This is a genomic window from Vicingus serpentipes (assembly GCF_007993035.1).
Taxonomy (GTDB): domain Bacteria; phylum Bacteroidota; class Bacteroidia; order Flavobacteriales_E; family Vicingaceae; genus Vicingus; species Vicingus serpentipes.
Genome location: NZ_VOOS01000003.1, coordinates 431,201 through 488,871 on the forward strand (window position 1 = coordinate 431,201; position 57,671 = coordinate 488,871).

General features: G+C 30.4%; 51 protein-coding genes (2 of these 51 running past the window's edge). 25 read left to right on the plus strand and 26 right to left on the minus strand.

Going from position 1 to position 57,671, the window contains the following annotated elements; genetic code table 11:
• The 12 genes from FRY74_RS08315 to porX all read right to left on the minus strand — a co-directional run.
• A protein-coding gene (locus tag FRY74_RS08315; protein ID WP_147100430.1) for a glycosyltransferase family protein crosses the window boundary here: on the minus strand, nucleotides 1–745 show its 5' portion. 176 nt of this gene lie to the left of the window's left edge; the window shows 745 of its 921 coding nt (coding positions 1–745); its start codon is at nucleotides 743–745; its stop codon lies beyond the left edge, outside the window.
• A 9-nt stretch (nucleotides 746–754) separates the two neighbouring features.
• Entirely contained in the window at nucleotides 755–1,498 is a 744-nt protein-coding gene (locus FRY74_RS08320; RefSeq protein ID WP_147100431.1) for a hypothetical protein, read from the minus strand.
• Nucleotides 1,498–2,772: an ABC transporter ATP-binding protein gene (locus tag FRY74_RS08325; protein WP_147100432.1), complete on the minus strand. Its 1,275-nt coding sequence runs from the start codon at nucleotides 2,770–2,772 to the stop codon at nucleotides 1,498–1,500. The genes FRY74_RS08320 and FRY74_RS08325 overlap by 1 nt, the downstream gene beginning before the upstream one ends.
• Nucleotides 2,772–3,638 (minus strand): ABC transporter permease, encoded by an 867-nt coding sequence (locus FRY74_RS08330; protein WP_147100433.1) that lies wholly within the window; start codon nucleotides 3,636–3,638, stop codon nucleotides 2,772–2,774. Before FRY74_RS08330 ends, FRY74_RS08325 begins: the two co-directional genes overlap by 1 nt.
• A gap of 4 nt (nucleotides 3,639–3,642) precedes the next feature.
• Nucleotides 3,643–4,995 carry an undecaprenyl-phosphate glucose phosphotransferase gene (locus FRY74_RS08335; protein ID WP_147100434.1) on the minus strand — a complete coding sequence of 451 codons (1,353 nt, stop codon included), beginning with the start codon at nucleotides 4,993–4,995 and terminating at the stop codon, nucleotides 3,643–3,645.
• Between the two features lie 70 nt (nucleotides 4,996–5,065).
• On the minus strand, nucleotides 5,066–6,343 hold the full coding sequence (locus FRY74_RS08340; RefSeq protein ID WP_147100436.1) for an O-antigen ligase family protein: 1,278 nt from the start codon (nucleotides 6,341–6,343) through the stop codon (nucleotides 5,066–5,068).
• Nucleotides 6,336–7,430, minus strand: coding sequence for a glycosyltransferase (locus FRY74_RS08345; RefSeq protein WP_147100437.1), 1,095 nt, complete (start codon nucleotides 7,428–7,430; stop codon nucleotides 6,336–6,338). Before FRY74_RS08345 ends, FRY74_RS08340 begins: the two co-directional genes overlap by 8 nt.
• Nucleotides 7,430–8,446 (minus strand): glycosyltransferase family 4 protein, encoded by a 1,017-nt coding sequence (locus FRY74_RS08350; protein ID WP_147100439.1) that lies wholly within the window; start codon nucleotides 8,444–8,446, stop codon nucleotides 7,430–7,432. Before FRY74_RS08350 ends, FRY74_RS08345 begins: the two co-directional genes overlap by 1 nt.
• Nucleotides 8,447–8,461: 15 nt before the next feature.
• Nucleotides 8,462–8,896: a hypothetical protein gene (locus FRY74_RS08355; RefSeq protein ID WP_147100441.1), complete on the minus strand. Its 435-nt coding sequence runs from the start codon at nucleotides 8,894–8,896 to the stop codon at nucleotides 8,462–8,464.
• Nucleotides 8,896–10,110 carry an alanine dehydrogenase gene (locus tag FRY74_RS08360; protein ID WP_147100442.1) on the minus strand — a complete coding sequence of 405 codons (1,215 nt, stop codon included), beginning with the start codon at nucleotides 10,108–10,110 and terminating at the stop codon, nucleotides 8,896–8,898. Before FRY74_RS08360 ends, FRY74_RS08355 begins: the two co-directional genes overlap by 1 nt.
• Nucleotides 10,111–10,155: 45 nt before the next feature.
• Nucleotides 10,156–10,572 (minus strand): tRNA (adenosine(37)-N6)-threonylcarbamoyltransferase complex ATPase subunit type 1 TsaE, encoded by a 417-nt coding sequence (gene tsaE, locus FRY74_RS08365; protein ID WP_147100443.1) that lies wholly within the window; start codon nucleotides 10,570–10,572, stop codon nucleotides 10,156–10,158.
• 6 nt (nucleotides 10,573–10,578) lie between these two features.
• Nucleotides 10,579–12,135: a T9SS response regulator signal transducer PorX gene (gene porX / locus FRY74_RS08370; protein WP_147100445.1), complete on the minus strand. Its 1,557-nt coding sequence runs from the start codon at nucleotides 12,133–12,135 to the stop codon at nucleotides 10,579–10,581.
• An 81-nt stretch (nucleotides 12,136–12,216) separates the two neighbouring features.
• On the opposite strand from porX, the gene FRY74_RS08375 reads away from it, so the two are divergent.
• Nucleotides 12,217–13,446, plus strand: a complete 1,230-nt coding sequence (locus FRY74_RS08375; RefSeq protein WP_147100446.1) for an HD domain-containing protein — start codon at nucleotides 12,217–12,219, stop codon at nucleotides 13,444–13,446.
• Here FRY74_RS08375 and FRY74_RS08380 read toward each other — a convergent pair.
• On the minus strand, nucleotides 13,412–13,927 hold the full coding sequence (locus FRY74_RS08380) for a hypothetical protein (RefSeq protein ID WP_147100448.1): 516 nt from the start codon (nucleotides 13,925–13,927) through the stop codon (nucleotides 13,412–13,414). The two genes, FRY74_RS08375 and FRY74_RS08380, sit on opposite strands and share 35 nt — an antisense overlap.
• A complete protein-coding gene (locus tag FRY74_RS08385; RefSeq protein WP_147100450.1) occupies nucleotides 13,924–15,789 on the minus strand; it encodes an LTA synthase family protein in 1,866 nt (621 codons plus the stop codon). The genes FRY74_RS08380 and FRY74_RS08385 overlap by 4 nt, the downstream gene beginning before the upstream one ends.
• A 213-nt stretch (nucleotides 15,790–16,002) precedes the next feature.
• On the opposite strand from FRY74_RS08385, the gene lpxD reads away from it, so the two are divergent.
• The 11 genes from lpxD (at nucleotide 16,003) to FRY74_RS08440 (ending at nucleotide 27,073) form a co-directional block, all read left to right on the plus strand.
• Nucleotides 16,003–17,046 carry a UDP-3-O-(3-hydroxymyristoyl)glucosamine N-acyltransferase gene (lpxD, locus tag FRY74_RS08390; RefSeq protein ID WP_147100452.1) on the plus strand — a complete coding sequence of 348 codons (1,044 nt, stop codon included), beginning with the start codon at nucleotides 16,003–16,005 and terminating at the stop codon, nucleotides 17,044–17,046.
• A gap of 5 nt (nucleotides 17,047–17,051) precedes the next feature.
• A complete protein-coding gene (locus FRY74_RS08395) occupies nucleotides 17,052–18,464 on the plus strand; it encodes a bifunctional UDP-3-O-[3-hydroxymyristoyl] N-acetylglucosamine deacetylase/3-hydroxyacyl-ACP dehydratase (protein WP_223265849.1) in 1,413 nt (470 codons plus the stop codon).
• Between the two features lie 9 nt (nucleotides 18,465–18,473).
• A complete protein-coding gene (lpxA, locus tag FRY74_RS08400) occupies nucleotides 18,474–19,256 on the plus strand; it encodes an acyl-ACP--UDP-N-acetylglucosamine O-acyltransferase (RefSeq protein ID WP_147100457.1) in 783 nt (260 codons plus the stop codon).
• A gap of 9 nt (nucleotides 19,257–19,265) precedes the next feature.
• On the plus strand, nucleotides 19,266–19,832 hold the full coding sequence (gene efp, locus FRY74_RS08405) for an elongation factor P (RefSeq protein ID WP_147100460.1): 567 nt from the start codon (nucleotides 19,266–19,268) through the stop codon (nucleotides 19,830–19,832).
• A 90-nt stretch (nucleotides 19,833–19,922) separates the two neighbouring features.
• A complete protein-coding gene (locus FRY74_RS08410; protein ID WP_147100462.1) occupies nucleotides 19,923–20,453 on the plus strand; it encodes an outer membrane beta-barrel protein in 531 nt (176 codons plus the stop codon).
• A gap of 99 nt (nucleotides 20,454–20,552) precedes the next feature.
• Complete coding sequence (locus FRY74_RS08415; RefSeq protein ID WP_147100464.1) at nucleotides 20,553–20,921, plus strand: Sec-independent protein translocase subunit TatA/TatB; 369 nt, start codon at nucleotides 20,553–20,555, stop codon at nucleotides 20,919–20,921.
• 5 nt (nucleotides 20,922–20,926) lie between these two features.
• Complete coding sequence (locus FRY74_RS08420) at nucleotides 20,927–21,856, plus strand: calcium/sodium antiporter (protein WP_147100466.1); 930 nt, start codon at nucleotides 20,927–20,929, stop codon at nucleotides 21,854–21,856.
• 65 nt (nucleotides 21,857–21,921) lie between these two features.
• Nucleotides 21,922–24,303 (plus strand): CAP domain-containing protein, encoded by a 2,382-nt coding sequence (locus FRY74_RS08425; protein ID WP_147100468.1) that lies wholly within the window; start codon nucleotides 21,922–21,924, stop codon nucleotides 24,301–24,303.
• Nucleotides 24,303–25,574 carry an MFS transporter gene (locus FRY74_RS08430; RefSeq protein ID WP_147100470.1) on the plus strand — a complete coding sequence of 424 codons (1,272 nt, stop codon included), beginning with the start codon at nucleotides 24,303–24,305 and terminating at the stop codon, nucleotides 25,572–25,574. The genes FRY74_RS08425 and FRY74_RS08430 overlap by 1 nt, the downstream gene beginning before the upstream one ends.
• A 31-nt stretch (nucleotides 25,575–25,605) precedes the next feature.
• The gene (lhgO, locus tag FRY74_RS08435) at nucleotides 25,606–26,832 is read left to right on the plus strand and encodes an L-2-hydroxyglutarate oxidase (protein WP_223265850.1); all 1,227 of its coding nucleotides are present in this window, start codon (nucleotides 25,606–25,608) and stop codon (nucleotides 26,830–26,832) included.
• A gap of 4 nt (nucleotides 26,833–26,836) precedes the next feature.
• Nucleotides 26,837–27,073: a uroporphyrinogen decarboxylase gene (locus FRY74_RS08440; RefSeq protein WP_147100471.1), complete on the plus strand. Its 237-nt coding sequence runs from the start codon at nucleotides 26,837–26,839 to the stop codon at nucleotides 27,071–27,073.
• On the opposite strand, the gene FRY74_RS08445 is transcribed toward FRY74_RS08440, so the two are convergent.
• The 3 genes from FRY74_RS08445 to FRY74_RS08455 form a co-directional block, all read right to left on the minus strand.
• Complete coding sequence (locus FRY74_RS08445; RefSeq protein WP_147100473.1) at nucleotides 27,063–27,605, minus strand: hypothetical protein; 543 nt, start codon at nucleotides 27,603–27,605, stop codon at nucleotides 27,063–27,065. The genes FRY74_RS08440 and FRY74_RS08445 overlap by 11 nt on opposite strands.
• A gap of 193 nt (nucleotides 27,606–27,798) precedes the next feature.
• Entirely contained in the window at nucleotides 27,799–28,245 is a 447-nt protein-coding gene (locus FRY74_RS08450) for a hypothetical protein (protein ID WP_147100475.1), read from the minus strand.
• Nucleotides 28,246–28,297: 52 nt separating this feature from the next.
• The gene (locus tag FRY74_RS08455; protein WP_147100477.1) at nucleotides 28,298–29,515 is read right to left on the minus strand and encodes a pyridoxal phosphate-dependent aminotransferase; all 1,218 of its coding nucleotides are present in this window, start codon (nucleotides 29,513–29,515) and stop codon (nucleotides 28,298–28,300) included.
• A 123-nt stretch (nucleotides 29,516–29,638) separates the two neighbouring features.
• Between FRY74_RS08455 and FRY74_RS08460 the strand changes: the two genes are divergently transcribed.
• Nucleotides 29,639–30,166, plus strand: a complete 528-nt coding sequence (locus FRY74_RS08460) for an MFS transporter (protein WP_147100479.1) — start codon at nucleotides 29,639–29,641, stop codon at nucleotides 30,164–30,166.
• On the opposite strand, the gene FRY74_RS08465 is transcribed toward FRY74_RS08460, so the two are convergent.
• The gene (locus FRY74_RS08465; protein WP_147100481.1) at nucleotides 30,163–30,597 is read right to left on the minus strand and encodes a DUF1573 domain-containing protein; all 435 of its coding nucleotides are present in this window, start codon (nucleotides 30,595–30,597) and stop codon (nucleotides 30,163–30,165) included. The two genes, FRY74_RS08460 and FRY74_RS08465, sit on opposite strands and share 4 nt — an antisense overlap.
• 16 nt (nucleotides 30,598–30,613) lie before the next feature.
• On the minus strand, nucleotides 30,614–31,081 hold the full coding sequence (locus FRY74_RS08470) for a DUF1573 domain-containing protein (RefSeq protein ID WP_147100483.1): 468 nt from the start codon (nucleotides 31,079–31,081) through the stop codon (nucleotides 30,614–30,616).
• Nucleotides 31,082–31,309: 228 nt separating this feature from the next.
• Here FRY74_RS08470 and FRY74_RS08475 point away from each other — a divergent pair, with 228 nt between their 5' ends.
• The 3 genes from FRY74_RS08475 (at nucleotide 31,310) to FRY74_RS08485 (ending at nucleotide 42,045) form a co-directional block, all read left to right on the plus strand.
• Complete coding sequence (locus FRY74_RS08475) at nucleotides 31,310–33,937, plus strand: valine--tRNA ligase (protein ID WP_147100485.1); 2,628 nt, start codon at nucleotides 31,310–31,312, stop codon at nucleotides 33,935–33,937.
• 186 nt (nucleotides 33,938–34,123) lie between these two features.
• A complete protein-coding gene (locus tag FRY74_RS08480; protein ID WP_147100487.1) occupies nucleotides 34,124–39,229 on the plus strand; it encodes a DUF7948 domain-containing protein in 5,106 nt (1,701 codons plus the stop codon).
• A 131-nt stretch (nucleotides 39,230–39,360) separates the two neighbouring features.
• Nucleotides 39,361–42,045, plus strand: coding sequence for a choice-of-anchor L domain-containing protein (locus FRY74_RS08485; RefSeq protein WP_147100489.1), 2,685 nt, complete (start codon nucleotides 39,361–39,363; stop codon nucleotides 42,043–42,045).
• A gap of 71 nt (nucleotides 42,046–42,116) precedes the next feature.
• Here the strand turns inward: FRY74_RS08485 and FRY74_RS08490 are convergent, their stop codons facing one another.
• Together FRY74_RS08490 and FRY74_RS08495 are read right to left on the minus strand one after the other, a co-directional pair.
• A complete protein-coding gene (locus tag FRY74_RS08490; protein WP_147100492.1) occupies nucleotides 42,117–43,169 on the minus strand; it encodes a mechanosensitive ion channel family protein in 1,053 nt (350 codons plus the stop codon).
• A 40-nt stretch (nucleotides 43,170–43,209) separates the two neighbouring features.
• On the minus strand, nucleotides 43,210–43,452 hold the full coding sequence (locus FRY74_RS08495) for a hypothetical protein (protein ID WP_147100494.1): 243 nt from the start codon (nucleotides 43,450–43,452) through the stop codon (nucleotides 43,210–43,212).
• A 112-nt stretch (nucleotides 43,453–43,564) separates the two neighbouring features.
• On the opposite strand from FRY74_RS08495, the gene guaB reads away from it, so the two are divergent.
• Genes guaB through FRY74_RS08520 form a run of 5 tightly spaced genes read left to right on the plus strand, consistent with a single transcriptional unit; the run spans nucleotide 43,565 to nucleotide 50,325 of the window.
• Nucleotides 43,565–45,037, plus strand: a complete 1,473-nt coding sequence (gene guaB, locus FRY74_RS08500) for an IMP dehydrogenase (RefSeq protein WP_147100496.1) — start codon at nucleotides 43,565–43,567, stop codon at nucleotides 45,035–45,037.
• A gap of 39 nt (nucleotides 45,038–45,076) precedes the next feature.
• A complete protein-coding gene (locus tag FRY74_RS08505) occupies nucleotides 45,077–47,059 on the plus strand; it encodes a peptidylprolyl isomerase (protein WP_147100498.1) in 1,983 nt (660 codons plus the stop codon).
• Between the two features lie 50 nt (nucleotides 47,060–47,109).
• Nucleotides 47,110–47,976, plus strand: a complete 867-nt coding sequence (locus FRY74_RS08510) for a hypothetical protein (RefSeq protein WP_147100500.1) — start codon at nucleotides 47,110–47,112, stop codon at nucleotides 47,974–47,976.
• The gene (locus FRY74_RS08515; RefSeq protein ID WP_147100502.1) at nucleotides 47,957–49,312 is read left to right on the plus strand and encodes a peptidylprolyl isomerase; all 1,356 of its coding nucleotides are present in this window, start codon (nucleotides 47,957–47,959) and stop codon (nucleotides 49,310–49,312) included. The genes FRY74_RS08510 and FRY74_RS08515 overlap by 20 nt, the downstream gene beginning before the upstream one ends.
• A 41-nt stretch (nucleotides 49,313–49,353) precedes the next feature.
• Nucleotides 49,354–50,325, plus strand: coding sequence for an AAA family ATPase (locus FRY74_RS08520; protein WP_147100504.1), 972 nt, complete (start codon nucleotides 49,354–49,356; stop codon nucleotides 50,323–50,325).
• Between the two features lie 8 nt (nucleotides 50,326–50,333).
• Here the strand turns inward: FRY74_RS08520 and FRY74_RS08525 are convergent, their stop codons facing one another.
• From FRY74_RS08525 to ung, 4 genes are read right to left on the minus strand one after another with little or no spacing between them, the layout of a single operon-like run.
• Nucleotides 50,334–52,118: an ABC transporter ATP-binding protein gene (locus tag FRY74_RS08525; RefSeq protein ID WP_147100506.1), complete on the minus strand. Its 1,785-nt coding sequence runs from the start codon at nucleotides 52,116–52,118 to the stop codon at nucleotides 50,334–50,336.
• Nucleotides 52,118–52,939, minus strand: a complete 822-nt coding sequence (locus FRY74_RS08530) for a 2OG-Fe(II) oxygenase (protein ID WP_147100508.1) — start codon at nucleotides 52,937–52,939, stop codon at nucleotides 52,118–52,120. The genes FRY74_RS08525 and FRY74_RS08530 overlap by 1 nt, the downstream gene beginning before the upstream one ends.
• Before the next feature lie 45 nt (nucleotides 52,940–52,984).
• Entirely contained in the window at nucleotides 52,985–54,730 is a 1,746-nt protein-coding gene (locus tag FRY74_RS08535) for a POTRA domain-containing protein (protein ID WP_170227988.1), read from the minus strand.
• Nucleotides 54,731–54,747: 17 nt separating this feature from the next.
• Complete coding sequence (gene ung / locus FRY74_RS08540) at nucleotides 54,748–55,422, minus strand: uracil-DNA glycosylase (RefSeq protein ID WP_147100621.1); 675 nt, start codon at nucleotides 55,420–55,422, stop codon at nucleotides 54,748–54,750.
• A gap of 171 nt (nucleotides 55,423–55,593) precedes the next feature.
• Between ung and FRY74_RS13035 the strand changes: the two genes are divergently transcribed.
• Together FRY74_RS13035 and ytxJ are read left to right on the plus strand one after the other, a co-directional pair.
• A complete protein-coding gene (locus FRY74_RS13035) occupies nucleotides 55,594–55,719 on the plus strand; it encodes a hypothetical protein (RefSeq protein ID WP_262709498.1) in 126 nt (41 codons plus the stop codon).
• A gap of 6 nt (nucleotides 55,720–55,725) precedes the next feature.
• Nucleotides 55,726–56,064 (plus strand): bacillithiol system redox-active protein YtxJ, encoded by a 339-nt coding sequence (ytxJ, locus tag FRY74_RS08545; protein ID WP_147100512.1) that lies wholly within the window; start codon nucleotides 55,726–55,728, stop codon nucleotides 56,062–56,064.
• Here ytxJ and FRY74_RS08550 read toward each other — a convergent pair.
• Nucleotides 56,057–56,464: an OsmC family protein gene (locus FRY74_RS08550; RefSeq protein WP_147100514.1), complete on the minus strand. Its 408-nt coding sequence runs from the start codon at nucleotides 56,462–56,464 to the stop codon at nucleotides 56,057–56,059. The genes ytxJ and FRY74_RS08550 overlap by 8 nt on opposite strands.
• Before the next feature lie 85 nt (nucleotides 56,465–56,549).
• On the opposite strand from FRY74_RS08550, the gene FRY74_RS08555 reads away from it, so the two are divergent.
• Together FRY74_RS08555 and lipA are read left to right on the plus strand one after the other, a co-directional pair.
• On the plus strand, nucleotides 56,550–57,296 hold the full coding sequence (locus FRY74_RS08555) for a hypothetical protein (RefSeq protein ID WP_147100517.1): 747 nt from the start codon (nucleotides 56,550–56,552) through the stop codon (nucleotides 57,294–57,296).
• Nucleotides 57,297–57,298: 2 nt separating this feature from the next.
• Nucleotides 57,299–57,671, plus strand: partial view of a lipoyl synthase gene (lipA, locus tag FRY74_RS08560; protein ID WP_223265851.1) — the 5' end (the start) only. It continues 509 nt past the right edge of the window; only the first 373 of its 882 coding nucleotides appear in the window; it begins with the start codon at nucleotides 57,299–57,301; its stop codon lies off the right edge, out of view.

Below are 57,671 nucleotides of genomic sequence, written 5' to 3' on the forward strand. Positions count from 1 at the left end.
TCCCACTATGTGTTCCAGAGCCATCAATACCAATGTTTTGGACTAAAGAAACTCCAGGATAAAGACAATATTTATGCTTTAAGAAAGAGGATGCATACCATCTAATCGCCCAAGAATTATTATATCCAAGTACTTGATCTTTTAGCATTTGTGTATATGGGTAGCTACTATCAAAATCAAAATCATTCTGAAGTCCCTGAGTTTCTATTTTATTTAAAAGGTCTTCCCCATTTTTATTAAAAATGGACCATTTGTTTTTCCAAGTAGCCCAGCCCCAACAGTCAGCACCTTTTATAAAATAAGTTTCGGGTAATTTTTTCTTAATAGGATAAACATACCCACTAATACAAACTACTTCAGTATCATCTTGATAAACATTTAAGCTATTATTCATGTAGTTTAAAAAGTAAGGAGATGTTACAAGGTCATCTTCTAAAATAATTAATCTATCATGCTTGTTAAAGAGGTTAGTTACTCCTTCAATTATTGATTTTGCTAAGCCATTGTTTGAAGAGTGTTTTATTACCTTAACTTCTTGAAACCTATTTTCTTCATCAGCAATTTTTCTAACCTCATTAATATTTAAAGTGTTTTCTTCAGTAGAATTTTCTTTAATTCCATCACAAACGATATAAAGTAAGCTATTTCTAGCTTCTTTATTCAAGGATAAAGATTCTAGTACTTTTTTAGTGTGATCAGGTCTATTATAAACAAATAGAACAATTGGTGCTAATTCATTTTTCATTTAAAAAAATTAAAATGAAGTTGAGAATTTATATTTATCAGAAGCAATAACTGTAGATGCCTTATTGCCTGAATAATTAAAAGTATGGTAAATAATTTTATTCTTTTTTAAGATTGAACATATTTCATCACAAGTTTCTTGCTCTCCTCTTCGGTTGGTGTCATCAAAAAGAATAATAAATTCTTTATTTTTTTCAAAGTTTTTAACTAATGAAATGATATCGTAACGAGAAAAACGGTCAGCACCAAACGGGCCATCAACAATATAAAAGTCGAAATCGTTAGTTAACTTTAAGTCAAAATCCTTATAACTATTAACCTCAAATCCGTTTATATTTTTTAATTCTAATTCAAGCAGTTCTATTTTTGTACGTTCATTAAGTTTAAATTTTTCTTTAAAAGATTCTACCCAATCTGGGTTATGTTCTACAACAATATGATTAGAGTTTGTTAGAAAATTATCTAAATAGGTAGATATTATTTTGGTTGACTCTCCCAAGCCTAATTCAAGAATGTTTTTTGGTTGATAATCATTTAATATTCTATGTAGTACATAAAAAAATGAATAATTTCCTGCCCACCTTCCTACATTTAAAGGTAAATTTTCTAACCAAACTTTACCTCTTATACTGTCGTGATAAATGTTAGCCCATTCAATTTCATTAGTTTGTTTTTTTGTAACATTTAACTCTTCAATAATTAGGTGTTGATTCTTTTCTAACCTTTTTAAGTAAGATTTTATTTTATCTATCATTACTGCGAAATTTTATAATCTAATAAAATTGAACCTTGATTAGAAGGAACAACTTTTCCTGAATTGTAATAATCTTTTTCTGCAACAGAAAATGGCAGTACTCCACTTAGCCAGTCAGCAATTTCGTTATTAATTTCACAGAAAATATTGCAAGTATAATCTCCTGGCGCAAGAGGTAATTGTGATATTATAAATGAAATTTTATTGTTTTTAATATCAAAATCTTCAGGAATAGTATCTGTGGAAATCCATGCAATTCGATCCCCTAAATAATTGTTAATGCCGACATCAATTCTAAAGTTTAAAACATTTTCTACATTTAAAGTGTAATCGAGCTTAAGTCTAACTTCCTTAAAAGTTTCAATCAGGTTATTGGTTGTATTAACACCTTCAATTAAGCCATCTGTAAATCGTAAAGTTGAATTTCCTTGACGAGATTTCACTTCAGAAAGTTTTATTAATTGATGGTTTTGAGTTGAAAGATAATGAGCAATAACATTGTTTGTGTCTCCAGTCATTATTACTTCACCATTTTGTAATAAAATTGATTTTTTACATAAATTTTCAACAGCAGCCATATTATGGCTAACAAATAAAACAGTTCTACCATTATCTCCAGTTGAAATGTCTTTCATTTTTCCAATTGCTTTCTTTTGAAACTCAGCATCTCCAACAGCTAAAACTTCATCCACAATTAAAATATCAGGTTCTAAAAATGCTGCTACAGCAAAAGCTAAACGAACTGTCATGCCACTACTGTATCTTTTAGTAGGAGTGTCGATATATCTTTCACAACCTGAAAACTCTATAATTTCATCTAATTTACTAGCTATTTCTTTTTTAGTCATTCCTAAAATAGCTCCATTAAGATAGATATTTTCTTTTCCTGTTAATTCGGGATGAAAGCCTGTTCCAACTTCAAGTAAAGAAGCTATTCGTCCATTCGATTTAATAGTTCCGGTAGTTGGACTTGTTACTCTTGATAGAATCTTTAATAAGGTAGATTTACCCGCTCCATTCTTGCCAATAACTCCAATTACATCACCCTCATAAACATCAAAACTTATGTTTTTTAAAGACCATACATAGTTTGATTCTCCTTTAGTAGATCTATCATTTGTATCTCCAATTTTTAGGAAAGGATCCTCTTTTCCTCTAACTAAGTGCCACCATCTTTTAAGATCATCCGATAAGGTCCCAGTCCCAACTAATCCTAAACGATATTGTTTTGAAATGTTTTCAACTTTTAATATTATTTCTTTCTCGTTATTCATTAAACGGTATCTATAAAGCGTTTTTCAGTTTTGTTAAAAATCAGGACACCCAATAAAAATACTACTATGGTAACACTAATTGTATAAAGCATCCATTTTAATGAGAAATCCCCAGAATTTAAAAGTAAATATCTTGAAGCTTCAATAATATGAGCCATAGGATTATATTCAACTATCCATGATAGTTGAGGTAATTTTTGTTGAATTAAACTTAATGGATAAGCTACAAGAGAAAGATACATTAGAAGCTGTACACCAAATTGTAATAAAAACATTAAATCTCGGTATTTGGTAACCATAGATGAAATAATCATACCTAATCCAAGGCTAAGAATGCCCATTATAACAACAAGGAATGGATATAGAATAATTAAATCGTTAGGAGATATATCTACACCTTTATATAGCGTGTAATATAAATAACTCATTATAAACACTAAAATTTGAATGCTAAACTTTATTAAATTAGAAACAACAATTGATAATGGAAGTATAATTCTAGGAAAATATACTTTTCCGAAAATATGCTGGTTACTTTTAAATGTATCAGATGTCGCAATTAAACAATCTCTAAAATAGTTCCATGTCGTAATTCCTGCTAAATTGAATAGAAAAGGAGGTATTCCATTCGTATCTATATTAGCAACATTATTAAATATTATTGTAAATATTACTGATGTAAATATTGGTTGAATAAGATACCAAAGTGGACCTAAAATGGTTTGTTTGTAGATAGTAATAATATCTCTTTTAACAAACAAAACAAGCAAATCACGATACTTCCATATTTCTTTGAAATTAAGCTCTAAGAGATTGCCTTTTGGAGATATTTCAAACTTCCAATCTATGTTAGTGTTATCTGTCATTAATCTAATCGTTATGCCCTCTAAATATATCTAAAACAGTGTTTACAATAATAGCCAAATCAAACGGGAATGACCAGTTTTTAATGTAAAATAAATCCATTTTCACCCTATTTTTTCTTTTTTCAAAATCATCGGTTTCTCCCCTATAACCTTTTGTTTGTGCAAGACCAGTTATACCTGGTTTAATTTTATGTCTTACCATAAAAGTTTCAAGTTCCTCTGCAAAATCTTGTGTATGCTTTAGCATATGAGGTCGAGGACCTACAACTGACATTTCACCAATCAGTACATTGAAAAATTGAGGTAATTCATCTAGGCTTGTATTTCTTAAAAAGTTACCAATTTTTGTAATTCTTTTATCATTTTTTGTGGCTTGTACAGTATCTGATTCATCATTTACATGCATCGTTCTTAACTTGTAGCACCAAAATGCTTTGTTATCTCTTCCGGTTCTTTTTTGTTTGAAAAAAATTGGTCCTTTTGAATCTATTTTAATTAAAATAAATAAAATTGGAAATAACCAAGTAAGAATAAAAAGTATCACGAATAATGAGAATATAAAATCAAAAATTCTTTTTATAATTTGGTTATGCCAAGCATCTAAAGGAGTAGAAACTACTTTTAAAATAGGTATTAAATCAAAATGTTCTAATTCAAGAGTTCTAAACATAATGCTTTTAAAATCAGCAATAAGTCTCATTTTAATGAATTTTTCTTCAGTAAAATTCATTAAATCTACAAGTGAATTATGATGAATTGATGACATGGTATAAAAGATTTCATGTACTTGATTGTTGTTACAATAATCTTTTATTTCTTCATGAAATTCTGTTCCGTTATAGTTCTTCGGTTCAAATATTTTTTTAACTCTATATCCGTCTTCAGGGTGAGCATCTATGTATGTTTGAATTTGCGTTGGATTATCAGAATTTGAAACTAAAATTATGTTTCGATAGTTGTATCCTTTTTTTCTCAGCCATCTTAAAAATAAGATAAATGCAATTTTCCAGATAAAAAATGAGATAAATAAAATGCTGTACATAATAAGTAAAAGCTCCCTAGAGTATCGCTGAGATTGCTCAAATACGTAGTAGGCAAAGACTAATAATACATGAAAAATTAATACGGTATATGAAGCTCTTAAAACTTGATGCAGTTTTGATGTCCTAGCTAATTTATATGGTTTAGTTATTGAAGAAACAAGCCACCAAACAATATTAATATATAAAAGCATGGATAAAAATGGAGGGTGAAACTCACCAAACTTATAGTAGAAAGCAATGATATAAGCACTATTGAGTAATAACACATCACCAGCAATGTTGAAAAACTTTATATATTGAGAATATCTTGTCAAAAACTTAGGTTAAAATAACAAACAAAGATAAAATTAAAGACAACCAAACACAAAGAATTGTTGACTTGATTTATTTTACTGATTTTGTTCGGTATTCTGTAAAGTAAAAAAGGTTTAAAAAGAAGGCTACAACCACTACTCCCTGTTGCCTTACCAAAATATTTTCAGTCATGAAACAGAGACTGAAAAACAAACAGACTATTAAAGGTAATAGGTTGTGATTTTTTAATCCAACATAAGAAGTTGAAAACAAGATGAAGATTAATGTTAAAATGCCTAAGACTCCCATTCCAACCCAATAGCTTAAAAATTGATTGTGAGTATTGTAATGTTCATCTTTATAGATTTCAGGAGCTATATCCATATAACATTTATCTAGTAATTTTTGTGTTTGACCTGGACCAACACCAGTTAACCAATTGTTACTAATCAATTCAATTGTACAATGTAAAATTCCAGTTCTAACATTAAAAGAATCACCATCACCTTCTTCAGAAGGTAAAGCTGTATTGGTTAAAGAAATTTCAGAAAATCTAGCAGAAAAAGAAGGAACAGTAAAAAATAAGGCAGTGGCGATTAAAATAGCAGCTATAATTGCAAAAAAAGCATAAATCTTTCTTTTTAATTTAATGAAAAGCAATAAAATAGAAACTAAAATTGTAGCAATAAAAGGTGTTCTTGATGCGAGAATTGCAATTAAAATTAAAATTAAGAGTAAAGAAAAGCTCCCTAAAATCTTTCTGTTTAATGAAATTTCTGAAAAATGATTGATTAACAGATTGAGTATAAATATAAATGATAAGCCTAAATACATTGAGGCATATGTTGGATGGAAATCAGAAAAATTTTCGAAAGAAGATCTAAAATGATGATGAAAATTATGAGCGCTTAACAAATCGTTTAAAGTTGGATACCAATCAGGGTTTCCAATTTTTTGAATTAGAGTAAAGAAAGCGATTATAGATGAAATTAGAATGAAAAAAATAGAAGAACCCGCAAATGATATTTTAATAATATTTAATTGTTTGTGATTAAATGTAATTGGATTAAAGTAAAATCCAATTGGAAAAATAAGAAGGCTAAGAGATCTCTCTAAATAAAAATAAGCGTCTTTACTTTGATCTATAATTAGTGTCCAAATTAATATTATGATGAATAAACTACTTTGAACAAATAATGGTTTTAAAGAATTCCATCCATTTTTATTTTGCTCAATAAAACCAAATACAATGTTTGTTAAAAGCCAAGAAGCAATGGCAAGAGGAACCATTTTAGCATTTAATAGCGGGAAAAATGCCAATAGTAAAAAACTACCAAAGTGTATTTTTTTTAATGTTGGATTATCCATGCTTTTTTACAAATGATTTAAATTCCTTTTTAAATCTTTCAATTGAAAATCGTGTTACATTTTCAATAAAATCTTCTTTGGCAAAATTAGTTTTTTTGTTTTCAAATAAGTCTATTGTATCAATTATTGATTCAGCTGTTTGTTCGTCAAAAAATACACCTGTTTTATTTTCAATAACGGTTTCTAAATAACCACCTTTTTTTAGTGCAATTATAGGTGTACCGCACGATTGTGCTTCTATGCTTGTAATGCCAAAATCTTCTTCGGCAGCGAGAATAAATGCTTTAGCTCTTTGGGTGTAGTCAATCAGAGATGATTTACTTACAAACCCAATAAAATCAACATTTTCTGTTGCCATTCTTTTTAAATTTTCTAATTCAGGACCATCACCAGAAACAATTAATTTTAAGTTAGGTAGCTGAGCAAAAGCTTTAACGATGAGGTCTATTTTTTTATAGGGAACCATTCTCGCTGAGGTAAAATAATAATTTTCTTTTTGCTCAACATATGAAAAGCTAGTTGTATCGATTGGTGGATATATTACGGTTGCTTCTCTTTTGTAAATCCTTTTAATCCTTTCGGCAACAAAATGAGAATTTGTTATATAATGGTCAGGGCGATTAGCCGTTTTTAAATCCCACTTTCTAATGTAAGCTAAAAATATTCGAGCTAACACTCTCTTTAGTCCATTTACATGAGATAGATACTCTTCTTGCAAGTCCCATGCATAACGAATAGGAGAGTGGCAATAGCAAATATGTGTTTGATTTTTAGTTGCTTTTTTTAATCCTTTTGCCACGGAGTAAGAAGAAGAAACAATTAAATCATAACCAGTAAAATCTAAACTTTCTATAGCACATGGAAATAATGGAAAATAATTTCGATAAGATTTTTTCCCAAAAGGTAATTTTTGAATAAATGAGGTTGTTGTAGATTTTCCTTTAATTATTTCGGTCCTGTCTTTGTCAGATAAATCATCAACTAAACAAAAAACATCAACATCATCAAAGCAATTGATAATTTCTTTTGCTACTTTCTCAGCACCACCATCAACTGTTAACCAATCTTGAACAAAAGCTACTTTCATCAATTTAATAGATTTTTAAGTTGATTAATTCTATTTTGATTCTGGAAAAAATCCAAGTTGCTATTCTCTTTATTATAAGAAGAGATTGAATTAAGTTTTTCTATAAAATCAACTTCATTACCTAATTCAAAATAGTCTGCATAGTTAGCGCACACTTCTTTAAAAACAGGAATATTTGAGCAAAGAATAGGCGTTTTAAAATACATTGCTTCAATATTTGGAATGCCAAATCCTTCATAAAAAGAAGGATTAATTACTGCTAATGTATTTTTATATAACCAAGTCAGTTCATTTTCGGTGACATTTTTTAAACGAATTATTTTTTTACTATTAATACTTTCACTAGAGTTAAAACTAGAATGATCAGCACCTACTATAATTAGGTTTTTATTTGCTAATTGCTTAGTGAAAATTTTTTCTACAAATGCAAAATTCTTTCTTGGGTTGTTTGATCCAACCATTAAATAGAATTCTTGAACTTCAAATAGAATAGAAGGTTTTTTTGGTTCTGAATTAATCAGTTTGGTATTTAATTTATTGTAAATAACTGAAACTTTAGTTTCTTCAATTTTAAAATAATTTACAAGCTCATTTTTGATTGTTTCAGATACAGTTATAATGGCTTTATTTTTTTTAACTATTCTAGGAATGATAAAATTATAAACCTTTTGAAAAGGTAAACTAAACCAATTTTTATTTTCTATAAAAGCTAAATCATGAATAGTAATGATTTGATTACTTATAGATATTGGAGCCAGGTTGCAGAGGTTTATTAAGATGCAATTAGGCTCTTTTTTAATAAAATTAGGTAAATTTATTTGTTCCCATAAATAACCTTTAAAACTCCCAATTTTTTTTATTTTATGATTGAATGAATTATTGATTAATGCCTGGTTTTTAGGGACTAGAATTTCAAAATCAATATCGTTTTCTATCTCTTTACAAATTTCTTGAGCAAAAAATTGTACTCCAGTAGGTTGTTGAGTTAGAAATCTTCCATTGATATAAATTTTCATAGACTTAAATCAAGCTTATTCGCAATTGCAGTTTTCTATACCATCTATTTCTATGCTTCTTAAAAAAGCAGTTCTTTCATTTTCACAATCTATACAAGTCTCACAATTTTCTATGTATAAGGCAATTTCTCTTCCGTCAGCTAATTTCGATTTTATGTAGTGCTCTGGACATGGTTTGCGCTTTACGGCACTTTTCTTAAAATCTACTTTAGCATTTTCCCAAAAAGTTTTATCAAAAAGTTTAGCATCTATTTTAAGACAATCTAATTGGCATTGGGCTTTTGATGTTATTTCTAGATCTACTTCTTCTAAAAAGTCTAAAATTCTACCTTCAGGTAGCCATGAAGCCCTGTCTCTATCTTTTAGTAATGTAGCCCATACTAAGATTAATCCTAACCCAAACCCTAATCCGTAATATTTTAATCTTCTCGTTAGTCCTTTAGTATTCATTACATTGCCATTAATAGAAGATTGATATCTTTATAAGGTAAACTAAAAGTTTCAGCCAAATATTTATTTGTTAAAACACCTTTGTAGATGTATACTCCATTTTGTATACCTGAATATGATTTAATCATTGATTCTAAGCCACCATATTCTCCTGTATCGATAAGAGTAGGAGCTATTACATTACTTAATGCATTTGAAGCTGTTCTCGAAACTCTAGAAGCAATATTAGGTACACAATAATGGATTACTCCATATTTTATGAATGTTGGTTTTTTATGGTTGGTAACTTCAGAGGTTTCAATACAACCACCTTTGTCTATACTTACATCAACAATTACAGAACCTTCTTTCATGCTTCCAACCATTTCATCGCTAACAATTATAGGTGCTCGTCCAATTTTATTGCTAATAGCACCAATTACTACGTCGGCTGTTTTTAATGCGTTTAATAAAACATTAGGTTGTATTACTGAAGTATAAATTCTTTGTCCAACACTATCTTGTAATCTTCTTAATTTATGAGTGTTGTTATCAAACACTTTTACTGTTGCTCCCATTCCTAAAGCTGATTTTGCTGCATACTCGCCAACAGTTCCAGCTCCTAAAATAACTACATCCGTGGGTGATACACCTGAAATGCCACCAAATAATTGCCCGCGACCATTGGTTGAATTACTTAAATATTCAGCAGCAATTAAGATTGAAGCATTACCTGCAATTTCACTCATCGCATTTACAATTGGTAAAATTCCTTCAGGGTCTTTTATAAAATCAAAAGCAATTGCAGTAACTTTTTTATGAATTAACTTTTTAAGAAAATCTTTTGGTTGGATTGGTAATTGTAAAGCAGAAATTAAAATTTGCCCTGATTTCATCATATCGATTTCTTCTAGGGTAGGTGGTTCTACTTTTAATATTAAATTGGCTTGATAAACTTCAGGTGTACCATAAACGATTTGCGCTCCAACTTCACTGTAGTCTCTATCGCTAAAACTTGCGCCTTCACCTGCACCAGATTCAATAATTACTTCATGTCCATTATTTACCAAAACTGCAACTGCATCAGGAACCAATGGAATTCTTTTTTCTTGTAAAGAAACTTCTTTAGGAATACCTATTTGTAAACTGCTTTTTTTCTTTGCAATTTCTAGCATTTCTTCTTGAGGCATAAAGCCTTGAGCTAAAGATTTTAATAAATCATCTGATGTAGCCATACAATTTTATAAAATATACGTTTCTACAAAGTTAAAAAATAGTGGCTAGGATGCAATAGAAATAATTCTATTGTTAGAATTGTCTATTTTAATGCTGACAACTTGATGATTTTCAGGTATTAGATTTGGAATTTTCTCTGACCATTCAATGAAACAAAATGAATTACTATAAAAGTAATCTTCATAGCCAAAATCCATTGCTTCTTGTTCGTTTTCTAATCTATAAAAATCGAAATGGTAAATGGATTCGTGATTATCGGTTTGGTATTCATTAACAATTGAAAAAGTAGGACTTGATGTATTCTCGGAAACACCTAAATTTTTACAAATTTCCTTAATGAGGGTAGTTTTTCCTGCTCCCATCTCACCATTAAATAAGATTACTCTAATAGTACCAAAATGTTCAATTAATTGTTTGCTAATTTGGTTTAGATCGTTTATTGATTTCGCAATAAATTCCATTGTAATTTATTTTTTTGGACTTAACATCACAACTGGAATTAACATTTCTTCGAGAGAAATTCCTCCATGTTGGAAAGTGTCTTTGTAATATTTAACGTAATGGTTATAATTATTTGGATAGGCAAAAAAGTAATCATCTTTTGCAAAAACAAAACTTTGGCTAACATTTACTTTTGGTAAGTGTGCATCTTCTGGGTTTTTAATTGCCAAAACATTTTTTTCAACGTAGCTTAATGTTTTTCCTTGCTTGTATCTTAAGTTTGTATTTACTTCTTTGTCGCCAACAATTTTGCTTGCTTCTTTAACTCTAATCGAACCATGGTCAGTAGTAATAATTAATTTACCTCCACGAGCAGCAATTTCTTTTATAATCTCATACAATGTAGAATGCTCAAACCATGATTTCACAACCGAACGGTAAGCCGCTTCATCACTAGCTAATTCTTTAACAATTTGGGTATCTGTTCTAGCATGTGAAAGCATGTCAACAAAATTATAAACGATAACGTTTAAGGGATTATTAAACATTCCTGGGATTTCATTTAACACCTTATTTCCATAACTTACATTTAAAACTTTATTGTAAGAAAACTTAATGTTAAGGTTGTTTCGTTTTAATTGTTCCTCTATAAAAAATTCTTCATGTAAATTTTTTCCACCATCATCTTCATCGTTCGACCATTTGTCTGGATATCTTTTAGCAATTTCTCCAGGCATCATTCCTGCAAAAATTGAATTTCTAGAATACTGAGTAGTTGTAGGTAAAATGCTGTAAAAAACATCTTCTTTATCTATCCAGTAATCTTGACTAATAATTGGGGCAAGCGTTTTCCATTGGTCGTATCTTAAATTATCGATTACAATAAAAAACACTGAATTGTCTTTCTTTTTTAATTCAGGTATTACGTAATTTTTAAATAAACTTTGCGACATTACTGGAGCATCCTCAGGGTGAGATAACCAATAGGTGTAGTTGTTTTCTACAAATTTGCAAAACTGACTGTTGGCTTCGTTTTTTTGCATGTGCAAAATTTCATCCATTCCAGTTTCTTTCGATTTATCTAATTCTAATTCCCAATAGACTAATTTTTTGTAAACATCAGCCCATTCTTCATGGTCTAATCTATCTCCTAAAGTCATTCCAATTTGACGAAACTCTTGTTGGTATTTAGAAGTTGATTTTTCACTGACTAATCTAGAAGTATCTAAGTTCTTTTTTAATGAAAGTAGAATTTGCTTTGGATTTACGGGCTTAATTAAATAATCTGAAATTTTAGAGCCAATGGCTTCTTCCATAATAAACTCTTCTTCGCTTTTGGTTATCATTATTACAGGAAGCGATGGATATTTAGATTTTATGATTTCTAATGTTTCTAAACCTGACAATCCAGGCATATTTTCATCTAACAGCACAATGTCAACTCTGTTTTCTTCTAAAATATCTAAAGCATCATCTCCACTTGGAGTGGGTAAAACTTGGTATCCTTTTTCTTCTAAAAATAAAATATGTGGTTTCAATAAATCAATTTCATCATCTGCCCAAAGTATTGTAATTGCATCCATATTTTAATTAAAGTTTTAAAATGTATAATAATAACCTGTTCAAAAGTACTACTTTTGAATCGCAAAAGCTTCTTTAAATTTATGAGTAAACCCAACAAAAAGAAAATATTTAACGACCCAATCTATGGTTTTATTACGATTCCACACGATATTATTTTCGATTTAATAGAACACCCTTATTTTCAACGTTTAAGAAGAGTAAAACAATTGGGGTTAACGCATTTGGTTTATCCAGGAGCATTACATACTCGTTTTCATCATGCAATGGGTGCAATGCACTTAATGTTTAATGCTGTTGAGGTTTTACGTTCTAAGGGTGTTGAAATTACAGATGAAGAAGCGCAAGGGGTATTAATTGCAATTTTGTTGCACGATATTGGACATGGTCCTTTTTCTCATGCTTTAGAACATAGTATAGTTAACGGAATTTCTCACGAAGAAATTTCTACTTTGTTTATGGATAAGCTGAATAAAGAATTTAAAGGTAAGTTAGATTTAGCATTACAAATTTTCAGAAACGAGTATCGCAAAAAATTTCTATATCAGTTGGTCTCTAGTCAGTTAGATATGGATAGATTAGATTATTTAAAGCGCGATAGTTTTTATTCTGGGGTTTCGGAAGGTGTGATTAGCACGGATAGAATTATTAAAATGCTAACGGTTAAAAATGATGAATTAGCTATTGAGGAAAAAGGAATTTATTCGATAGAGAAATTTATTATTGCACGTAGGTTAATGTACTGGCAAGTGTATTTGCATAAAACAGTATTAGCTGCCGAAAACTTGTTGGTAAAGATTTTAAAACGCGCTAAATACTTAGCTTCTGAAAACGAAGAATTATTTTGTACTCCAGCTTTACATGAGTTTTTATACAATAATCATAATTTAAGTTCATTTAAATTGAACCCTAATTTGTTAGACACCTTCTCTGATTTAGATGATATGGATATTATGGCTTCTGTTAAGGTTTGGCAAAACCATAATGACAAAGTATTATCTGTTTTGTGTAAGATGATGGTAAACCGAAACTTGTATAAAATTGTGCTGCAAAATAAAAAGTTTGAAAAGGTTGAGGTAGAAGAAATGAAAGCAAAAGTTCAGAAAAAATTAAAACTGACTGATGAAGAAGTGGAGTATTTTGTTTTTCAAAGTAGTATTGTAAACAATGCTTATAATGCGAAAAAGGATAAGATTAACATTTTATTAAAAAACAATACCATTTCTGACATTGCCGAAGCTGCTGATACATTGAGTATTACTGCTATTTCTAAGCCAGTTAAAAAATGGTTTTTGTGTTTTCCAAAGGGGTAATTATTTTCTCTAAATAATCTATTTCTTTTTTGTAATCCTTTAGAGCTGTTTTCTTTCTCTTTGAATTAAATTTTTTCAATTGCTTTGAATTAAGTTTTGGAGAAGGGGGACGATAATTATTATTTTTAGAAGGTTTTTTTCTAGAGCGTGTCAGACCACAAGAATTTATATTGATTTTATTTTCTTTTTCAATGTTTGCGTAAATCAACCATTCGCCTTTTTCGTTAATCAATTTGGAGTAAGAATCAAATATATATCCTTCAATTATTTGATTTGTAATTAGAGTTCCTTTATAAATAGATTTAACTTTTAAATGAAATGATTTACCATCGTTAGAAATATAGTCTGCAGTAAAAATCAAATCAGAATTGTCGATTTCATCTTTTAATAATTCATTGCGAGTCTCATATTCTTTGCAATCACAAGATAATATTTCTAAACTAAAAGCACTTAAGAAGAGGAGAAAGATTAATTTTTTCATTTTATTTTTCCAATTAATGTTTGTGCAGTTTGCATATTGCTAAACGCATAAGTTTTCATGCTGTCAGCAATAGCTGGATAATCGTTTATGTAATCGGTTACATCAGTTTTATATTTGTATAACGAAGGTTTTTCTTTTCCTCTGTAAACGTATAAGAATTCATCATCAATGACACCTAGCTTTTCATCATGGCAAAAGTAAGAGTAAGGTCGTTTTTCGGTAAATAAATTAACCCCTAAAGTATTGTTGGTGTATGGTAAAGCAACTAAATTCATTAAGGTTGGGAAAACATCAATTTGTCCACCATAATTGGTGTTTATAGTTGGCTTAGTTATCAATTTTGGTGCATAAATTATAAAAGGTATATGATTATAGCTTAATGGTACATCAAATTTAGTTTCCATTAAAGCACCATGGTCGGCAACAAAAGCAAAAATGGTGTTTTCAAACCAAGGTTGTTGCTTCGCTAAATCAATAAATTTTCGAATTGACCAATCGGCATATTCTACAATTTGTTTCTTAATGTCGTTGGGTTGTTTTGGAGTAAAATAATCTGGGATATGATAAGGACCGTGGTCGCTAGCTGTCATCATTACAGATAAAAATGGTTTGTTTTTTTTGTACATTTTATTTAGTCTATCTATCGAGAACTCAAACATATAATCATCAGATACACCAAGCGTATTGGCTACTTTGTCCGAAGGGTAATCTTGTTGTGATATTATTGTTTCAAAGTCATTTCCTCTTAAAAATCCACCAACATTATCAAACTGGTCATCGTGTGTAGTAAAATAAGTTGTAGAGTAACCGTTGTTTTTTAAAACAGAACCAATACCATTATATATTGGAATGGTGACTCCTTTCATAGGGTGTTTAGTAAATAATGCTGGGAAAGAAAATATAGTACTGTAGATACCATTAAAAGTATGTGTTCCTGCGCTGTAAACATTATCAAAACTTAATCCGTGATTGGCAATACTATCTAAAAAAGGAGTAAGATTATCAGAATTTCCAAATCTGCTCATTTTATTTGCACTCATACTTTCCATTAAAACCAAAATTATGTTTGGAGGATTTTGATTAATGCTGTCAGGAGTTATTTGTCTTGCAATAGGAGAAATGCTATCAATTCCGATTGTGTTTAAGTATTGTTGAGTGTTATTGAGTGCTATTTTATCATCAATTAGGCTAATAGTTTGTTCTTTATTTTTTTGAGCATCTAGGTAGCTTCTTAAATAAGTAAACGTTGGGTTTAGCCCTAGCTGATTTATAAAAGCATAATTACTAAAATAAGCTGTTCCAACTCTTATTGGCGATTTAGATTCGAATCGACCACGAATTCCAATAAAAACTAACCCTAAAAATAAAATAGAAACTAAAATTGACGATAATCTTGGAGATGATTCTAATTGATAATTTGTTGATTTATTCCATTTTTTGGTGATTTTGTTTATCGCTTTTATAAAAATGAAAATAGAGATGATTATTGGGAAAATTACCCACCAAAAATCAAATTCTTGAATAATCATTTTAAACATAAAAGCTGGCGAATCAGTCCATTGTAAACCTGCAACAGAAAACCTTGAGAAAAAGTGGTGGAAATAAGTTAAATCAATACCTGAGATTAAAAAAGCAATAGAAAAAAGAAGAATGAAGTAATATTTTATTGCGTTACTAAATAGTTTAGTTTTTAAACTAATTTGATGAGCTACAAAAATTGTAAAAGTGGGTAGTAACAAAATGTAATTACAAATTACGGTGTCGAACCGAAATCCCATTAAAAAAGCTTGAAAAACAATCCAAATTTTATCTTCAGAAGGAATATTACTAGTATGATTAATTTCTAAAATAAATAGTAACAATCTGAAAATAAAGAAAATAGATAGACCTAATAGATAAATGCTAAAAATGAATTTTAACGACGAATAGAATGATTTATTAACTTGAAATTTTAACAACGACTTGATTTTTAAGTGCTACAAATATAAAAATTGATTTCTCCAAACACTAATAAGTTAATAACTTCGGTTCAAAAATTAGCTAATTTATTTACAAACTATTATTTTTGACTTCTTATGGAATTTTTGGCAAGTCAAATAGCAGAATTACTAAACGGTACAGTTGAAGGAGATTCTGAAATTACAGTAAACAAACTCTCAAAAATTGAAGAGGGTGAGTTAAATTCTATTTCCTTTTTAGCAAATCCAGCTTATCAAGAGTTTTTGTATGATACAGATGCTTCTATTGTTATTGTGAATAATGATTTAGAGTTGGAACGTCCTGTAAAAGATACTTGTACTCTAATTAGAGTTGAAAATGCTTACGAATGTTTTGCTAAAGTTTTAGAAGCATATAGCCAAGCTAAAACTGTCGTTAAAAATGGAATTGAACCAAATTCATACATAGCAAAAACAGCTGTATTAGGAGATGATGTTTATGTTGGTGCTTTCGCTTACATTGGTGAAAATGTTAAAATTGGAAATAATGTAAAGATTTATCCAAATAGTTTTGTTGGAGACAATACAACTATTGGAGATAACACTATTGTTAATGCTGGAGTTAAAATTTACCACGAATGTGAGATTGGATCAAATTGTACTTTCCATTCTGGAGTAGTAATAGGAGGGGATGGATTTGGTTTTGCTCCAAATAAAGAGAATGATTACACTAAAATACCTCAATTAGGAAATGTGATTATTGAAGATCATGTTGAAATTGGAGCTAATACTTGTGTTGATAGAGCTACAATGGGTTCTACAATAATAAAAAAAGGAGCTAAGTTGGATAACTTAATTCAAATAGGACATAATGTAGTTGTTGGTGACAATACTGTAATAGTATCTCAAACAGGAATTGCTGGTTCAACTAAAATTGGTAAAAACTGTTTAATTGGAGGTCAAGTTGGAATTGTAGGTCACTTAACAATTGCTGATGGAGTTAAAATTGCAGCTCAATCAGGTGTTGGTTATAGTATTACTGAAGAAGGAAAAGTTGTGCAAGGTTCTCCTGCGTATGCTATGGGAGAGTATAAAAGATCTTATGTAGGATTTAGAAAGTTACCTGAAATACTTGAGCGATTAGCGGAATTAGAAAAACAAATTAAAGTAAAAGATATATAGATATTATGGCAAAACAAAAAACCATAAAAAGCGAATTCTCAATTGTTGGTGTTGGATTGCATACAGGAGAGAAGGTTACACTTACAGTTAAACCAGCAGCAGATAATCACGGTTTTAAATTTAAAAGAGTTGATATTGAGGGCCAACCTATTATTAATGCAGATGCCGATTTAGTTGTAGATACTTCTAGAGGAACAACTTTAGAAAAAAATGGAGTAAGAGTTTATACTACTGAACACGTTTTAGCTGCTTTAGCAGGTTTAGAAATTGATAATGCATTAATGGAGCTTGATGGTCCTGAAATGCCAATAATGGATGGAAGTGCATACCCTTTTGTACAACTTATACTTGAAGTAGGTATTGAAGAACAAGAAGCTGATAAAGATTATTTTGTTGTTACTGAAAACTTAACCTATGAAGATTTAGAAAGACATACAGAAATGTTAGCTGTGCCTCAGGATGAATTTAGATTAACTGTGATGGTTGATTACAATTCACCTCTTTTAGGAACTCAACATGCTCATATGTATCATGTTGGAGAATTTGTTGAGGAAATTTCAAAGTGTAGAACTTTTGTATTTTTAAGAGAGATAGAGTTTTTAGCTAAAAATGGATTAATTAAAGGTGGAGATTTAGATAATGCGATTATTATAGCAGATCAAATTTTACCTCAAGAAAAATTAGATGAAATTGCTGATTTATTAGGTAAACCACACATTAAAGTTGAAGCGGCAGGTATTTTAAACAACTTGACGTTGCACTTTCAAAATGAACCAGCTAGACATAAATTATTAGACATTGTTGGTGATTTAGCTTTAGTTGGAAAGCCTATTAAAGGCCATATTTTAGCTGCTAGACCTGGACACAAAGGAAACGTTGATTTCGCAAGACTAATCAAGCAAGAAATTAAAAAACAACAAAAGCAAGGGCCTCAATTTGATTTGACTAAAGACCCTATTTATGATATTAATGATATTGAAAAATTACTTCCTCATCGTTATCCATTTTTATTAATAGATAAGATAATAGAAGTTGATGAAACTTCTATTGTTGGAGTAAAAAATATCACTTTTAATGAGCCTCAATTTACTGGACATTTCCCAGGTAATCCTGTAATGCCTGGAGTTTTACAAATTGAAGCAATGGCTCAAGTAGGAGGTATTTTTGCATTAAGTACTGTTCCTGATCCTGAAAATTATATGACTTACTTCATGAAAATTGATGGAGTTAAATTTAAAAGGAAAGTAATACCTGGAGATACATTAGTATTTCAATTAGAATTATTGACTCCGATAAGAAGAGGAATTGTACATATGCAAGGTAAAGGATATGTAAATGGTCAACTTGCAGTTGAAGCTGAATTAATGGCTCAAATTGTTAAAGAGAAAAAAGAAGAGTTAACAGAGGCAGAAGCTTAATTTATTGATATGGAAAAGCAAATACTGACTAACATTCATCCCAATGCAAAAATTGGTAAAAATGTAACAATAGAGTCATTTACCACAATTTATGATAATGTTGAGATTGGAGATGGAACTTGGATAGGCCCAAATGTTACTATTTTTGAAGGAGCTAGAATTGGAAAAAATTGTAAAATTTTTCCAGGTGCAGTTATTTCAGCAATTCCACAAGATTTAAAATTTCAAGGAGAAGAAACTACAACCGAAATTGGAGATAATACTACAATTCGTGAATTTGTAACGATTAATAGAGGAACAATTGACAGATTGAAAACTGTTGTTGGTAGTAATTGTTTATTAATGGCTTATGTTCACATTGGCCATGATTGTATTATAGGAAACAACTGTATCTTAGCTAACTGTGTCAATGTAGCAGGACATGTTGAATTAGAAGATTTTGTTGTTATAGAAGGAGTTGTAGGGTTACAACAATTTGTAAAGGTTGGAAGACATGCTTTTATTGCCGCAGGTTCTAATGTTAGAAAAAATGTACCTCCATTTGTTAAGGCAGCAAGAGAACCTCTTAGCTATGTTGGTGTAAACTCAGTTGGATTAAGAAGAAGAGGGTTTTCATCAGACTCAGTGATGCTGATTGAAGATATTTATCGTTCAATTTATGTGAGAGGGTTAAATTTATCTAATGCAGTTAGAGTAATAGAACAAGAAGCTCCACAATCAGAAGAAAAAGAAATTATTTTAAAATTTATAGCAGAATCAACTAAAGGAATGATTAGAGGTCCTTTAAATTAAAATTACATTATGGCAACTACTTCAGATATTAAGAATGGGTTATGTTTAAGATATAACAACGGAATATATACAATTACAGAATTTCAACATGTTAAACCGGGAAAAGGACCAGCTTTTGTAAGAACGAAATTAAAAAATGTTGAAACAGGAAAAGTGATTGATAATACTTTTACTGCAGGTCATAAAATTGATGTAGTAAGAGTTGAAAGAAGAAAATATCAATTTTTATTTAAAGATGAGTCAGGGTATCATTTTATGAATGATGAAACCTATGAACAAACATTTATTAAAGAATCAATAATTAATGCTCCTCAATTTTTAAAAGAAGGAGATTATGCTGAAATCGTTTTTGATGCGGAAGAGGAAATTCCATTAGTGTGTGAGTTGCCAGCTTCTATTGTATTAGAAATTACTTATACAGAGCCTGGTGAAAAAGGAAATACAGCAACTAATGCTTTTAAACCAGCAACAGTTGAAACTGGTGCAGAAGTAAGAGTTCCATTATTCATAAATACAGGAGACTTTATTAAGATAAGTACAGTTTCAGGTGATTATTCTGAAAGAGTAAAAGTTTAACAAAACATTGTTAATTAGTTGTCTAATAGTAGTTTTTAGTAGCTACTAAATATTTCATATATTTAACATATATTAATTAAAACAAAAAAAATGAAAAAAATTTTAAAAGTAGTTGGAGTAGCCTTATGCTTAGTAGCATTTACTCAAAATTCTAATGCACAAGTTAAATTCTCTGCTGGTATAGAGTTAGCTATGCCAATTGGTGATTTTGCTAAAACAGCAAATCTAGGATATGGTGTTTCTGGATCTGCTGAAAAAGCAATAGGAGAAAATATGGGAGTTACTGGAACTCTTGGTTATTTAATAATGCCTTTTAATAAAGATGAAAGTGGGATTGATGGTAACTTTTCTATGATGCCAATTCAAGCAGGTTTTAAATATTATTTCACAGATAACACAGGTGGTGCTTATGCTAAAGCTGATTTAGGTTTTCATAGAACAGTTATGAAAATTGATTTTGGTGGAGGATCAGTAACAAATAGTAGTACAGATTTAAGTTATGCTATTGGTGGTGGATACTTAATCAATGAAAAAATTGATTTAGGTTTAAGATATCAAATGGTTGCTACCGATGGTAGTTCTTCTGCGTATTTAGGTGTTAGAGCTGCTTACCAGTTTTAATAGAATAAAAAATAAATAAAAAAACCGCTACAAATTTTGTAGCGGTTTTTTTATGCTTTAATGTTTCTAATCAATAGCATTGTATATCTTTGTAGAGTTATGTTACACAATATTTTGTTATTTTTTAATATAGGAGGTGCCGAACTGTTTTTTATAGTATTGGTAATTGTTATGTTTTTTGGTTCCAAAAAGATACCTGAATTAGCACGTAGTTTGGGTAAAGGAATGAAGGAACTGAAAAATGCGACTAACGATATTCAGCAAGAAATAAAAGATAGCACTAAAGATATTTCTAGAATAAAAGATTCTGTTAATGTTGAAAAGCAAGTTAAAGACTTGATTACTGAATCTAAATCAGAGACTAAAGAAGTAATTCAAGAAAAAGAAGAAGAGACTCAACCTTCTTTGCCTAATACTGTTTCTAGAACTAGTCCTTATTCAAATCCTTCACCTACAAAAGAAAACTAATTTGCATGGAATATTTGTGGTTAGTTTTAGGATTAATTGTATTGATTGTTGCAGGTGAGTTTTTAGTAAAAGGGGCAGTTGGTGTAGCTCTTAAATTTAATATTTCTACACTAGTTATAGGTATGACTATTGTTGCTTTTGGCACTTCAGCTCCAGAACTTTTGGTAAGTGTAAAAGCAGCAATAGAAGGTCATCCTGAAATTTCAATTGGAAATGTTTTAGGTTCAAATATTGCAAACCTTGCATTAGTGCTTGGATTAACCACAATTGTATTACCTATAAATGTTCAGCGTTCAACTATTCGGTTAGACTGGCCAATTATGATGTTGGCAACCATTGCTTTTTCATTATTTATTATGAATGGAATTATTGATTGGTGGGAAGGTGTTTTATACATAATCGCTCTTATTGCATTTAATTTTTTTATGATTAAAAATTCAGCTAATAGTATTGAAGTTAATGACGAGGTAGAACAAGAAAAAAGCAATAAAAACTTTCTTAAAAATATTCTTTTTGTAGTAATTGGTGTTGTTGGTTTGGCTTTTGGCGCTAATTGGTTGTTAGATGGAGCTGTTCAAATAGCCTTAAATTTTGGTGTTAGTGAGTATGTTATTGGTGCTACTATTGTCGCTTTTGGAACAAGTGTTCCTGAATTAGTTACTTCTTTAGTTGCTGCTTTTAAAAAGCAGACAGATATTTCTATAGGAAATTTAATAGGCTCTAATATATTTAATTTATTAGCTGTACTCGGTGTAACTTCAGTAGTTAAAGAAATTCCGGTTAGTTCACAAGTTCAAGGCCTAGATGTTTATTGGTTGCTTGGAATATCTTTTTTAATTTTTCCTTTAATGATTTTTAATAATCGTATTAATAGAATAAGTGGGTTAATTCTTGTAGTAAGTTATATTGCTTATATTTATTTTGCTCTTAAATAGAATTAAGTTAACTTGTATTTTCTTGGTTTAATAGTTAAATTCGGAACTAATAAAATTTACTTTTTTTGAAACATTTTCTTTTCATATTATTTTCTTTTATAATGTTTGGTTTGTTAGCTCAACAGCCTTCAGATAATATTAATCTAAAGAAAATAAAAAAGGACTATCTAGAGGGATTAATCAATAAAAAAGTAAATGATATTAGGGTTTCTAAATCTTTAAAACCCTTAAAAAATGACGAAATTCTTAAATTAACAGCAGCTGACCAATCTGATTATATTTTAAAATCGGGGAAAATAGCTCATGACCAGCCAAATAAAAAGAAAGCTACACCTTTTGATAGAGTACTTTTTTATGAAGGTATGCATAGTGAAGTTGGTGAAAATTGTATGCAAACAATGCTTGGAGCAAAAGTTAAAGTTGCAGGACAAAGTAAGCGAGTAACTCTTAAATCTTATGATAATGTAGCTGAAGCAATTGTGTCTGCATGGATAGCTGCTAAAGAGAGCCCAGAGGTAATTTTTAATCAAAACTACTACAATGTAGGTACTTCAATAAGTGTAGATGTTAAAACTAAAAAAATAATTGCAACTCAAGTTTATGGTTCTGAACCTTTTATTTTGCCAGCAGATGAAAAAGCAGTAAAAGATGATTATAAAATTCAACCATACAACCGTGAAAAATGTGCTGATTTGGATAAAAATTTTCCTTATCTACCTGAGTTAATGTCTGATAATATATACTTTAAAAATGGTGAAATTTATTTTTATTTCCATGATTTAGAATTGTTTAAAGCAATTATGAAATCTTCTAATGATGCAATTGCCTTAGATGTAATTTCTCGTGACCAATATAAATGTGAAACTGGTAATCGATATTATCCATCTAAAATTCATAAAGGTGTTTTATTACCTCCAATATCTAAAGGACAATTATTAAGCAAAAATGAATTGAAAGATGAAGGGGAAGTTGAGGTTTCTCTAGGACCTATACCTGCATTTGTAGACACGAATAATGTTGAGTTTACACTTTTAATTATACAAGCTAATTGCCTTTGTCAAACAATTGTATATAATAGTTTAGGAGGTGAAAATTTACGTTCGCTTGATTTAGGGTTTTTAGTTGATACACTTTCTGTAAGTAATCAAGCAGACTCTATTCTTAATCAATTAACCTTTACCGTTCCTTTTGAACGAAATAAATCTGAATACAAAAATGAAGATATAAAGCCATTCCTAGATTCAATTAGTTTAAATCGTTATGATTTAAAAAAGATAGAAATTGTAGCTTATTCATCTATTGAAGGGAGTGAAAAAGAGAATAAGATTTTACAAAATAAACGAGCAAATAGTATCCTTAAAGCAATTAAAAATTATAAGATACAAGATGTAGAAACAAAAATTACAACTCAAGAAAATTGGGAAGGATTCTATAATTCCTTAAAAGGCTCACCTTACGAAGAAGAATTGTTGAAATTAAGTAAAGAAGAGATTAAAAAAATAGTAAACTCTGATACGCTGACTTATAATTTAGAGCCTTATTTAGAAGATCAACGTAAAGCTAAAATTTACCTCACAGTGGAAAAGATATTTATGGATTCGGCTTTGTATAACGTCTTAATTCCACGGTTTCAAAAATCTATAAAGACTAAAGATTTTGCTAAAGCAAGGGTTTATCAATCATTATTGTTTAATGGTGTTAAAAAAGGTAAAGTAAATATTGAAGATGTTCTTAAAATTAAAATTCCTCATATTAAAGAAAATGTTGTTTTAAACAATAATCAAATTGCCTTTAGATGGTATTACACTAAAGTAGAAAATAGGGATAGTTTAAATAAATACTTGTTAAGAGATATAGAAACTCAATTGATTGTTGATCCTTCTAATACTTTTTTGAAGTATAATAAAACACTTTTAAAATTATTGTTATGGTCAGAAAAGTATGGCAGAGTTTCAGACCCAAAATATTTATTAAAAGATATCAAATCACTTTACAATACTGATATAGAGTCTTATAAGGTTCATCAATTACTATTGAATTTCCATATTATTTCTGCTGACTTTTACTATGAAACCAAAAAATTTAAAGAAAGGGATAAAGCGCTAACAGAAGTAAAAAAGATATTATTACAGTCTCAATTAAATCGAGATCAAGTGCTTAAAATAGTTAATTATTTTACTTTCCAAATGAGAATTGATTGGGCCATAGAGTTAATGAAACCTTGGGCAGAACGTGCAAAAATTGATGAAGATTTTTTATTTACATTTTTAACGGTTGCTATTTATAATAAAGAGCTGGTTACGGTTGAGGAATACGAAAATTTTATGCTACGAGCTAAAGACATGAATCAAAAACGTTTTTGTGAATTGTTTGGCTACCCAAATATGAGTTTTCAGATGTTGAATGATTTATCTGTTAAAAAAATATATTGCAACACATGTAATTAATGAAATTCGTAAAAAACGATAAAAAAGTAATTAATGCTTGGACTTTTTACGATTGGGCTAACTCAGTATATCCATTAGTTATAACCTCTGCGATATTCCCAATTTTTTATGAGAATGTAGTTTCTGAACAGGTTAGTTTTTTTGGATATAACCTAGTTAATACCGAGTTGTATTCATATGTAGTTTCACTTTCATTTATAATTGTAGCATTAATTTCACCAATTTTATCAGGTATTGCTGATTATTCAGGGAAGAAAAAAGCCTTTTTGAAATTCTTTTGTTACTTGGGTGCTTCATCATGCATGAGTCTATATTTTTTCAATGCTGATTATATTGAATTAAGTATGGTTTCTGTTTTATTGGCTAGTGTTGGCTTTTGGGGGAGTTTAGTTTTTTATAATGCTTATTTACCTGAAATTGCAACCCCTGATTTACATGATAAGATTAGCGCTAAAGGATTTTCAAGAGGTTATATTGGGAGTTCTATCTTATTAATTATTTGTTTGGTTTTAATACAAGTATTAGATGTTAATGCTAAGTATTCATTTGTTTTAACTGGATTATGGTGGATAGGTTTTAGTCAGATAACCTATGCGAGATTACCTAATAACATATATGGTCATAAACCTAGAGGTAATATATTATTTAAGGGCTATCGAGAACTTATAGTAGTTTGGATACAATTGAAAGATAATATTAGTTTAACGAGATACTTATCGGCATTTTTCATTTACAGTATGGGGGTTCAAACTGTAATGATTATGGCTATATTTTTTGGTACAAAAGAAATTGCATGGGATGATGAAGCATCAAAAACAACAGGCCTCATTATAAGTGTTTTAATTATTCAATTTATTGCTATTCCTGGAGCTTATTTAATGGCTTATTTATCTGGTAAAATTGGAAACATAAAGGTAATAGCAATAAATATTTTTATTTGGATTGGTATCTGTATTGCTGCTTATAGTTTTGTATCTCAACCTATTCATTTTTATTTTATCGCAGCTGTAGTTGGTTTTGTCATGGGAGGTATTCAATCATTATCTCGTTCAACTTATTCTAAATTATTACCTAAAACTGAAGATCATACTTCTTTTTTTAGTTTTTACGATGTGTCTGAAAAAATTGCAATCGTTTTAGGAACTTTTGCATATGGATTTATTGAAGGTCTAACAGGAGATATGAGACAATCTATTTTAGCTATAGTATTGTTTTTTATTGTTGGTTTTTTAATGTTACTTAGAATTCCTAAAAGCAAAGCTTTAAACTAAATAATTTTTAACTTCGCTAAAAAAAAACGATTTGGAAAATAATAATAATATTTACGACATTACTATTGTTGGAGGAGGTATAGTAGGAGCCGCAACAGCTTATAAGCTTCAAATTAAATATCCTAATCTCAAAATAATCTTAATAGAGAAGGAGCCACATTTAGCTGAGCATCAGACTGGAAATAATTCTGGGGTAATTCATTCAGGGTTGTATTATAAACCTGGCTCAGCAAAAGCTAAAACATGTGTAGACGGACGTAAACAACTTGTAAAATTTGCACAAGAATATAATATTAAGCATGAAGTCTGTGGTAAAGTTGTAGCAGCTGTAGATGAATCTGAAACGGAATTTTTAAATAAAATATTTGAAAATGGTATAGCAAACAATACCGAAGGAATTGAAAAAATTAATGCTGATCAATTAAAAGAAATTGAGCCTTATGTGAAAAGTATTGGAGGAATTTGGGTTCCTTGTACAGGGATCATAGATTTTAGAGGTACTACAGAAAAATTTGCTGAATTATTATTAGCTAAACAATCAAATAGTAAAGTTGTTCTTGGCGAAGAAGTTTTAGACTATGTTAACAAAGGAGAATTTACAGAAGTAATTACTTCAAAAAATAAATATCAAACAAAATACATGATTTTTTGTGGTGGATTACAAGCTGATCGACTTGCCAAAAAAGATGGTGTAAAATTAAAGGAAAAAGTAGTTGGCTTTAGAGGCGATTATTATGATTTAACCGATCAAGCAAAGCATAAAGTAAAGAATTTGATTTATCCTGTTCCTAATCCAGCTTTTCCATTCTTAGGAGTTCATTTTACTAGAATGGTAAATGGAGATATTGAATGTGGGCCAAATGCTGTGTTTACTTTTAAAAGAGAGGGTTATGGTAAAACAGATTTTGATTTAAAAGATACAATAGATGCTTTATCTTACAAAGGTACTTGGAATCTTCTCTTAAATAATTTTGGATTTGCTTATAACGAATATAGAAGAGCTTTTTCTAAGAAGTTATTTTTACAAACCTTGCAACGCTTAATCCCTTCGCTTACAATGGATGATATTAAACCTGGAAGAGCTGGTGTTAGAGCAATGTTATTGAATGAACAAGGAGATACAAAAGATGATTTTAGAATTGAATACAAGGATAAAAGTATTCATGTTTTAAATGCACCATCACCTGCAGCAACAGCTTGTATGGCTATTGGAGATCAAATTGCTGAAATGGCAAAAACACATTTCCACTTAAATTAGATTTATGGATTATTTTTCAACTACTGAAATAATAGGTTACTTAGCATCGTTACTAGTACTTGTTTCTTTTTTAATGCGAAATGTAAATAAGCTTAGAATATTAAACACGATAGGGTGTATGGTGTTTATAGTTTATGGAATTCTTTTAGGATGGTCAATTCCGATTATTATAACCAATGCAGCCATTGTTTTAATAAACGGATACTATTTACTTAAAAGAAATAAAGTTATTATTGAGTAACTTGGTATTTATCTTTAAATCCTGTCCAATTCCAAATAAAACAATCAATTGCATCATCTAATCGTTTTAAAAACATAGGATTTGGACTTTTCATGTTTTTAAAATATTCATCTTGAAATTGGTTCAATTCATATTTTCCAAAAATAGCTTTTGAAATACCATAAACTGTATTTTTAGATGGTAGGTTAACTTTAGCAATATAATTTTGATAATCTTTAATCAATCCTTCTAATCTTTCTTTTTCTACGCCAAATACTTTGGCTAATTGTGAATAAATTAAATCTAACATTCTGTCATCCTGGCAATTATTAAATTGTTCTGGGATAAATTGAAGATTAGCAGCTATTATTATTAATAAGAATTTTTCAGAATTATTTTCAGAAATATTTGGACAAGCAACAAATTCAGGGGAATCATTAATTATTCCAGCAATTTCTGGAAATCCTTTTTCAATCGTATCTAAAAGGTTATTTATGAAAATATTTGAAGCAGTTTCTTCTTTAATTTTTTTCTTACCAAAGATTGTAAACATAAGCTACTTAATTTAACAGTTAATACAAATTTAAAATATAGAGGATGTTATATTAACCTAACTAAATATGCTTTTCAACAAAGTTATTAACCATTTTGTCGATTTTGTTAATAAACTGAATAAAGAAGATAAATTAGTGTAAAAAAATAAAAGCTCCATTTAGGAGCTTTTATTTTTTTTAATAGTTAGTTTTTTATTTTTTGAAAATATACCTAGTAATAAAAATACCTTGACCATCTCCTTTTCCAGCATCACTTTCAACACCACTAACAACGGTAAATAATTCCCATCCTTCTTTAGCTAAAGAATTAAGCATAGAAGTTGCTAGAGCGTCATTTGAAGCTACATTTTGGAAGTTAATTCCGGCCATACTAAAAAAGTTTAACATTTTTGTTTCGGAAAACTTATCAACTTTTGCGTCACCACGTTTTACATCTCCTTGTTCACTTTTTTTACCATCTGTTCTTTCTGTAGTAAATTGTTCATAATCTATTTCTGTTCCATTTTCAATAATTCTAGAACGTCCTATCCCACCAGGAACAATAGATTCAATAGTTGTAATAATTTTAAATTGTGCCTGAGCATTTACTTCACAAATTACACTACCTAAAAGGAAAGCTGCAATAATTAATTTTTTCATTTGGTTTGGTTTTAATTAATAATCACAACAAAATACAAATATTATACCGTAATTAAACTAAAACTTTGTTTTTTATAGTAGATCCTTCGTAAACGTTTAGGGCATGTCTTAAACATTCTATTGCCTTTTTTAAAGAGTCAACATTTAAAACATATGCAAGTCTAACTTCTTTTTCCCCTAAACCTTTTGTGGCATAAAAACCTGCAGCAGGAGCCAACATTACAGTTTGGTTGTTGTATTCAAATTCTTCTAATAACCATTGGCAGAATTTCTCAGCATTATCTACTGGTAATTCAGCTACAGCATAGAATGCACCACCAGGATTCGGACATTTCACACCTTCAATTGAATTTAATCCTTCAATTAAGACATCTCTTCTGTTTACATATTCGTTGATAACATTGTCAAAATAACTTTGAGGTGTATTTAATGCAGCTTCACCAGCAATTTGCCCCATAGTTGGGGGGCTTAATCTTGCTTGAGCATATTTTAGAGCAACAGCAAGTAATTCTTTATTCTTAGTAAGAAATGCACCAATTCTAGCTCCACACATACTGTAGCGCTTAGAAACTGAATCAATAACTATTGAATTATTTTCAATTCCAGTTAAATTAAAAACTGAATGATGAGTTTTACCATCGTAACAAAATTCTCTATAAACTTCATCTGATATTAAATAAAGATCATGTTTTTTAACAATATCTCTGAGTGTTTCTAGTTCTTCTTTTGAGTACAAGTAGCCAGTAGGGTTTCCAGGGTTACAAATTAAAATTGCTTTTGTTTTAGGTGTTATTAATTTTTCAAAATCAGCAATAGGAGGTAAAGCAAATCCATTATCAATGTTAGATGTTACAGGCACAACTTTAACTCCAGCAGTTTTTGAAAAACCATTGTAATTTGCATAAAAAGGTTCAGGAATGATAACTTCATCCCCTTCATTCATACAAGAATAAAAAGCAAATAATAACGCTTCTGATCCACCAGTAGTAACTAATATATTATCTGTAGTAACGTTAAAATTTAACTTATTGTAATATTCAGCTAAACCAGTTCTGTAACCAATACCACCTGCAGAATGACTATATTCTATTACTTTTCTATCTATAATACGTAAAGCATCTATAGCAACTTGAGGTGTTTCAATATCTGGTTGGCCAATATTTAAATGGTAAACAACTCTTCCTTTGTTGTTAGCAATTTCTGCATATGGTACCAATTTACGTATTGGTGATTCAGGCATTTCATTGCCTCTATTAGATGTATGTGGCATATTTTTAATTGAAAAATTCTCGCCAAAATTACTAAGAACTTTTCTAAATAAGAGTTAGTTGTTATGATGAATGATGAATGAATGGAAAAATAGTTTAAATTTAGAATACCTAATAGATTAAATATGTCATTCAATAGCCATAATTCTGATAATATCGAAATTAAACCTCGCTTTAAATTAATCTCTAGTTTTTCTGAAAAAGATATTTTGGATAAAATAAAATTGGCTATTCCTGAACAGGATAAAATAGAGGGAATAGCCAAAGGAAATCATGTTTTTTTAAATATTCCAGCTCATAATCAACATTACTGGTCTCCATCTATGGAAGTAATAGTGGAAGAATATGATGATGATATAAATAAAACAAGTATAAGGTGTCTTTTAGGGCCTCGACAAACCGTATGGATGATGTTGATGTTTTTTTATATTGCGGTTGGTGTACTTGGTTTTTTTGGAGGGATTTATGGTTTGGCAAAATGGAACTTAGGTAAAGAAACTATGCTCTTGTGGACAATGCCTTTAGCTTTGATTTTATTTGCTTTAATCTATTTTACTGCTAAATATGGTCAGCGAAAAGGAAGGGATCAAATGTTGTATTTGGTTAGTTTTCTTTATCATTCAATTGATGACAAAGAAATAATAAGGCTTTAGTTTGAATTATATTTTGCTTTAGTTTCTTTTGATGCTTTAACTGTTCCTTTAAAAATAATCGTTTTGTTTATTTTTAAGTTGTTATTTTCTTTTGAAAGGAAAGTTAAATGAATAGGTCTTTCTTGAAAACCAATTTTATCTTTAGTATCGAAATGAACAATTATTTTGTAGGGCTTATTTGGAGTGATGTTTTCTTTAGGAATTTCTACTGAAGTACAATCGCAATCAACTTTTGGAGAGATTAATTGTAATGGAATTTTTCCGTTATAAGTAAAATTATAGGTTAATGTAATTTGATGTCCTTCATCAACCTTCATAAATTTTTGAGTAGGTTTTTCAAAAATAATATTATCAGAAGTTTGAGAAAAAGAAAAGCCTGCTACTAAAAGTAGTAGCAGGCTTAAACTAAACTTAATAAAGTTACATAACATAACCTAACCTAATATCTTAATTTGCAACTGGAGCACCAGTAGCGTTCTCTTTTACTGGAGTTGTTTTAGGAGCAATAATATTTCCTTTAATTCTAATTACTTTAGTTGCTTCAGTAGCATTTGAAGTAATTGTAACTGACTTATTAATAGCACCTAATCTCTTAGTGTCATATTTTACCTTAATTACAGATTTTTCACCAGGTAAAATTGGTTCTTTTGGCCATGTTGGAACTGTACATCCACAACTTCCTCTAGAGTTTGAAATAATTAATGGTTCTTTACCAGTGTTAGTAAATACAAATTCTCTAACACCATCAGCACCTTGTTCAATTGTACCGTAGTCAATAACTTCAGTCTCAAATGTCATTACTGGTGCATTTGGGTTGTCAATAGTAGTTGCAGCAGCATCAACTTTAGTGTCTTGTGCTTGCATACCTATAATGGTACAAACAACTAACCCAAACGATAATAATACTTTTTTCATAGTTTTTAGTTTTAATTGATTTTTCGTAAACAAACTTATGGTTAATCTCTTTTGTAATAAATGTTATTAACACTTCTTTAACAAAATGAATATCAACACAACATCGATACTATCTAATATTATGCCAAATAATAATTTTCAGCATTATATTCTATTGAATCTTGCATCGTAAAATGTTACATTTGCTGACTTAAAAATACAATAGATTTTATAATTAATACACAAGTAATGGAGATTGCAAAAAACTATTCACCAAAAGATATAGAAAGTAAATGGTATGAATACTGGATGAAAAATGATTTTTTCAGCTCAGTTCCAGATGATAGAGAGCCATATACAATTGTAATTCCACCTCCAAATGTTACGGGTGTTTTACATATGGGGCATATGTTAAATAATACAATTCAAGATGTATTGATTAGAAAAGCGCGTATGGAAGGGAAGAATGCATGTTGGGTTCCTGGTACTGATCATGCATCTATTGCTACAGAATCAAAAGTGGTAAATCTTTTAAGAGAAAAAGGTATAAACAAAAGAGATATAGGAAGAGAAAAGTTTTTAGAACATGCATACGAATGGAAGGATAAGTATGGAGGTATTATACTTGATCAATTAAAAAGATTAGGAGCAAGTTGCGATTGGAATAGAACTCGTTTTACTATGGAACCTAAACTGAATGAAGCTGTAATTCATTCTTTTGTTGAGTTACATAAAAAAGGATACATATATAAAGATTGGAAGATTGTAAATTGGGATCCAACAGCCCAAACAACTTTATCTAATGAAGAAGTAATCCGTAAAGATGTTCAGTCTAAATTGTATCATGTTAAATATAAATTAGCTGATAGTGATGAATACATTGTAATAGCTACAACTCGTCCTGAAACAATAATGGGAGATAGTGCAGTATGTGTTCACCCAAAAGATGAACGTTACTTTCATTTACATGGTAAAAAAGTAATTGTTCCAATGGTTGGAAGAGAAGTGCCAATTATTTGTGATGATTATATAGATATTGAGTTTGGGACAGGAATGTTAAAAGTTACTCCAGCACATGATACAAATGATTATGAAATTGGACAACGTCATAATTTAGAAGTGATAGATACTTTTAATGATGATGGAACTATTAGTGAGGTTGCAGGAATATTCGTAGGAGAGGATCGTTTTGTTGTTCGTAAAAAAGTAGCTAAATTATTAGAAGAGAAAGGGCAGTTAGTTAAGGTTGAGGAAATTACAAATAATGTTGGTTTTTCAGAAAGAAATCCTGATACAGTAGTTGAGCCTAAATTGTCTCTTCAATGGTTCGTAAAGATGGATGAAATGGTAAAGCCAGCTTTAGAACATGTAATGAATGATGACATACAGTTTTATCCATCAAAATTTAAAAACACTTATAATCACTGGTTAGAGAATATTAGAGAGTGGCCAATTTCTCGTCAACTATGGTGGGGACAACAAATCCCCGCTTATTATTATAATGAAGTTAACGATTATGTTATTGCGGAGACTAAAGAAGAAGCTTTAGAGTTAGCTAAAATAGAGTCAGGTAATTCAAGTTTAAAGTTAGATGATTTAAGACAAGATGAAGATGTTGTAGATACATGGTTTTCTTCTTGGTTATGGCCAATTTCTGTATTTGATGGATTTGGAGAAGATAAAACAGAAATAGACTATTATTACCCAACTAATGTTTTGGTTACAGGTTGGGATATTATTTTCTTTTGGGTTGCTCGAATGATATTTGCAGGATATGAATTTAAAAATGAACAACCTTTTAAGGATGTTTATTTTACCGGGATGGTGAGAGATAAGCAGCGAAGAAAGATGAGTAAATCTCTAGGGAATTCTCCTGATGCCTTGGGTTTAATTGATACTTATGGTGCTGATAGTGTTCGTTTTGGGATGCTTTCATGTGCAGCTGCAGGTAATGATTTATTGTTTGATGAGTCTTTATTAGAACAAGGGGGTAAATTTTCAACTAAAATTTGGAATGCATTTAGATTGGTAAAAGGTTGGGAAGTTGATGAGTCATTAACACAGCCAGAAAGTGCTAAGATTGCTATTGAATGGTTCGATTCTAAATTAAATGGAACATTAATTTCTATTGAAGACAATTTTTCAAAATATAGGTTGTCAGATGCTTTAATGAGTACTTATAAATTAATATGGAACGACTTCTGTTCTTGGTACTTAGAATGTGTAAAGCCAGAGTACTTAAAGCCAATTGATAAAGCTACTCTTAAAGTTACTATTAACTATTTCGAACAACTATTAAAAGTATTGCATCCTTTTATGCCATTTGTAACGGAGGAGTTATGGCAAAATATTGAAGAAAGAAAAGAAGGTGAAACAATTATGTTGTTGGATTATCCAAAAACTGGTAAAGTTAATATGCATTTGTTAGCTGATTTTGAGTATACCACAAATGTTATTTCTGAAATAAGAACTTTACGTAAATCGAAAAATATAGCTAATAAAGACCAGATTGAATTATTGGTTAAGAAAAACGAAAATATTAATCTAGATTTAGATACTTTAGTTAGTAAATTAACTAATTTATCAAGCTTAACTTATGTTGATAATAAAGTTGATGGAGCTTTCTCATTTGTAGTAAAAAGTAATGAGTATTATATTCCTTTAGCAGGAAATGTTGATGTAGAGGCTGAAATTGAAAAGATTAAAGCTGAATTAGAATATGCAAAAGGGTCGTTAAATATTGCAAATAAAAAATTAAGTAACGAAAAATTTGTTTCAGGTGCACCAGAGCAAGTAGTAGCTGCAGAGCAAAAGAAAAAAATAGATGCTGAAGCTAAAATTAAAGTTTTAGAGGAGCAGTTGGCTAGTTTAAATTAAAGAAATCTTGTTTTAGCCTCTTTGTTTTTTGAATAAAATAATTTGTTAAATATTATTCGTCGAAATTAATTATTTGTTAATACTATAAAAAAAGCACATTAATGTGCTTTTTTTTATATATTCGGTGCAACTTTAATGTAGATATAGTAGTCTACTCTCAAAACATAAATTAAATTGAATAAAAATATGAAGAATATTTTCTTACTAGCCTTGCTAACTTTAGCAAATGTATTCACTTTTGCTCATGGGCATAAAAATTCTGAATCAGATTTTCATTTTACAGAAAATAAAGGTCAGATAAATAAAGTTGTTAAATATCATACAAAACTTCATGTTGGAGATATTTATTTTGAATCAAATGCATTTACATTTGACCTTTATTCTGAAGAAGACTTAAATCAGCTATACCAGAGGAGACATACGAAAAAAGGTAGAGAGCTTGCTGATGACTCTGAACTAATGTTAAGGAAAAATGTTTATAAAATGAATTTTGTAAATTCAAATTCATCAGTTTCGGTATCTGGGAATGAGGAAATGGAAGGAGTTAAAAATTATTTAAGAGGTAATGATCCTACAAAATGGGCTTCAGGTGTTAAGTCTTTCTATCATTTAAATTATAATAATATTTATGATAATATTGATGCAGAAGTTTATCCTAAAGATGATTTTTTGAAATATGATTTTATTGTAAAAGTAGGGGGTAATCCTAATGATATTCTTATAAACTATGAAGGTGTTTCATCTTTAAGTTTAAATAATGGTTCATTAGAAGTAGAGTTGCCAAATACGCATGTGAAAGAACTAGCACCAGTAGCTTATCAAACAATAAATGGGGTAAAAACCAATGTAAGATGTAAGTTTGTTTTAAATGGAAATAACGTTTCTTTTACATTTCCTGACGGATATAATACAAATGAAGAACTAATTATTGATCCAACTTGGGTGTTTTCAACTTTAACAGGCTCTACAGCTGATAACTGGGGGTTTACAGCAACTTACGATGATAATGGAAATTTTTATGGAGGAGGTATAGCATTTGCAAGTGGTTTTCCAACTACAGCAGGTGCTTATGATGTTTCTTTTGGAGGTGTAATAGATGCTGCAATTATAAAATATAATCCAACTGGAACTGCAAGAGTATATGCAACTTATTTAGGAGGCAGTAGAGCAGATCAGCCCCATAGTTTAGTAACAAATGCAGCAGGTGAACTTGTAATTTTAGGAGTAACAGCCTCTACTAATTTCCCTACAAGTCCAGGGGCATATAGTACTTCTCATAGTGGAGGTAATACTGTCAGTCCGAATTCAGCACAATTTACAGGAGGGTCTGATATTTTCGTTACTAAATTAAATGCAGCAGGAAATGCTTTAATAGGAAGTACATATATTGGAGGAAGTGGAAATGACGGTTTATCATTAAATACAAATTTAAACTTTAACTACTCTGATGAAAATAGAGGAGAGGTAGTAATTGATAATAATGGAGATATTTATATTGCTTCTACTTCAAACTCTACAAATTATCCTACAACTGCAGGTTGTCATCAACCAAATAGAGCAGGTAATTATGACGCTGTAGTTTCAAAATTTTCAGCAACTCTAGATGTTTTGCATTGGTCTACATATATGGGAGGTTCTAGCGGTGATGCTGGATATTCTATAAGGGTGAATGAGTCGAATAATACTGTGGCAGTATGTGGAGGTACAGTAAGTAATGATATTGGAACGACTCCGGGTGTTATAAAGCCTACTTATGGAGGTTCAACAGATGGGTATATTGGTGTTTTAAATAATGCAGATGGGTCATTAAATGCATTAACTTATATTGGTACAAATTCTTATGATCAAGCTTATATTTTAGAAGTAGATAAATTTGGTGATATTTTTGCAACTGGACAGTCAAAAGGTGCTTATCCTGTTTCTGGAGGAGTTTATAGTAATGCAAATTCACCTCAATTTATTCATAAAATGAGTGGTGATTTAACCACTACAGATTTTAGTACGGTTTTCGGTTCAGGCTCAAATACTGCCGTAGATATTTCTATTACAGCGTTTTTAGTTGATAATTGTAGTAATATTTATGTAGCAGGTTGGGGAGGGGGCTCTAACAATGAAGGGTCAACTACAGGTATGCCTGTAACTGCGAATGCAATAGATGGAACAACTGATGGTAGTGACTTTTATTTTATTGTATTAGAGAGAGATGCTCAAAGTTTATTGTATGGTACATACTTTGGGGATGCTTCTTCTGACGAACATGTTGATGGTGGTACTTCTCGTTTTGATAAGAAAGGAACAATTTACCAAGGCGTTTGTGCTGCTTGTGGAGGTGGTAATAATTTTCCTACTTCGCCTGGAGCATACTCTAGCACTAACGGATCCTCTAATTGTAATTTCGGAGCCATAAAAATTGGTTTAGATTTTCAAGGAGTTACTGCAAGCGCAATTGACCCAGGACCTCAAACACTTTGTAACCCTCCGTTTGATGTTAATTTTGATGCAGGAACAACTCCTCCACCTAATACTTATTGGGACTTTGGAGATGCAACAACTTTAGGGGTAGGGGTTGATTATACTCCAACACATACTTATGCTGATTCTGGTACTTATACGGTAATGTATGTAGCTATCGACTCTTCTTCATGTAATATTGCTGATACAGTATATTTCACTGTAGATGTTATCCAAACAGGAACATTGACGGCAAGTATAGATATACCTCCTTATGATCCTTGTACTGTTGGAGGACTAACTGTAGATTATAACTTTACAGGAACTGGAGCCGATTCTCTTTGGTGGGATATGGGTAATGGCACAACATATATTGATAGTGTTGACTTTAGTTATACTTATAACACACCTGGCACATACTATGTAGAGATGCAAGCCTATGAATTTGCATGTGGTGGATTTGTATCAATTAAGGATACTATAGATTTTAACCCAGTATTTACGTCTGTTACTGCAGTTGATCCTGGGCCTCAAACATTATGTAATCCACCTTTTGATGTGACTTTTGATGCAGGAGGAACACCTCCGAATACTTATTGGGATTTTGGAGATGGAACTACACTTGGAGTAGGAGTTGATTATAATCCAACTCACACTTATGCAGATTCTGGTACATATATAGTGATGTCTGTAGCAATTGATTCTAACTCTTGTAATTTTTCTGACACAGCTTATTTTACAGTAGACGTTATTCAAACAGGTACATTAGATGCTCAAATTAATATACCATCTTATGACCCGTGTTCTGTTGGTGGTTTAACTGTGAACTATAATTTCACAGGCTCTGGAGCAGATTCACTTTGGTGGGATATGGGTGATGGAACTACCTATAGTGATAGTGTTAACTTTAACTATATATATAATACTCCGGGTACTTATTATGTAGAGATGCAAGCTTATGAATTTGCATGTGGAGGGTTTGTTTCAATAATAGATACTATTGATTTTAACCCTGTATTTACATCTGTTACTGCAGTTGATCCAGGTGATCAAACAATATGTAATGCACCATTTAATGTAGATTTTGATGCTGGAGGTACTCCTGCAAATACATTTTGGGATTTTGGAGATGGAACAACATTAGGAATAGGTGTTGATTACACTCCAACACATACATATGCAGATACAGGCAGTTATGTTGTAATGTCAGTAGCAATTGATTCTTCAACATGTAATATTGCTGATACAGCATATTTTAATATTACTCTTATTCAACCAGCTGCGTTAGATGCACAAATCGTAATACCTGCTTATGATCCATGTACTACCGGTGGTTTAACTGTAGATTATTCATTTACAGGAGCAGGAGCAGATTCTTTATATTGGAATATGGGTGATGGCACAACTTATATTGATAGTGTTAATTTTAGCTATACTTATAATACTCCAGGAACATATTATGTAGAGATGCAAGCGTATGAATTTGCTTGTAGTACAAGTGCTACAATAATGGATACAATAGATTTTAATCCAGTGTTTACTTCAGTAACAGCAGTTGATCCAGGAGATCAAACGATATGTGCTGCTCCTTTTAATGTTGATTTTGACGCCGGAGGAACGCCTCCAAATACGTTTTGGGATTTTGGAGATGGAACAACATTAGGAATAGGTGTTGATTACACTCCAACACATACTTATGCAGATACAGGAAGTTATGTTGTAATGTCAGTTGCAATTGATTCGTCAACTTGTAATATTGCTGATACTGCGTATTTTAATATTTCAATAATTCAACCTGAGGAGTTAGACGCTCAATTTGTAATACCTCCTTATGATCCATGCCAATCTACTTTGAATGTCAATCTTAGTTTTACAGGAACTGGAGCTGATTCATTGTATTGGAATATGGGGAATGGAGATGTTTTTGTTAATGATCAAAATGTTAATTATACCTACACCACACCAGGTGAATTTATTATTGAACTACTTGCTTATGATTTTGATTGTAATGTTACTGAGTCAATTAGTGATACAGTACGTTTTTTCCCTACTAATGCACAAGTAAACACTTCAATCAACCCTAATGTTGATGTTTGTGGTTCTAATTTAGCTGTTAATTTTTCATCTGGAAATCCAGCTCCTCCTCAAAATTATTGGGATTTTGGAGATGGAAATACTTCAACAAGTATTGACCCAGTTCATACTTATTTAACTTCTGGTACTTATAATGGATTTTTTGTAGCAATTGATTCTAATACTTGTAATATTGCTGATACAATGTATTTCCCAATTACAGTGAATTTAATACCAGAGTTGAGTGTTAATTTTGAATATGTTCCGCCAGTTCCTTGTGAAGCAATAAATTATTCAGTTGAATTAGCTGCAAATGCAGAAGGAGCTGATTCTATTTATTGGACGATGGGTGATGGGACAGAATTTATTAATGACACAATAATTTCTTATGAATATGCTGGTCCGGGAACTTATGCAATTACTGTTACTTTATTTAAAGAAGGATGTGCTCCTAAAGTATTTTCTAATGGAGCAACTTTTATTGAGTTAGCTGAATCATCAGGTATTGTTCCTAATGTTTTTACACCTAATGGAGATGGCTTTAATGATGAATTAGTCTTTTTAGGAGTAGATAATACTGAGAATTATAGTATAAGAATTTTTAATAGATGGGGTCAAACAGTTTTTGAATCTACAGATGCTCAAGATAATTGGGACGGTAAAGGTTCAAATGATGGTACTTATTTTTATGAGTTGAGATATACGGATGTATGTAGTAATGAAGAAAAATTAGTTACCGGATATGTAACCCTAATTGGAAAGAATTAATTTTTTGTTAAATAATTGCATTAAAAAGAGAAAATCATTCGATTTTCTCTTTTTTTTTTAACTTAATTTGAATATTAAAAATATGTTTATATTTTAGATGATTAATATATAAAATGCTTTAAATCAAACATATGAAATATATATATATATTATGCACACTATTTTTCTTAAGCTTATTCTCACAAGCTCAAGTAGTAACTGATAATTCCAATACTGTTGAATATTATATTCAAAATGTTTTATTAGGGTCAGGAGTATCTGTAAGTAATATAACTATTAATGGCAATCCTGCAAATGTGAATGAACCGATGGTTGGTGAATTTACTGATGCATCATCAAGTATTGGATTGCCAAATGGATTAATTTTAGGCTCAGGAGATATTGATTTAGCTTCACAGAATAATACTTCAGGTAGTTCGAGTCTAGGTGGAGGAGGAAATTCTGGTCAAGATCCAGATCTGTCGGTTATTGCTACAAATACTCTTTATGATCAAACAATAGTTGAGTTTGATTTTATTCCTTTAGGAGACACTTTGAGTTTTAATTATGTTTTTGCTTCTGAAGAATATAATGAGTTTGTTTGTTCGGGGTATAATGATGTTTTTGGTTTTTTTTTAACTGGCACTAATCCATTAGGGGGTACTTATAATTCTCAAAATATTGCATTAGTACCTAATCCTTCTATTCCTGGAACTTTTACAAATACAGCAGTTGCAATTAACACAATAAATTTAGGTGTTGCAGGTTCTAGTGGGACTGCTTCCAACTGTAATGCAATAGATCCAGCATGGACATCTTATAATGTATTTTATGTTAATCATCCTGGAGTTTCAAATTATACTTATGATGGAAGAACAGTTTCACTTCCAGTTATTGCTCCAGTAGTTTGTGGTTTAACCTATCATATTAAGATGGCAATTGCAGATGCTGGTGATGGAGGTTATGATTCAGGAGTTTTTTTAGAAGCAGGTAGTTTCTCTTCTAATGGAGCGTTAGATGCAACAACTGCTGATGTACCTTCAAATATCCAATTATGTGGATCTCCTTTTAATGTAACATTTAACACAGGTCCAAATCCACCACCTGCAAGTTATTGGGATCTAGGAGATGGAACTATTTTAACAAATCTAGATACTGTTAATCATACTTATGCAGATTCAGGTACTTATGTTGTTATGTATGTGGCTGATGATCCATCTCCATGTGTTCAAGCTGATACAGCTTATTTTACTGTAGATGTAATACAAACAGGAACACTAGATGCACAAATAGATATACCACCTTATAACCCTTGTCAAGATAGTTTAACCATTCTATTAGCATTCACAGGCTCAGGAGCTGACTCATTGTATTGGGATATGGGCAATGGAGACACATTTATTAATGACACATTGATTTCATATACTTATTATACAAACGGAAATTATATTCTTACTTTTCAAGCATATGATTTTGCCTGTGGAGGATTTAATACAATTAAAGATACAATTCGTTTTAACCCTGTTTTTACAGCTGTAACAGCTACAACTCCAGGAGATCAGGAATTTTGTGGGGCGCCATTCAGTGTTGACTTCACATCTGGAGGAACTCCTCCTCCAAATAGTTTTTGGGATTTTGGAGATATTGCTCCAAATGACACATCTACATTAGATAATGTAACCTATACTTATGCTGATACAGGAAGTTATACTGTAATGTATGTTGCAATCGATTCAAACACTTGTAATATTGCAGATACAGCTTATTTTGACATTACTTTAACTCCAGCAGAGGTTTTAGATGCTCAATTTACTATTCCTCCATACAATGATTGTCAAGATTCGTTGACTGTAAGTTTGGCATTTACAGGTACTGGAGCAGATTCATTGTATTGGAGTATGGGAGAAGGAACTACATATATTAATGATACATTGGTTAATCATACTTATACTTCAAATGGAGATTTTATAGTGACATTTGAAGCTTATGACTTACAATGTAATACTAGTGCTACTTTAACTGATACAGTTCATTTTAATCCTGTTTTTACAGCTGTAACAGCTGTTGTTCCTGATTCAATTAATGAATGTGAAGGTAATTTAACAGTTGACTTTTCATCTGGAAATCCTGGGCCTCCACAAAATATATGGGATTTTGGTGATGGAGTAGGAACATCCACTCAAATAGATCCAACTTATACTTATGCAAGTAACGGAACTTATACTGTAACTTTTACAGCTATTGATTCATCTACATGTAATATTTATGAGACTGCTAGTTTTGATGTGGTTATTAATTCATTACCAGCTATAAATGTAAGCATGGATTATGTGCCACCAGTTCCATGTGAGGCTGTAGATTATAAAGTCGAGTTAGCAGCCTCATTAGCAAATGCAGATTCTATTTTCTGGGATATGGGAGATGGAACTACATTTAGTGAAGATACAGTAATTTCATATGAATATGCTACGTTTGGAAATTATACAATTGTTGTAACATTATTTAATGATGATTGTGGTGCTAAATCATTTTCATACAATGCTGACTTTATAGAATTGGAAGAATCATCTGGAATAATACCAAATGTGTTTACACCAAATGGAGATGGTATGAATGATGAATTGGTTTTCTTAGGAATTGATCAAACTCAGGATTATAGTATAAGAATTTTTAATAGATGGGGTCAAACAGTTTTTGAATCTACAGATGCTCAAGATAATTGGGACGGTAAAGGTTCAAATGATGGTACTTATTTTTATGAGTTGAGATATACGGATGTATGTAGTAATGAAGAAAAATTAGTTACCGGATATGTAACCCTAATTGGTAAGAATTAATTAAAGCATAACAAATAAAAAAGGCAGCTATATAGCTGCCTTTTTTATTTGTTAATTATTTTTCTTTCTTTCTAGGATTTTGTATAAATAGTTTGAGTGGGGAATGCCATTTCTAAACCTTTAGCATTAAATTGTTTTAAAATTTCTAAGTTAATTTCTGTTTGGGTTTGAAGAATATCTCCTTCCTTTTTAATGTAATAGATAAAAAGAATTCCTAAAGAAAAATCACCAAAGGCATTAAAAGAAACTAAAAAATTGTTTTCAACATTTTCGTTAGTTGCTGCAATTTCTTTTAATAAAGAAATGCCTTGTTCTACTTGTTCAGCAGTAGTATCGTAAATTAATCCAATATTTAAAATTACTTTCCTAGTTGGTTCAGCTGTAACATTTTCAACCATATTACCTATAAACTGAGAGTTAGGAATTGTTACTAATCTTCCTTCAAGGGTTCTCATTCTACTAATTCTAATTCCAATTTCTTCTATAGAGCCATCAAAACCTCCAATTTTAATTCTATCTCCTACCTTAAAAGGTTTGTCGGTAAAAATCATAATACCGCCAAAAATGTTGGATACAGAGTCTTTTGCAGCCATAGCTAATGCTAACCCTCCAATTCCTAAACCAGCGATTAAAGCTCCAACATCATAACCAGCATTATTTAGAGCGACAATTACTCCCAAAATCCATATTATAGATCTTAATCCTTTCTGAACAATAGGCATTATTTGGTCGTCTAAATCACTTTCAGTTTTTTCGGTTAATGGAACAATGTATTCCTCTATAATTGCATCTACCAATCGAGCAATTAACCATGTAATATTAATTGCAATTAAGATGTGATAAACTTTTCCCATCCAAGCATACCAAAAATCAGTAAATTCTAATCGGTTTAATCCATACCATAAGCCAAAAATTGTAATTGCTAAGACAATAGGTTCTTCTATCATGTCAACAATTATATCGTCAATTTTTGTTTTTGTTTTGCTCGTAAGTTTTTTTACTATTTTACCAAAAAACCAGTATACAATTTTACCTATAATTACAGCTCCAAGTATTATAAGAAAGGTAATAGACCAATCACCAACGGTGTTGTAATAAAATTCTTTTGCTAAAAAATCTTCCATAATTATATTTTTCTTCAAAGTTAGTAAAATCAGAAAAAAACTAAATTTTTGATTTTATTGTTTCAAATTCTTTTTCAGATGAAATTTCCCAGTAGGGTTCAAAATCACTAATCATATCTGAAATGAAGTTGAAATCAGGTAAAATGTTTGCTGTAAAGTGATGAATTTCAGCTTTATCTTTTAATAATTTAACCTCCTCAAATTCAGTTTTGGAAATAATTTTAAAAAATGATTTTTCATTTTTATATTTTCTGAAGATTGGGAAAATATTGTTTGAGTTCATAAAAGTAAAATTACAATAAACTTTAGATGTTGAAGTTACAATGATTAACAAATTTTAACGTGTTGAAATGAACTATTTTTAGTACTTTCGCCTCAATTTTTAGAAAGCAATTATGAGTGAATTATCAGATAAATTTATAGGAGAAGGATTAACTTATGATGATGTTTTAATGGCACCATCTTATTCAGAAGTTTTACCTAGAGATGTTGATATCTCAACACAATTTACAAAAAAAATAAGGTTGAATATTCCTGTGGTTTCTGCTGCAATGGATACTGTAACAGAATCTAAACTAGCAATAGCTATTGCTCAGGAAGGAGGAATAGGTGTTTTACACAAAAACATGACTATTGCAGAACAAGCTGACAAAGTTAGAAAAGTAAAACGTTCAGAAAGTGGAATGATTCAAGACCCTGTTACAATTTCTGTTGATTCAAATGTAGGAGACGCATTAAAACTAATGAGTGAATTTAAAATTGGAGGCATACCAGTTGTTGATTCAGAAAATAATTTAGTTGGAATTGTAACAAATAGAGATTTAAGATTCCAGAAAGTTATGACAACTCCTGTTAGAGATGTTATGACTAGTAATAATATTATAACTGCAGTTGAAGGAACAGATTTAGATAAAGCAAGAGAGATATTGCAACAACATAAAATTGAGAAATTACCAGTAGTTGATGCCAATAATAAGTTAAAAGGTTTAATTACATACAAAGACATTACTAAGGTACAATTGAAACCTAATGCTTGTAAGGATACTTATGGAAGATTAAGAGTTGCTGCTGGTGTTGGTGTAACTGCAGATATTATGGATAGAGTAGATGCACTTTATAAAGCAGGAGTCGACGCTATAGTAATTGATACTGCTCATGGTCATTCGAAAGGAGTGATAGATACATTAAAAAAAGTTAAATCAGTTTATCCTGATTTACAAGTTGTTGTTGGTAATATAGCAACTACACAAGCGGCTAAAGATTTAGCTGATGCTGGTGCAGACGCAGTAAAAGTTGGTATTGGTCCAGGTTCTATATGTACAACTAGAATAATCGCTGGTGTTGGTGTGCCTCAATTATCTGCGGTTATGATGGTAGCTGAAGGGTTAAAAGGAACAGATGTTCCATTAATTGCAGATGGTGGAATTCGCTTTACAGGAGATATTGTTAAAGCATTATCTGGAGGAGCAGATTCAATTATGGCTGGTTCTTTGTTTGCAGGTGTAGATGAGTCTCCAGGAGAAGCTATTATTTACGAAGGAAGAAAATTTAAGGCATACAGAGGAATGGGGTCAATTGAAGCAATGCAAAAAGGTTCAAAAGATAGGTATTTTCAAGATGCTGAAGATGATATCAGTAAATTGGTTCCTGAAGGAATTTCGGGAAGAGTACCTTATAAAGGGTTTTTAAGTGAAGTTATTTACCAGATGGTAGGAGGTTTGAGAGCTGGAATGGGATATTGTGGGGCACGTAATTTAGAAGAATTAAAAAATGCAAAATTTGTAAGAATAACAAGTGCAGGATTTACAGAGAGTCATCCACATAATATTACAATTACAAGAGAAGCACCTAATTATTCAAGACGTTAAAATTTTATTATTTATATAATTATAAAAAGGTAAAGTATTATGAGAAAAATAAGTTTATTACTATTAATTGCACTAACATCATTTTTAGCAAAAGCTCAAGATAATGATCCTATTTTATTAACCATAAAAGATAAAAATGTTTTATTGTCTGAGTTCAATGCCATATTTAAAAAGAACAATACGAAAGACACTAAAATAACTGAAGAGTCAGTTAAAGAATATTTAGACTTATACATTAAATTTAAACTTAAAGTAACTGAAGCTGAAGAGTTAGGTTATGATACGACTGCTGCTTTCATAAAAGAATTGGAAGGATATCGAAAGCAATTAATTCAACCATACTTATCGGATAGAGAAGTGACAGAAGGATTAATAAAAGAAGCTTACGAAAGAATGAAATTTGATGTAAATGCCAGTCATATTTTATTTAATGTTGGGGCTGATGCATTACCTAAAGATACTTTAGCAGCCTATAATTTAGCTTTAAAAGCTAAACAAAGAATAATGAAAGGAGAGTCTTTTGAAAAAGTTGCAGAAGAAATGTCTTCTGATCCTTCAGCAAAAACTAATAAAGGAAATTTAGGTTATTTTTCAGCTCTTCATATGGTTTATCCTTTTGAAACGGCAACGTATAATTTAAAAGTTGGTGAAATTTCAAATCCTGTTAGAACAAGGTTTGGTTATCATATTATTAAATTAAATGATAAGCGACAAGCAAGAGGAACAATTAGAGTTGCTCATATTATGCTTCAGTGTGCAAAAGATGCCACCGAAGAAAAAGTGAAAGAGCAAGAGACTAAAATAAATGAGATTTATTCAAAACTTAAAGAAGATCCTAGTCAGTTTAAAGCATTAGCTAAACAATATTCTGATGATAAAAATTCAGGTTCAAGAGGTGGTGAATTAGCTCCATTTACAGCAGGTAAGATGGTTGCCGAATTTGAAGAATCAGCATTTGCTTTAACAGTTGATGGAGCTATTGGTACTCCAATAAGAACAGATTATGGTTTCCACATTATTCAACGTTTAGAATTAATTGAATTGGATTCTTACGAGAATTTATACAATTCATTAAAATCTAAAGTAAGTAGAGATTCAAGAGCAAACAAAAGTAAAGATGTAGTTATTGATAGAATTAAAACTGAAAATAAGTTTGTTGAGAATTTATCTGAACGTAACGATTTTTATAAAATTATTTCTGAAGATGATTTATTAAATGGCACTTGGACTGCTGAAAAAGCAAAATCACTAACGAAATTAATGTTTGGATTCTATGCTGCTGATGGAGATAAAATTGAATTTACTCAAACTGATTTTGCTCAATACTTAGAGCAAAATAAACCAAAAGTTAATCCAAAAAATGCTCCAAAAGTTGTTGAGTTAGTGAATAAATTATACAGCCAAGTATTGGAAGAAGAAGCACTTAAATTTAAAGAGAATCGTTTACCTAAAACCAATCTAGAATATAAATTATTATATCAAGAATATAGAGATGGAATTTTATTATTCGAGTTGACAGATAAAAAAGTTTGGTCTAAAGCAATAAAAGATTCTACAGGTTTACAAGCTTTTTATGATAAAAACAAAAATAATTACATGTGGGGAGAGAGAGCTGATGTAACTATTTATAAATGTAGTGATGAAAAAGTAGCGGCTAACTTAGAAAAAATCTTAAAAAAGAAAGCTAAGAAAGGTTATTCTAATAATGACATTTTAAAAATGGTAAATGTTGATAGTCAATTAGCTTTATCTATTGAGGAGGGTAAATATGAAAAAGGACAAAATGAATTGGTTGATAAAGTTGAATGGAAAGCAGGTACTACTATTAAAAATGTTGCAGATAAAAATGTAAATATTGTGGTGATAAATGAAGTTTTAAAGCCAGAACCTAAGCAGTTAAATGAAGTTAGAGGTTTAGTTACATCAGATTATCAAAATTATTTAGAAAAAGAATGGGTAGAAAATCTAAAAAGCAATTATAAGGTTACTGTAAATAATGAAGCTTTAAAACTTGTAAAGTAATAAAATAAAAAGAGCTGTAATTCACAGCTCTTTTTATTGACTTTAAACTAATGAGAAATTTAATCTTCATATTATTTATAACCTTTTCTTTTGTTTCATGCAATTTATTTGAAGAAAAAATTGAAGAAAATGCTATTGCTCGAGTTCAAAATAAAATTTTATTTGATTCAGAACTAAAAGAAGTAATCCCTTTTGATGCTTCTACTGAAGATAGTTTATTGATTGCTAATAATTATATCCAAAAGTGGATTAAACAAAATTTGATACTTGAAAAAGCTGAATTGAATTTAAAATCAGAACAAAAAAATTTCACTAAACAATTAGAAGATTATAGAAATACCTTGGTTATTTATACCTATGAAGGAGAATTAATTAATCAACGATTAGATACTAATGTTTCTGATCAAGAAATTAAGTTATATTATGAACAAAATGAACATAATTTTGATTTAAAAGACGATATTGTTAAGGTAAGATATTTGAAAGTAACAAAGCAGGCACCAAATATTAAAAAGATTAGAAAGTATTATAAATCTACTAAAGCAGAAGATGTAGAACAGCTAAAAGAGTTTTCTCATCAATTTGCTGAAAAGTTTCACTTAAATGAAAATGAGTGGATATTGTTTGATGAAGTATTAAAAGAAGTACCGATCAATGTTAGTGATAAATCAGGTTATTTAAAAAATGTTAAGTATACTGAAATAGAAGATTCATTATCTTACTATTTTGTATATTTTAAAGATTATAAGCTTGAAACAGATGTTTCGCCTCTTAGCTTTGAGAAAAAGAATATAAAAAACATTATTATTAATAGAAGGAAGTTGGAGTTGGTAAGTAAAATGAAGCAAGAATTGTATCAAGAAGCATTACAGAAAAAAGAATTTGAAATATATAAAAATGAAGAAAATAAACCTTAATAGCTTAATTGCATTTTCATTACTATTCACAAGTTTGGTTGGTTTTTCACAAAATGAAGGTGGAAAAGTGATAGATGGAATTGTAGCTACAGTTGGTGATAAAATAGTTTTAAAATCTGAAATTGAAAATCAGATTACATCTTTAAAAGCTCAAGGGGTTATTATTGATGATGCTGCTAAATGTCAATTATTTGAAGAGGTTTTGTTTCAAAAATTATTGTTAAACCAAGCAGCAATTGATAGCGTAGAGGTTACAGAGGCTCAAGTTGAATCGGAGATGAATAGAAGATTAAACTATTTTATTTCTCAAGTTGGTTCAGAACAACGTTTAGAACAATACTATAAAAAATCGATGATTGAAATTAAGAATGAGTTTAGAGTTATTGTTGAAGAACAATTAATTGTTCAGATGATGCAAGGAAATATTACAGGAGGGGTGAAAGTAACCCCAGAAGAAGTAAAGAACTTTTATAAAGGATTACCAGAAGATAGCATACCAACAGTTAATTCAGAAGTTGAGGTGGCTCAAATATTAATAAATGCAAAAGAGAGCGATGCTGCTAAAAATCAAGCTAGAGAGCGTTTAAATGGAATTAGAGAAAGAATAATAAATGGAGAACAATTTTCTACGTTAGCTGTTTTATATTCTGAAGATGAAGGCTCTGCTAAAAAAGGAGGAGAACTTGGTTTTTTAGGAAGAGCTGATTTAGTTCCAGAATATTCTACCACCGCTTTTAAATTAAAAAACAGCACAGTCTCTGAAATAGTTGAATCACAATTTGGGTTTCATATTATTCAATTAATAGAAAGAAGAGGACAGAAAATAAATACTCGGCACATTTTAATTAAAGTTCAAGTAGAAGAGGAACAAATTTTATTAGCAAAGCAAAAAGCAGATAGTATCTATAATTTAATAACAACTGATACTTTAACTTTTGGTGAATTGGCGTTTAAATATTCTGACGATAAACAAACAAAGAATAGTGATGGGTTAATGGTGAGCCCTCAAACAGGTACATCAATTTTAGATATAGAACAAGTTGATCCTCAAATATTTTATATTATAGATAATATGAAACCAGGAGAGATATCTAAACCTGTACCAGCCGAATCGTTTGATGGAAAGAAAGGATATAGAATTATTAAACTACTAAGTAAAACTGAACCTCATAAGGCTAAGTTTGAAACAGATTACGCTAGAATACAAGAAGCTGCTTTAGCTGGAAAGCAAAATGAGGCAAATCAAAAGTGGATTAAAGATAAGATAAAGACTACTTTTATTAAAATTGATGATGAGTATATGAATTGCTCGTTTGATAACAACTGGTCTAATTAATAACTTTTAGTATTTTTAGAATCATTAATTGATAATAAACTATGGCTGAATCTCCTTACCAAAATGATGTTGAAGCAATTGATGCTTTTGTAAAAAAATACGAATTACTAACTAAAGAAATTGGGAAAGTAATTGTAGGGCAAGATGACGTAATTAAAAATCTATTAATTACTGTTTTTAGTCGAGGACACTGCTTATTAGTTGGTGTACCAGGTTTAGCTAAAACCTTATTGATTAATACCATTTCTGATGCATTAGGATTGAGCTTTAACCGTATTCAGTTTACACCAGATTTAATGCCTTCAGATATTATAGGTTCTGAAATTTTAGATGAGAACAAGAATTTTAAATTTATAAAAGGACCCATTTTTGCCAATATGATTTTGGCTGATGAGATTAACCGTACACCACCTAAAACGCAAGCAGCCTTACTAGAAGCCATGCAAGAAAAAACGGTTACTGCTGCGGGGCATCAATATAAGCTAGATAACCCATTTTTTGTATTAGCAACACAAAACCCAATAGAACAAGAGGGAACTTACCCTTTGCCAGAAGCACAATTAGACCGTTTTATGTTTAACATTTGGGTAGATTATCCAAAATATGCTGAAGAACTAGCCATTGTAAAAAGCACGACTACTGATAATCATGTGGTATTAAACCACATTATGAGTGCTGAAGAAATTGTGTTTTTTCAAAACTTAATACGTAAAATGCCAGTAACCGATAATGTTATTGAGTATGCTGTTAAGTTGGCAACAAGTACTCGTGCAGGAAGTGAGTTTGCTACCGAAAATGTAAACAACTATTTAAGTTGGGGAGCTGGACCAAGAGCCTCTCAATATTTAATTATTGGAGCAAAGTGCCATGCAGCTATTAATGGTAAATATGCACCAGATATTGAAGATGTGAAAGCTGTTGCTGAACCAATTTTAAGACATCGTATTGTACGAAATTACAAAGCTGAAGCAGATGGTTTTTCTATTGAAAAGATAATTGAGAGTTTATTGTAACAAAAATTTTAAACCGCCATCAACTGGATGTTACTCAAGTTTTTGTAAATCCCGTTTTCCTTTTTAATCAATTCGTCGTGGGTTCCAGTTTCTTTAATTTTTCCGTTTTCCAATACCAATATTTTATCAGCATTTTTAATGGTACTTAATCGGTGTGCAATTACAATAGATGTACGTCCTTTCATTAAGCGTTCTAAGGCTTCTTGAACTAATCGTTCGCTTTCGCTATCTAAAGCACTTGTTGCTTCATCTAACACCAAAATAGAAGGGTCTCTTAATATTGCTCTAGCAATAGCAACACGTTGTTTTTGTCCGCCACTCAGTTGTATTCCTCTGTCACCAACTATAGTTTCAAATTTCTCAGGGAAACTTTCAATAAACTCTAACGCATTGGCTTGTTTAGCAGCAGCAAAAATTTCTTCGTCAGTTGCTCCAGGTTTACCATATTCAATATTTTCTTTTATGGTTCCTCCAAAAAGCATTACTTCTTGTGGTACTAATGCCATCTGACTTCTTATTTCTGATAGATGGTACTCATTAAAATCTATACCATCAATTGTGATATCTCCTTCATTGGGTTTGTAAAAACCAAAAATTAAAGCTGCAATGGTAGATTTACCTGCTCCACTTGGCCCAACAAAAGCAATTTGCTTTCCATGTTCTACTGAAAAAGAAATATCCCTTATTACTTCTATATCTCTTCTAGAAGGATAAGAAAAGTTAACATTATTAAAACTTAAATTACCTTCTATTTTAATTGAATTCGATTTTGTTAAAGCGATATCTTCTGTTTTTTCTTCCAAAATATCCATTAAACTTTCGGTAGCTCCAATCGCTTTTTGTAGTTGTGAAAATAAATCGGCAGTACCTCCAAACGAAACACCAATAAATGCAGCATACAAAGCAAACTGTAATAATTCTCCTATAGTAATACCTTTAGTTGGGTCAAGTTCGTTAATCGCAACCATGTGTAAACCATACCATATTATTGCCATTAAGCCAGAACCAGCAACAAACATAATTAAGCCAATAAACATTCCTCTCCATTTCGCTCTTTTAATTGAAGTTGCTACAGATTGGTCTATACTTTTATTGTAGCGTAAAATTTCAAAAAACTCATTGGCGTACGCTTTTACACTAGCAATTCCATGTAAAGTTTCATCTACCACTTTGTTAGATTCTGTAATATCGTCTTGTGCAATAACAGATAGTTTTTTTATGAACTTACCAAAGAAAACACCTATTAAAGCAATAACGGGGATTAATGCAATAATAAAAACGGTTAACCTTCCAGAAATGTAAACCAAGAAAAATAAACCAACTGGTATTGTTATTATTTGACGAATTATTTCAGCAATGGTAATCGTAAATGTTTCTTGTAATAATGAAACATCAGCACTAATTCTACTGCTTAATTCACCAACTCTTTTTTGAGAAAAGAAACTCATTGGAGATGAAATTAAATGCTGGTAAGTTTTTGTCTTAAGTAATGCTAACGATTTGTGAGCTACAATTCCAAATAAATAAATTCTTAAAAAAGCAGAAAAACCAATAACAAAAAACAATCCAATTAATAATTGGATAAAGTATTTAACTTCTGCGTCAGAAGAGCTTTTTACAGCATCCATTAAGTTTCCTAATATTCTAGGAAAAGCTAACATAGCCACTGTGGAGAACAATAAAACAACCATTCCAATTCCAAAAGGAACTCTAAATGGTTTTATAAATTGGAATACGCGTAAAGCTTTTCTAGTTGATTCTTTTGAAAATTTTGGTCTATCTTTTCTCGCCATTAGAATTTTTTCTTGTTTTTATCTTGAAAATCTAAAGAAGTAATCCCTAGTTTTTTTAATAATCTTTTGATATTTAATTTTAAAGGTTCTTTTATAGATGTTGCTACTTTTTTACCAATAGCATCATCTGGTCTTGCTTTAAAATGAGAGTCCACATACTTAAAACCTTTTTCCGGTTTAGTAGAATAGTAGGTGTAAAATGATTTTCGTGTCTCTCCTTCTGGAACTGTTATTTTTCCATAGCCATGAGGAGTTGTTTCGTCAGTTAAAAATATTACAGCTCTATTCCAATCACAAGGAATAGTCGCTTCACATTTTGTCATTTTCTGATCCCACAATTCTAAATCACCGCCGTATTCAGGTTTCCATTCCTTATTTAGGTAAATTAAAAAATTTAACCTTCTCCAAAGGTCTTCCATAGGGTTGTAGTTAGAGTCGATATGAACATCAACATAACTTCCATTCGAGCCTTGATGAACTCCAGCACCTAAAGCGTCATCAGATGTAACTAAACCAGTTAAACCAGTTATAGTTTCTATATTTTTAATAAAATCAGGATGGGCTAAAGCTTTTTTTATTACTAAAAAGTCTGGATGAAAACGATCAAAATGATAGTCTTCGTTTTTATTTTCGTTTAAGCTTTTACGCTTCACATTTAAAATATCCATTTTAGGAAAATTCTCGTAAAGTGAAGTCGCAAATTCTTCATCCAAAAAATTAGGTAAAACAACATGTTTACATGGTTTCCCATTTTCAAAATCGTGTTTTAGCTGAAGAACTTTTTCTTCATCTAAATAGATAGGATTTATAATGTTTTTCATTAAAATGATTGTTTACAAGCGAACAAAGATAAGTAAAATCTAAGTTTAAAAGTAGTTCACAAAACCAAAGTGAACTTTTGCATTTTTAAACAACATTGGATTGTCAAATTGTTTACCTAAAGCATAGCTAATAGAGAAAATTCCGGCTTTGGTTTCAAAGCTCATACCAGCTCCAAATCCATATGGAGTATCTGAAATATTAGAATTGATTTTACGATTTTCGTAATATGCTCCATCTGCAAATAAATAAAGATAAGAGTTTTGCTCTAAGATAAAACGATATTCTATAGTTTGAATAGTATAAGATGATGTATAAATTGATTCTTCATCAAATCCTCTTAATGTAAAAAGACCACCTATTCTTAATAATTCATTTTCAAAAAGGTTGTCGTTGTAGGTTAATCCATTTTGAGTGCCAATTTTAATTACACTTCTGTTTCTAATAGGAAGATATATACTAGCGTTTAAGTTAACATTATAAAGGTTAGATTTGAGCTTTATGTCATTATACAAACTTTCATCTAAGGCATTATTTTTTTTAATTTTTTTCGTCCCTATCGCACCTTCAGTATCTATTTCGTATCCTTTTCTAGGGTTTAATCGATAATCTAGTTTAGCATAATAAAAGTTAATGCCATAAAGCTGAGTAGAAATATCTGCAAAATTTGGTAAAACTGTTAGCGTTTCAAAACCTGAAGTAGATAATAGGGACGATGATTTGTTTTGAAAAAACACGCTCATATAGTTATTCCCTTTTAGGATGTAACGAATTCCAATTTTATTAAAAACATCTATAAAGGTGGTATCTTTTTTAAATAATTTAAAGTTAAAATCTAATCCAAAAGGAGTATTAAACAGAAAGGGGTAGCTAAATTTTGCTTTTAAATCTTGAGTGCTTTTTTGTAAAGATCTCCAGTTAAAATCGATTTCTTCTCCTTTTTTAAATGAGTTAACAAGATTTAATTTTACATCACCGGTAAAACGTAATTCGCCTGTATTGTTGTCAGGTTGAATACCTAAAACACCATTAAAACGACTGGCTTTTTTCTTTTTAAGATTAAGAAGAAGCTCGTTTTCATTTTCTTTGAAAATCATTTTAAATGGTTGTTCCTCCTCTACAAAAGGAAGCTCTTTAATTCTATTGCTTATAGTTTTTATTAAGGTTTCATTGTAATAATCTCCATTTTTTATTCGAATGTAATTTTGGATGTATCGATCAGAAATTGTTGCTGTGCCAATAATTTTAACACTATCAACCAAACAGAATTTATTTTTTGAAAGATTAAGATTAGCAGAAATGGTATTGTTATAAATGCCCAAGCTATCCATTTTTAATGAAGCAAATGGGAATCCATTATTTTCATAATGCGTGATAATTCGTTCATAAAAGGAATAGAGTTGTCTATTATTAAAAGGTCGATTCATGAAGATTTTATCTCTAAAGCCAACTTTACTTAATACTTCTTCATCAATATTGGTTGTGGTTAAATACGTCCATTTGTACTGTTTACCTAAATGAATATATGCTTTATAGGTAGTAGAGTCAATGAGAACACTATCTATAGTTGCCGTTAAATAAGCTTGACTATTTAATTGATTTACAATAGCTGTTAGTTCTGTTTTTAATTCTAACTGATTAATAATTTTATTGTAGCTAATAATTTTTGAAGGTTTTATTAGGCTATCACTAAATACCAATTTTAGCTCAATTTTTTGTGCAAAAAGTTGAGCAGTACTAAAAATTAGAACAAATAATATGAAGTTGAGTTTAGCCAAAATTGTATAGTACAACGCTTAAAGTGAAGGGATTATTTTACATTCCAATCTATTGGATTTTTCCCCATGGATATTAACAATTTGTTGGTTTTACTAAAATGTTTGTTTCCAAACCAATAACCTCGGTTCGCGCTTAAAGGTGATGGATGTCCAGTAGTTAAAATGTGGTGTTTTTTTCTGTCAATTTTTGCACCTTTTTTCTTTGCAAATCCGCCCCACAATAAAAATATAATACCTTCTCGTTTTTCTGACAATTGTTGAATAACCGAATCGGTAAATTTTTGCCAACCAATATTTTGATGTGAATTAGGGTCGCTCTCTCTAACTGTTAGGCTAGCATTTAATAAAAGTACACCTTGTTTTGCCCATGAAGTTAAATTTCCATTTGCTGGATAAGGAATGTTTAAGTCAGTTTTTAATTCTTTAAAAATATTTTCTAGGGATGGGGGAAATTTGATGCCATCTTGAACTGAAAAAGATAAACCATGAGCTTGTCCAATACCATGATATGGATCTTGACCAATAATAACAACTTTTACATCATCAAAAGGTGTAGTGTTAAAAGCCTTAAAAATGTCCTTGCTAGGAGGGTATATGGTAAAGTTTTTTTGTTCGTTTATTAAAGTGGATTTTATATTGATAAAATAATCGCTATTAAATTCCTTTTGCAGGACTTTTTTCCAGCTTTTTTCGATATTAGTTTTTATTACTTGCATGCACATCAAAATTAACTAAAAAATAGAGGAATAAAGGCTATGTGAATAGTTAACAAACTTCCATTGAACTGTTAAAATAAATAGTTGTGAAAAAATAAATTAGTGTTAAATGATTATTTATTATTATTTTTGGTTTTTACTAACAAATTACACCATTCAGGAATGAAAAAAGTTTTAATCGCATCAGCTACTCTTTTTTTAATAGCATTAGTTTATTCTTCATGTAAATCTCACGAGTCTTGTCCTGCTTATGGTAAAGCCGATACAAGTAAAAATGTTCGTGCGTAAATAACCATGAATTGGTTAAAACTTGAATCTTTAGCTCAGCTAAACGAAATCATTTCAAATTCTTTTCTTCCAGAAAATAAAGGCGTTGCTATATTCAAACATAGCACACAGTGTCCTGTAAGTTTTGCTGCTAAATCTAGATTAGAATCAACTTGGAATTTTGATAATGAACTACCTGTTTATTATTTAGATTTAATAGCGTTTAGAGAAATATCTAACCAAATAGCTTCAGAGTTAAATATTACTCACCAATCGCCTCAGCTTTTAGTTGTAAAAGATGGTAAATGCATTTATAATGCTTCACACATCAGTATCTCAGTAAAAGAACTTGAAAAAGTTATTTAAAATTAAACGAAATCGTTTGTTTTATTTCTGGGTTTAAACTCAAAGCAACGGGACAAGTTCTGGCCGCATTTTCTAAGACTTTTTTCTCCTTATCAGTATAAGTTTGATTTGTAAAACTAATATCAATAATAATTTCAGAAATCTTTCTAGGATTAGCGCTCATAATTTTGGTTATTTCAGCTTCAATGTTTCCTAAATTTATGTTGGACGTATTGGCAACTATACCAAGAATGCTAACCATACAACTTGCTAAAGCAGTTGCGACTAAGTCGGTAGGAGAAAATGCTTCACCCTTACCATGATTATCAGTTGGAGCATCTGTTAATATTGTTTTTCCACTTTTTAAATGGGTAGCTTCAGTTCTTAAACTTCCTAAGTAGGTAATTTTTGATGTAATCATGTTTATTTTTTTTCAAATGTAATTGCTTTTATATCATATCTACAAATAAGGTTTACATATTATTTATGTTTAAATTTGCTTCTAGATGTTTAGAATAGGGATAATACTAGGGTTGATTTTTTTTACACTTCATTTAAGTGCTCAACAAACTGTATTTGAAGAAGCTAGAACCATCTATAAAAAAGAAAACACTTATGGAGGTATGATTCATACTTCTGGTTGGGGTTTAACTTACCGACATGGAAGATATACTTCTGGTTTTAGTCGTCGTATTTATGAATTAGAATTCACCAACTTTAAGCATCCTAAAGAAATTAAAACATTTAGTTCTGTTTTAAATGGTTCGAGTGGTTATTTCTATGGAAAACAAAACTACTTATTAGCTCTAAGAACAAGTATTGGAAATAATAATACTTTTATAAGTAAACAAAGTGTAAGAGGAATAGCAATTTCTTATGTTTTAAATTGGGGAATTACATTTGCGTATGCAAAACCAGTTTATTTAGAAGTTATTACACAAGATGATGATAACTTCCCAATTACAGAAGTTCAGCGATATAATCCAGAAATACATGATAGAGGAGATATTATAGGAAAGGCTTCTTTTTTTAGGGGATTTTTAGATGGTAGATTTTACCCAGGTGCATTAATTAAAGCAGGGTTAAATTTTGAATCATCACGCCAACCTGAAAATATTAATGCACTTGAAGTAGGAATGACATTAGATGCTTTTTTACAAAAAGTGCCGATTATGGGAGATGACACTCCTAATCAACAATTTTTATTTAATTTTTATGTAGCCCTTAATTTTGGGGGTAAAAAAACAGAATAACATTGGAAAACAAAGAAGTAAAAATACCTTCTTCAGAAAATAAGATGAAGAATAAGCCAAGTTGGTTGAAAGTAAAATTACCAACAGGAGAAGAATATAAAAAAGTAAGAAATATAGTTTCTGAGCATAAGCTTCATACGATTTGTGAAAGTGGAAATTGTCCTAATATGGGTGAATGTTGGGGCGCAGGAACAGCTACTTTTATGATTCTAGGGAATATTTGTACTCGTTCTTGTGGTTTTTGTGCTGTTAAAACTGGACGTCCTTTGGCAGTAGATTTAGAAGAACCAATTAGAGTAGCTAATTCTGTAAAATTAATGAATGTTAAGCATTGTGTAATTACTTCTGTAGATAGAGATGATTTAAAGGATGGAG

Bases quoted from the DNA above. Each gene is read 5' to 3' on its own strand.
- FRY74_RS08320 (WP_147100431.1), bottom strand. From the start codon at position 1,498: ATGATAGATAAAATAAAATCTTACTTAAAAAGGTTAGAAAAGAATCAA.
- FRY74_RS08325 (WP_147100432.1), bottom strand. From the start codon at position 2,772: ATGAATAACGAGAAAGAAATAATATTAAAAGTTGAAAACATTTCAAAA.
- FRY74_RS08330 (WP_147100433.1), bottom strand. From the start codon at position 3,638: ATGACAGATAACACTAACATAGATTGGAAGTTTGAAATATCTCCAAAA.
- FRY74_RS08340 (WP_147100436.1), bottom strand. From the start codon at position 6,343: ATGGATAATCCAACATTAAAAAAAATACACTTTGGTAGTTTTTTACTA.
- FRY74_RS08345 (WP_147100437.1), bottom strand. From the start codon at position 7,430: ATGAAAGTAGCTTTTGTTCAAGATTGGTTAACAGTTGATGGTGGTGCT.
- FRY74_RS08350 (WP_147100439.1), bottom strand. From the start codon at position 8,446: ATGAAAATTTATATCAATGGAAGATTTCTAACTCAACAACCTACTGGA.
- FRY74_RS08355 (WP_147100441.1), bottom strand. From the start codon at position 8,896: ATGAATACTAAAGGACTAACGAGAAGATTAAAATATTACGGATTAGGG.
- FRY74_RS08360 (WP_147100442.1), bottom strand. From the start codon at position 10,110: ATGGCTACATCAGATGATTTATTAAAATCTTTAGCTCAAGGCTTTATG.
- tsaE (WP_147100443.1), bottom strand. From the start codon at position 10,572: ATGGAATTTATTGCGAAATCAATAAACGATCTAAACCAAATTAGCAAA.
- porX (WP_147100445.1), bottom strand. From the start codon at position 12,135: ATGGATGCAATTACAATACTTTGGGCAGATGATGAAATTGATTTATTG.
- FRY74_RS08375 (WP_147100446.1), top strand. From the start codon at position 12,217: ATGAGTAAACCCAACAAAAAGAAAATATTTAACGACCCAATCTATGGT.
- FRY74_RS08380 (WP_147100448.1), bottom strand. From the start codon at position 13,927: ATGAAAAAATTAATCTTTCTCCTCTTCTTAAGTGCTTTTAGTTTAGAA.
- lpxD (WP_147100452.1), top strand. From the start codon at position 16,003: ATGGAATTTTTGGCAAGTCAAATAGCAGAATTACTAAACGGTACAGTT.
- FRY74_RS08395 (WP_223265849.1), top strand. From the start codon at position 17,052: ATGGCAAAACAAAAAACCATAAAAAGCGAATTCTCAATTGTTGGTGTT.
- lpxA (WP_147100457.1), top strand. From the start codon at position 18,474: ATGGAAAAGCAAATACTGACTAACATTCATCCCAATGCAAAAATTGGT.
- efp (WP_147100460.1), top strand. From the start codon at position 19,266: ATGGCAACTACTTCAGATATTAAGAATGGGTTATGTTTAAGATATAAC.
- FRY74_RS08410 (WP_147100462.1), top strand. From the start codon at position 19,923: ATGAAAAAAATTTTAAAAGTAGTTGGAGTAGCCTTATGCTTAGTAGCA.
- FRY74_RS08415 (WP_147100464.1), top strand. From the start codon at position 20,553: ATGTTACACAATATTTTGTTATTTTTTAATATAGGAGGTGCCGAACTG.
- FRY74_RS08420 (WP_147100466.1), top strand. From the start codon at position 20,927: ATGGAATATTTGTGGTTAGTTTTAGGATTAATTGTATTGATTGTTGCA.
- FRY74_RS08430 (WP_147100470.1), top strand. From the start codon at position 24,303: ATGAAATTCGTAAAAAACGATAAAAAAGTAATTAATGCTTGGACTTTT.
- FRY74_RS08440 (WP_147100471.1), top strand. From the start codon at position 26,837: ATGGATTATTTTTCAACTACTGAAATAATAGGTTACTTAGCATCGTTA.
- FRY74_RS08445 (WP_147100473.1), bottom strand. From the start codon at position 27,605: ATGTTTACAATCTTTGGTAAGAAAAAAATTAAAGAAGAAACTGCTTCA.
- FRY74_RS08450 (WP_147100475.1), bottom strand. From the start codon at position 28,245: ATGAAAAAATTAATTATTGCAGCTTTCCTTTTAGGTAGTGTAATTTGT.
- FRY74_RS08455 (WP_147100477.1), bottom strand. From the start codon at position 29,515: ATGCCACATACATCTAATAGAGGCAATGAAATGCCTGAATCACCAATA.
- FRY74_RS08460 (WP_147100479.1), top strand. From the start codon at position 29,639: ATGTCATTCAATAGCCATAATTCTGATAATATCGAAATTAAACCTCGC.
- FRY74_RS08465 (WP_147100481.1), bottom strand. From the start codon at position 30,597: ATGTTATGTAACTTTATTAAGTTTAGTTTAAGCCTGCTACTACTTTTA.
- FRY74_RS08470 (WP_147100483.1), bottom strand. From the start codon at position 31,081: ATGAAAAAAGTATTATTATCGTTTGGGTTAGTTGTTTGTACCATTATA.
- FRY74_RS08475 (WP_147100485.1), top strand. From the start codon at position 31,310: ATGGAGATTGCAAAAAACTATTCACCAAAAGATATAGAAAGTAAATGG.
- FRY74_RS08480 (WP_147100487.1), top strand. From the start codon at position 34,124: ATGAAGAATATTTTCTTACTAGCCTTGCTAACTTTAGCAAATGTATTC.
- FRY74_RS08485 (WP_147100489.1), top strand. From the start codon at position 39,361: ATGAAATATATATATATATTATGCACACTATTTTTCTTAAGCTTATTC.
- FRY74_RS08490 (WP_147100492.1), bottom strand. From the start codon at position 43,169: ATGGAAGATTTTTTAGCAAAAGAATTTTATTACAACACCGTTGGTGAT.
- FRY74_RS08495 (WP_147100494.1), bottom strand. From the start codon at position 43,452: ATGAACTCAAACAATATTTTCCCAATCTTCAGAAAATATAAAAATGAA.
- guaB (WP_147100496.1), top strand. From the start codon at position 43,565: ATGAGTGAATTATCAGATAAATTTATAGGAGAAGGATTAACTTATGAT.
- FRY74_RS08505 (WP_147100498.1), top strand. From the start codon at position 45,077: ATGAGAAAAATAAGTTTATTACTATTAATTGCACTAACATCATTTTTA.
- FRY74_RS08510 (WP_147100500.1), top strand. From the start codon at position 47,110: ATGAGAAATTTAATCTTCATATTATTTATAACCTTTTCTTTTGTTTCA.
- FRY74_RS08515 (WP_147100502.1), top strand. From the start codon at position 47,957: ATGAAGAAAATAAACCTTAATAGCTTAATTGCATTTTCATTACTATTC.
- FRY74_RS08520 (WP_147100504.1), top strand. From the start codon at position 49,354: ATGGCTGAATCTCCTTACCAAAATGATGTTGAAGCAATTGATGCTTTT.
- FRY74_RS08525 (WP_147100506.1), bottom strand. From the start codon at position 52,118: ATGGCGAGAAAAGATAGACCAAAATTTTCAAAAGAATCAACTAGAAAA.
- FRY74_RS08530 (WP_147100508.1), bottom strand. From the start codon at position 52,939: ATGAAAAACATTATAAATCCTATCTATTTAGATGAAGAAAAAGTTCTT.
- FRY74_RS13035 (WP_262709498.1), top strand. From the start codon at position 55,594: ATGAAAAAAGTTTTAATCGCATCAGCTACTCTTTTTTTAATAGCATTA.
- ytxJ (WP_147100512.1), top strand. From the start codon at position 55,726: ATGAATTGGTTAAAACTTGAATCTTTAGCTCAGCTAAACGAAATCATT.
- FRY74_RS08550 (WP_147100514.1), bottom strand. From the start codon at position 56,464: ATGATTACATCAAAAATTACCTACTTAGGAAGTTTAAGAACTGAAGCT.
- FRY74_RS08555 (WP_147100517.1), top strand. From the start codon at position 56,550: ATGTTTAGAATAGGGATAATACTAGGGTTGATTTTTTTTACACTTCAT.